Origin of the sequence: Gordonia aichiensis (assembly GCF_039946255.1) — a bacterium.
GTDB lineage: Bacteria > Actinomycetota > Actinomycetes > Mycobacteriales > Mycobacteriaceae > Gordonia > Gordonia aichiensis_A.
In genome coordinates this window covers 1-55,636 of record NZ_JBCDWL010000004.1, presented here as the reverse complement: position 1 = coordinate 55,636, position 55,636 = coordinate 1, and the positions used below count along the sequence as shown (strand labels likewise).

General features: G+C 68.8%; 56 protein-coding genes, 1 tRNA gene and 3 pseudogenes (1 of these 60 cut by a window edge). 32 read left to right on the top strand and 28 right to left on the bottom strand.

The features are described 5' to 3' along the window. On the bottom strand, window positions 1-344 hold the start of the coding sequence (locus AAFO60_RS06665; protein ID WP_347955387.1) for a hypothetical protein. The gene continues 844 nt to the left of window position 1, outside the view; only the first 344 of its 1,188 coding nucleotides appear in the window; its start codon is at window positions 342-344; its stop codon lies off the left edge, out of view. A 246-nt stretch (window positions 345-590) separates the two neighbouring features. Between AAFO60_RS06665 and AAFO60_RS06660 the strand changes: the two genes are divergently transcribed. The 10 genes from AAFO60_RS06660 to AAFO60_RS06615 all read left to right on the top strand — a co-directional run bounded on the left by AAFO60_RS06660 (window position 591) and on the right by AAFO60_RS06615 (window position 10,599). Then, window positions 591-1,856 (top strand): aspartate kinase, encoded by a 1,266-nt coding sequence (locus tag AAFO60_RS06660; protein WP_347955386.1) that lies wholly within the window; start codon window positions 591-593, stop codon window positions 1,854-1,856. Between the two features lie 11 nt (window positions 1,857-1,867). Further along, complete coding sequence (locus AAFO60_RS06655) at window positions 1,868-2,893, top strand: aspartate-semialdehyde dehydrogenase (RefSeq protein ID WP_347955385.1); 1,026 nt, start codon at window positions 1,868-1,870, stop codon at window positions 2,891-2,893. Window positions 2,894-3,113: 220 nt separating this feature from the next. After that, a complete protein-coding gene (locus AAFO60_RS06650) occupies window positions 3,114-4,409 on the top strand; it encodes a lipase family protein (RefSeq protein ID WP_347955384.1) in 1,296 nt (431 codons plus the stop codon). Between the two features lie 59 nt (window positions 4,410-4,468). After that, entirely contained in the window at window positions 4,469-5,878 is a 1,410-nt protein-coding gene (locus AAFO60_RS06645; protein ID WP_347955383.1) for a hypothetical protein, read from the top strand. Window positions 5,879-5,900: 22 nt separating this feature from the next. Beyond that, window positions 5,901-6,578 carry a hypothetical protein gene (locus tag AAFO60_RS06640; protein ID WP_347955382.1) on the top strand — a complete coding sequence of 226 codons (678 nt, stop codon included), beginning with the start codon at window positions 5,901-5,903 and terminating at the stop codon, window positions 6,576-6,578. Between the two features lie 80 nt (window positions 6,579-6,658). After that, entirely contained in the window at window positions 6,659-7,090 is a 432-nt protein-coding gene (locus AAFO60_RS06635; RefSeq protein WP_347955381.1) for an Ohr family peroxiredoxin, read from the top strand. Between the two features lie 33 nt (window positions 7,091-7,123). Then, on the top strand, window positions 7,124-7,579 hold the full coding sequence (locus tag AAFO60_RS06630) for a hypothetical protein (protein ID WP_347955380.1): 456 nt from the start codon (window positions 7,124-7,126) through the stop codon (window positions 7,577-7,579). A gap of 57 nt (window positions 7,580-7,636) precedes the next feature. Beyond that, window positions 7,637-9,103, top strand: coding sequence for a hypothetical protein (locus AAFO60_RS06625; protein ID WP_347955379.1), 1,467 nt, complete (start codon window positions 7,637-7,639; stop codon window positions 9,101-9,103). A 12-nt stretch (window positions 9,104-9,115) separates the two neighbouring features. Further along, complete coding sequence (locus tag AAFO60_RS06620; protein ID WP_347955378.1) at window positions 9,116-10,471, top strand: DUF2252 domain-containing protein; 1,356 nt, start codon at window positions 9,116-9,118, stop codon at window positions 10,469-10,471. Between the two features lie 54 nt (window positions 10,472-10,525). Then, window positions 10,526-10,599, top strand: a tRNA-Pro gene (locus tag AAFO60_RS06615). A gap of 309 nt (window positions 10,600-10,908) precedes the next feature. Here the strand turns inward: AAFO60_RS06615 and AAFO60_RS06610 are convergent. From AAFO60_RS06610 to AAFO60_RS06575, 8 genes are all read right to left on the bottom strand, one after another. Next, on the bottom strand, window positions 10,909-11,703 hold the full coding sequence (locus AAFO60_RS06610; protein ID WP_347955377.1) for an iron ABC transporter ATP-binding protein: 795 nt from the start codon (window positions 11,701-11,703) through the stop codon (window positions 10,909-10,911). Beyond that, window positions 11,700-12,728 (bottom strand): iron chelate uptake ABC transporter family permease subunit, encoded by a 1,029-nt coding sequence (locus AAFO60_RS06605; RefSeq protein ID WP_347955376.1) that lies wholly within the window; start codon window positions 12,726-12,728, stop codon window positions 11,700-11,702. Before AAFO60_RS06605 ends, AAFO60_RS06610 begins: the two co-directional genes overlap by 4 nt. After that, complete coding sequence (locus tag AAFO60_RS06600; RefSeq protein WP_347955375.1) at window positions 12,715-13,734, bottom strand: ABC transporter permease; 1,020 nt, start codon at window positions 13,732-13,734, stop codon at window positions 12,715-12,717. Before AAFO60_RS06600 ends, AAFO60_RS06605 begins: the two co-directional genes overlap by 14 nt. A gap of 2 nt (window positions 13,735-13,736) precedes the next feature. Beyond that, the gene (locus tag AAFO60_RS06595) at window positions 13,737-14,723 is read right to left on the bottom strand and encodes a siderophore ABC transporter substrate-binding protein (RefSeq protein WP_347955374.1); all 987 of its coding nucleotides are present in this window, start codon (window positions 14,721-14,723) and stop codon (window positions 13,737-13,739) included. Window positions 14,724-14,772: 49 nt separating this feature from the next. Then, window positions 14,773-15,078 carry a hypothetical protein gene (locus tag AAFO60_RS06590; protein ID WP_347955373.1) on the bottom strand — a complete coding sequence of 102 codons (306 nt, stop codon included), beginning with the start codon at window positions 15,076-15,078 and terminating at the stop codon, window positions 14,773-14,775. Window positions 15,079-15,206: 128 nt separating this feature from the next. Next, window positions 15,207-15,755 (bottom strand): sugar O-acetyltransferase, encoded by a 549-nt coding sequence (locus AAFO60_RS06585; protein WP_347955557.1) that lies wholly within the window; start codon window positions 15,753-15,755, stop codon window positions 15,207-15,209. Between the two features lie 29 nt (window positions 15,756-15,784). After that, a complete protein-coding gene (locus AAFO60_RS06580) occupies window positions 15,785-16,780 on the bottom strand; it encodes a metallophosphoesterase (RefSeq protein ID WP_347955372.1) in 996 nt (331 codons plus the stop codon). Between the two features lie 39 nt (window positions 16,781-16,819). Continuing rightward, window positions 16,820-19,240, bottom strand: coding sequence for a penicillin-binding protein (locus AAFO60_RS06575; RefSeq protein WP_347955556.1), 2,421 nt, complete (start codon window positions 19,238-19,240; stop codon window positions 16,820-16,822). A 289-nt stretch (window positions 19,241-19,529) separates the two neighbouring features. Here AAFO60_RS06575 and AAFO60_RS06570 point away from each other — a divergent pair, with 289 nt between their 5' ends. Further along, the gene (locus AAFO60_RS06570; protein ID WP_347955371.1) at window positions 19,530-19,859 is read left to right on the top strand and encodes a WhiB family transcriptional regulator; all 330 of its coding nucleotides are present in this window, start codon (window positions 19,530-19,532) and stop codon (window positions 19,857-19,859) included. A 90-nt stretch (window positions 19,860-19,949) separates the two neighbouring features. On the opposite strand, the gene AAFO60_RS06565 is transcribed toward AAFO60_RS06570, so the two are convergent. Next, on the bottom strand, window positions 19,950-21,056 hold the full coding sequence (locus tag AAFO60_RS06565; RefSeq protein ID WP_347955370.1) for an ArsA family ATPase: 1,107 nt from the start codon (window positions 21,054-21,056) through the stop codon (window positions 19,950-19,952). Window positions 21,057-21,058: 2 nt separating this feature from the next. Then, window positions 21,059-22,102: an ArsA-related P-loop ATPase gene (locus tag AAFO60_RS06560; RefSeq protein WP_347955369.1), complete on the bottom strand. Its 1,044-nt coding sequence runs from the start codon at window positions 22,100-22,102 to the stop codon at window positions 21,059-21,061. Between the two features lie 59 nt (window positions 22,103-22,161). Here AAFO60_RS06560 and AAFO60_RS06555 point away from each other — a divergent pair, with 59 nt between their 5' ends. Genes AAFO60_RS06555 through AAFO60_RS06540 form a run of 4 tightly spaced genes read left to right on the top strand, consistent with a single transcriptional unit; the run spans window position 22,162 to window position 24,332 of the window. After that, complete coding sequence (locus AAFO60_RS06555; protein WP_347955368.1) at window positions 22,162-22,326, top strand: DUF4177 domain-containing protein; 165 nt, start codon at window positions 22,162-22,164, stop codon at window positions 22,324-22,326. Window positions 22,327-22,330: 4 nt separating this feature from the next. Then, window positions 22,331-22,804, top strand: coding sequence for a RidA family protein (locus tag AAFO60_RS06550; RefSeq protein WP_347955367.1), 474 nt, complete (start codon window positions 22,331-22,333; stop codon window positions 22,802-22,804). Window positions 22,805-22,843: 39 nt separating this feature from the next. Then, on the top strand, window positions 22,844-23,446 hold the full coding sequence (locus AAFO60_RS06545) for a TetR/AcrR family transcriptional regulator (RefSeq protein ID WP_347955366.1): 603 nt from the start codon (window positions 22,844-22,846) through the stop codon (window positions 23,444-23,446). Between the two features lie 40 nt (window positions 23,447-23,486). After that, window positions 23,487-24,332 (top strand): MBL fold metallo-hydrolase, encoded by an 846-nt coding sequence (locus AAFO60_RS06540; RefSeq protein WP_347955365.1) that lies wholly within the window; start codon window positions 23,487-23,489, stop codon window positions 24,330-24,332. A gap of 93 nt (window positions 24,333-24,425) precedes the next feature. Here the strand turns inward: AAFO60_RS06540 and AAFO60_RS06535 are convergent, their stop codons facing one another. Together AAFO60_RS06535 and AAFO60_RS06530 are read right to left on the bottom strand one after the other, a co-directional pair. Further along, a complete protein-coding gene (locus AAFO60_RS06535; RefSeq protein WP_006897367.1) occupies window positions 24,426-25,100 on the bottom strand; it encodes a Crp/Fnr family transcriptional regulator in 675 nt (224 codons plus the stop codon). A 173-nt stretch (window positions 25,101-25,273) separates the two neighbouring features. Beyond that, window positions 25,274-25,507, bottom strand: coding sequence for a hypothetical protein (locus AAFO60_RS06530; RefSeq protein WP_432211694.1), 234 nt, complete (start codon window positions 25,505-25,507; stop codon window positions 25,274-25,276). A 231-nt stretch (window positions 25,508-25,738) separates the two neighbouring features. Here AAFO60_RS06530 and nth point away from each other — a divergent pair, with 231 nt between their 5' ends. Genes nth through AAFO60_RS06510 form a run of 4 tightly spaced genes read left to right on the top strand, consistent with a single transcriptional unit; the run spans window position 25,739 to window position 29,128 of the window. Then, window positions 25,739-26,425 (top strand): endonuclease III, encoded by a 687-nt coding sequence (gene nth / locus AAFO60_RS06525; protein ID WP_347955555.1) that lies wholly within the window; start codon window positions 25,739-25,741, stop codon window positions 26,423-26,425. Then, window positions 26,422-27,117, top strand: coding sequence for a TlpA disulfide reductase family protein (locus AAFO60_RS06520; protein ID WP_347955363.1), 696 nt, complete (start codon window positions 26,422-26,424; stop codon window positions 27,115-27,117). Before nth ends, AAFO60_RS06520 begins: the two co-directional genes overlap by 4 nt. Then, on the top strand, window positions 27,114-27,929 hold the full coding sequence (locus AAFO60_RS06515; RefSeq protein ID WP_347955362.1) for an NUDIX hydrolase: 816 nt from the start codon (window positions 27,114-27,116) through the stop codon (window positions 27,927-27,929). The genes AAFO60_RS06520 and AAFO60_RS06515 overlap by 4 nt, the downstream gene beginning before the upstream one ends. After that, window positions 27,926-29,128 carry a MarP family serine protease gene (locus tag AAFO60_RS06510; protein ID WP_347955361.1) on the top strand — a complete coding sequence of 401 codons (1,203 nt, stop codon included), beginning with the start codon at window positions 27,926-27,928 and terminating at the stop codon, window positions 29,126-29,128. The genes AAFO60_RS06515 and AAFO60_RS06510 overlap by 4 nt, the downstream gene beginning before the upstream one ends. Window positions 29,129-29,144: 16 nt before the next feature. Here the strand turns inward: AAFO60_RS06510 and AAFO60_RS06505 are convergent, their stop codons facing one another. The 3 genes from AAFO60_RS06505 to acs all read right to left on the bottom strand — a co-directional run bounded on the left by AAFO60_RS06505 (window position 29,145) and on the right by acs (window position 32,689). Next, complete coding sequence (locus tag AAFO60_RS06505) at window positions 29,145-30,080, bottom strand: alpha/beta fold hydrolase (protein WP_347955360.1); 936 nt, start codon at window positions 30,078-30,080, stop codon at window positions 29,145-29,147. A 22-nt stretch (window positions 30,081-30,102) separates the two neighbouring features. Beyond that, window positions 30,103-30,561: a phage holin family protein gene (locus AAFO60_RS06500; protein WP_347955554.1), complete on the bottom strand. Its 459-nt coding sequence runs from the start codon at window positions 30,559-30,561 to the stop codon at window positions 30,103-30,105. A gap of 184 nt (window positions 30,562-30,745) precedes the next feature. Next, a complete protein-coding gene (gene acs, locus AAFO60_RS06495) occupies window positions 30,746-32,689 on the bottom strand; it encodes an acetate--CoA ligase (protein WP_347955359.1) in 1,944 nt (647 codons plus the stop codon). A 227-nt stretch (window positions 32,690-32,916) separates the two neighbouring features. On the opposite strand from acs, the gene AAFO60_RS06490 reads away from it, so the two are divergent. Next, window positions 32,917-33,669 (top strand): oxidoreductase, encoded by a 753-nt coding sequence (locus tag AAFO60_RS06490; RefSeq protein WP_347955358.1) that lies wholly within the window; start codon window positions 32,917-32,919, stop codon window positions 33,667-33,669. Between the two features lie 416 nt (window positions 33,670-34,085). On the opposite strand, the gene AAFO60_RS06485 is transcribed toward AAFO60_RS06490, so the two are convergent. Then, window positions 34,086-34,928, bottom strand: a complete 843-nt coding sequence (locus AAFO60_RS06485) for an HAD family hydrolase (RefSeq protein WP_347955357.1) — start codon at window positions 34,926-34,928, stop codon at window positions 34,086-34,088. A gap of 383 nt (window positions 34,929-35,311) precedes the next feature. Here AAFO60_RS06485 and AAFO60_RS06480 point away from each other — a divergent pair, with 383 nt between their 5' ends. The 9 genes from AAFO60_RS06480 to AAFO60_RS06440 all read left to right on the top strand — a co-directional run bounded on the left by AAFO60_RS06480 (window position 35,312) and on the right by AAFO60_RS06440 (window position 41,679). After that, the gene (locus tag AAFO60_RS06480) at window positions 35,312-36,253 is read left to right on the top strand and encodes an esterase/lipase family protein (protein ID WP_347955356.1); all 942 of its coding nucleotides are present in this window, start codon (window positions 35,312-35,314) and stop codon (window positions 36,251-36,253) included. A gap of 86 nt (window positions 36,254-36,339) precedes the next feature. Continuing rightward, window positions 36,340-37,383 (top strand): septum site-determining protein Ssd, encoded by a 1,044-nt coding sequence (ssd, locus tag AAFO60_RS06475; protein ID WP_347955355.1) that lies wholly within the window; start codon window positions 36,340-36,342, stop codon window positions 37,381-37,383. Then, a complete protein-coding gene (locus AAFO60_RS06470) occupies window positions 37,380-38,555 on the top strand; it encodes a TadA family conjugal transfer-associated ATPase (RefSeq protein WP_347955354.1) in 1,176 nt (391 codons plus the stop codon). The genes ssd and AAFO60_RS06470 overlap by 4 nt, the downstream gene beginning before the upstream one ends. Next, window positions 38,552-39,349, top strand: a complete 798-nt coding sequence (locus AAFO60_RS06465; protein WP_347955353.1) for a type II secretion system F family protein — start codon at window positions 38,552-38,554, stop codon at window positions 39,347-39,349. Before AAFO60_RS06470 ends, AAFO60_RS06465 begins: the two co-directional genes overlap by 4 nt. Continuing rightward, a complete protein-coding gene (locus tag AAFO60_RS06460) occupies window positions 39,346-39,912 on the top strand; it encodes a type II secretion system F family protein (protein ID WP_347955352.1) in 567 nt (188 codons plus the stop codon). Before AAFO60_RS06465 ends, AAFO60_RS06460 begins: the two co-directional genes overlap by 4 nt. Before the next feature lie 117 nt (window positions 39,913-40,029). Continuing rightward, the gene (locus AAFO60_RS06455) at window positions 40,030-40,614 is read left to right on the top strand and encodes a hypothetical protein (protein ID WP_347955351.1); all 585 of its coding nucleotides are present in this window, start codon (window positions 40,030-40,032) and stop codon (window positions 40,612-40,614) included. Between the two features lie 119 nt (window positions 40,615-40,733). Further along, window positions 40,734-40,955 carry a DUF4244 domain-containing protein gene (locus tag AAFO60_RS06450; protein WP_347955350.1) on the top strand — a complete coding sequence of 74 codons (222 nt, stop codon included), beginning with the start codon at window positions 40,734-40,736 and terminating at the stop codon, window positions 40,953-40,955. Window positions 40,956-41,012: 57 nt separating this feature from the next. Further along, window positions 41,013-41,327, top strand: coding sequence for a TadE family type IV pilus minor pilin (locus AAFO60_RS06445; RefSeq protein ID WP_347955349.1), 315 nt, complete (start codon window positions 41,013-41,015; stop codon window positions 41,325-41,327). Then, window positions 41,254-41,679, top strand: a complete 426-nt coding sequence (locus tag AAFO60_RS06440; protein WP_347955348.1) for an Rv3654c family TadE-like protein — start codon at window positions 41,254-41,256, stop codon at window positions 41,677-41,679. Before AAFO60_RS06445 ends, AAFO60_RS06440 begins: the two co-directional genes overlap by 74 nt. A 196-nt stretch (window positions 41,680-41,875) precedes the next feature. Here the strand turns inward: AAFO60_RS06440 and AAFO60_RS06435 are convergent, their stop codons facing one another. The 8 genes from AAFO60_RS06435 to AAFO60_RS06400 all read right to left on the bottom strand — a co-directional run bounded on the left by AAFO60_RS06435 (window position 41,876) and on the right by AAFO60_RS06400 (window position 50,858). Further along, window positions 41,876-43,366, bottom strand: a complete 1,491-nt coding sequence (locus tag AAFO60_RS06435; RefSeq protein ID WP_347955347.1) for a flavin-containing monooxygenase — start codon at window positions 43,364-43,366, stop codon at window positions 41,876-41,878. Beyond that, the gene (locus AAFO60_RS06430) at window positions 43,363-44,250 is read right to left on the bottom strand and encodes an alpha/beta fold hydrolase (RefSeq protein ID WP_347955346.1); all 888 of its coding nucleotides are present in this window, start codon (window positions 44,248-44,250) and stop codon (window positions 43,363-43,365) included. The genes AAFO60_RS06435 and AAFO60_RS06430 overlap by 4 nt, the downstream gene beginning before the upstream one ends. 27 nt (window positions 44,251-44,277) lie before the next feature. Continuing rightward, window positions 44,278-45,033: an aspartate/glutamate racemase family protein gene (locus tag AAFO60_RS06425; RefSeq protein ID WP_347955345.1), complete on the bottom strand. Its 756-nt coding sequence runs from the start codon at window positions 45,031-45,033 to the stop codon at window positions 44,278-44,280. Beyond that, entirely contained in the window at window positions 45,030-46,367 is a 1,338-nt protein-coding gene (locus tag AAFO60_RS06420; RefSeq protein ID WP_347955344.1) for a M20 family metallopeptidase, read from the bottom strand. The genes AAFO60_RS06425 and AAFO60_RS06420 overlap by 4 nt, the downstream gene beginning before the upstream one ends. Beyond that, window positions 46,364-47,638 carry an amidase gene (locus tag AAFO60_RS06415; protein WP_347955343.1) on the bottom strand — a complete coding sequence of 425 codons (1,275 nt, stop codon included), beginning with the start codon at window positions 47,636-47,638 and terminating at the stop codon, window positions 46,364-46,366. Before AAFO60_RS06415 ends, AAFO60_RS06420 begins: the two co-directional genes overlap by 4 nt. Then, window positions 47,635-48,534, bottom strand: coding sequence for a VOC family protein (locus AAFO60_RS06410; RefSeq protein WP_347955342.1), 900 nt, complete (start codon window positions 48,532-48,534; stop codon window positions 47,635-47,637). Before AAFO60_RS06410 ends, AAFO60_RS06415 begins: the two co-directional genes overlap by 4 nt. Window positions 48,535-48,602: 68 nt before the next feature. Next, window positions 48,603-49,655, bottom strand: coding sequence for a 2Fe-2S iron-sulfur cluster binding domain-containing protein (locus AAFO60_RS06405; protein WP_347955341.1), 1,053 nt, complete (start codon window positions 49,653-49,655; stop codon window positions 48,603-48,605). A gap of 3 nt (window positions 49,656-49,658) precedes the next feature. Beyond that, entirely contained in the window at window positions 49,659-50,858 is a 1,200-nt protein-coding gene (locus AAFO60_RS06400) for a Rieske 2Fe-2S domain-containing protein (protein ID WP_347955340.1), read from the bottom strand. Between the two features lie 224 nt (window positions 50,859-51,082). Here AAFO60_RS06400 and AAFO60_RS06395 point away from each other — a divergent pair, with 224 nt between their 5' ends. Next, complete coding sequence (locus AAFO60_RS06395; RefSeq protein WP_347955553.1) at window positions 51,083-51,676, top strand: winged helix DNA-binding protein; 594 nt, start codon at window positions 51,083-51,085, stop codon at window positions 51,674-51,676. Window positions 51,677-51,690: 14 nt separating this feature from the next. On the opposite strand, the gene AAFO60_RS06390 is transcribed toward AAFO60_RS06395, so the two are convergent. Continuing rightward, window positions 51,691-53,097: an acyl-CoA synthetase gene (locus AAFO60_RS06390; protein ID WP_347955339.1), complete on the bottom strand. Its 1,407-nt coding sequence runs from the start codon at window positions 53,095-53,097 to the stop codon at window positions 51,691-51,693. Window positions 53,098-53,216: 119 nt separating this feature from the next. Between AAFO60_RS06390 and AAFO60_RS06385 the strand changes: the two genes are divergently transcribed. Further along, entirely contained in the window at window positions 53,217-53,960 is a 744-nt protein-coding gene (locus AAFO60_RS06385; RefSeq protein ID WP_347955338.1) for an IclR family transcriptional regulator, read from the top strand. Between the two features lie 25 nt (window positions 53,961-53,985). Here the strand turns inward: AAFO60_RS06385 and AAFO60_RS06380 are convergent. Together AAFO60_RS06380 and AAFO60_RS06375 are read right to left on the bottom strand one after the other, a co-directional pair. Next, window positions 53,986-54,708 (bottom strand): annotated as a pseudogene (locus AAFO60_RS06380) (Zn-binding domain-containing protein); the annotation flags it as partial. A gap of 278 nt (window positions 54,709-54,986) precedes the next feature. Next, window positions 54,987-55,207 (bottom strand): annotated as a pseudogene (locus AAFO60_RS06375) (integrase core domain-containing protein); the annotation flags it as partial. A 79-nt stretch (window positions 55,208-55,286) separates the two neighbouring features. On the opposite strand from AAFO60_RS06375, the pseudogene AAFO60_RS06370 reads away from it, so the two are divergent. Further along, a pseudogene (locus AAFO60_RS06370) lies at window positions 55,287-55,511 on the top strand (IS30 family transposase); the annotation flags it as partial. Window positions 55,512-55,636 lie beyond the last annotated feature (125 nt).

Genomic DNA, 55,636 nt, shown 5'->3' with positions numbered 1-55,636 from the left:
ATCGCCGCCGCCAACGGCGAGAGTCCCGGCACCATCGAGACCGCTCGCACCGTCATCGGATAGCCGGGAAAGAAGGCGTAGGCGGTGAACTCGGTGTGCACACCGTTTCCGTCGGTGAACCACGGCGGGATGCCGCCGTATCCGTACCGGGCGATCCCGAGCATCCACTCGCCGTCCCACTTGGTGGCCAGCGCCGCCAACCCGGTGTCGTGCAGGTTCGCCATCAGCGCGAGGATCGCGACTCCGACCAGGCGGATCAGGAGATAGACGGCGATGCAGTGGAGGGCGAACGCATGGGTGGCGGCGAAGCGCTGCACCGCAGGCCCCGAACGGGCGGTAGTCATCGCCGACGATCCTACGGGCGCCCGCGTGAAATGTGACGAGTCAGGGGCGGCGGGTAAGGTGAACCACGCGCGTTTCCCGCGGCCGCCGATGTCAACGCCGTCGGCCGCAGGCGAGTCGTGCAGGGTCCCGGACAGTGATGCCCCCGATCAGTGACGTCCGCAGACAGTGATGTCCGCAGGCTGTGGCGAAGGCGGGCATCGCGTCCCCGACACAGACAGCGAAGTAGACAAGGAAGGTTGCACGACGTGGCACTGGTCGTCCAGAAGTACGGCGGCTCCTCGGTGTCGGATGCCGAGCGCATTCGCCGGGTCGCCGAACGCATCGTCGAAACCAAGCGTGCCGGAAACGACGTCGTGGTGGTCGCGTCCGCGATGGGCGACACCACGGACGAACTGCTCGACCTCGCCGAACAGGTCAACCCCAATCCGCCCGACCGCGAGATGGACATGCTGCTGACCTCCGGTGAGCGCATCTCCAACGCCCTGCTGGCGATGGCGATCGAGGCGCTCGGGGAGAACGCACGGTCGTTCACCGGTTCGCAGGCGGGCGTCATCACCACGAGCAGTCACGGCAAGGCCAAGATCATCGACGTGACCCCGGGCCGGGTCCGCAGCGCGCTCGACGAGGGCAAGATCGTGCTCGTCGCCGGATTCCAGGGCGTCTCGCAGGACACCAAGGACGTCACCACGCTCGGCCGCGGCGGCTCGGACACCACCGCCGTCGCCCTGGCCGCGGCGCTCGGCGCCGACGTCTGCGAGATCTACACCGACGTCGACGGCATCTACACCGCGGACCCGCGCATCGTTCACAACGCCAAGCATCTCGAGCACATCTCGTTCGAGGAGATGCTCGAGATGGCCGCGTGCGGTGCCAAGATCCTGATGCTGCGCTGCGTGGAATACGCGCGCCGCTACAACGTTCCCGTACACGTGCGCTCGTCGTACTCGACCAACCCCGGCACCATCGTGTCCGGCTCGATGGAGGACATCCCCGTGGAAGACGCAATTCTCACCGGCGTGGCCCATGACCGCAGCGAAGCTCAGGTCACCGTGGTCGGCATCGAGGACAAGCCCGGCTACGCCGCCAAGGTGTTCCGTGCCGTCGCCGACGCCGAGATCAACATCGACATGGTCCTGCAGGGCGTGTCGGCGATCGACACCGGCAAGACCGACATCACCTTCACGCTGCCCAAGGAACTGGGCGAGCTCGCCGTCGAAGAACTCGGCAAGCTCCGCGAGGAGATCGGCTTCACCGAGGTCGTCCTCGACGACAACATCGGCAAGGTGTCGCTGGTCGGCGCGGGCATGAAGAGCCACCCCGGCGTCACCGCGACCTTCTGCGAGTCGCTCAGCGACGCGGGCATCAACATCGAGCTGATCTCCACCTCGGAGATCCGCATCTCGGTCCTCGTCCGCGAGACCGACCTCGACCACGCAGTCCAGGTGCTGCACGAGACCTTCGAGCTCGGCACCGAAGAAGAGGCCGTCGTGTACGGCGGAACCGGACGATAGGAGTCAAAGCAATGGGTGTTCGTCTCGGAGTCGTCGGCGCCACCGGCCAGGTCGGCGGCGTGATGCGTCAGCTTCTCGAAGACCGGAACTTCCCGGCCGACGAGATCCGCTTCTTCGCCTCGCCGCGCTCGGCGGGCAAGAAGCTGCCCTGGCGCGGCGGCGAAGTGGTCGTCGAAGACGCCACCACCGCAGATCCCGCCGGTCTGGACATCGCCCTGTTCTCCGCGGGCGGCACCATGTCGAAGGTGCAGGCGCCGCGGTTCGCCGCCGCCGGCGTCACCGTCATCGACAACTCCTCGGCCTGGCGCAAGGACGCCGACGTGCCGCTGGTGGTCGCCGAGGTGAACGGTGAGCTCGCCAAGAACCCCGCCAAGGGGATCATCGCCAACCCGAACTGCACCACCATGGCGGCCATGCCGGTGCTCAAGCCCCTGCACGACGCCAAGGTGCTGCGCCGACTGATCATCTCCAGCTACCAGGCCGTCTCCGGCAGCGGACTGTCGGGCGTGCGCGAGCTCGCAGGCCAGGTGCGCGCCGGCGTCGATGACGCCGAGAAGCTGGTGTACGACGGCAGCGCCGTCGACCTCGGCGAGAAGATCAATTACGTCGCACCGATCGCCTTCAACGTGGTGCCGCTGGCCGGCGCGCTCGTCGACGACGGCAGCGGCGAGACCGACGAGGACCAGAAGCTGCGCAACGAGTCGCGCCGGATCCTCGGGATCCCCGAACTGCTCGTCAGCGGTACCTGCGTGCGCGTGCCGGTCTTCACCGGCCACTCGCTGTCGATCAACGCCGAGTTCGCCGAATCCGTGACGCCCGACGAGGCGCGCGCGATCCTCGCCGACGCGCCGGGCGTGGCGCTCGCCGATGTCCCGACCCCGCTCGACGCCGCCGGCGGCGACGTCTCGCTCGTCGGCCGGATCCGCCAGGACCCGGGTGCTCCCGAAGGGCGCGGGCTGGCGCTGTTCGTCTCCGGCGACAATCTGCGCAAGGGGGCGGCGCTCAACACGATTCAGATCGCTGAGCTGTTGGTTTAGATTTTCAGCGCTTGCTTGCTTGCGGGCGGCGCGTCGTTCTCGGTGGTCCTGCCTCGGCAGTCCTCGCCGCCTCGGCTTGCGCCTCGGAGGCTGCGGAGGGCTCGGCATGACCACTGAGAACGATGCGCCGCCCGCGGGTTTTGGGCCGCTGTGCGATAGATCACTGTTTCGACCGCTGTAGAGCCTACTCATCGGTAATACTGTGTCGTACATTACCGATGTGAGAAAAATTCGGGGCTTCGTCTCATTTGTTCATCCGGCCGTCTCTCGGTCGGCCAAGCGGGCGGCAGCGGTCGCGGTCGTCGGCGCGGTGGCCGGCAGCGGTCTGACGGCCGGTGTCGGCCAGGCCGATGCCGCCGACTTCTACACGCCGCCGGCGCGACTGTCGGACACGCCGGGCTCGGTGGTCAAGAAGCAGCCGACACCGCTGCTCCTGCAGATCCCGGGCGTGCGCAATCAATGGCCGGGGAACGCCACCCGCATCATGTACACCACCGTCCGTCAGGACGGGAAGCCGACGGCGGTGACCGGCACCGTCGTGGAGCCGACGGCACCCTGGCGCGGCAAGGGGAAGCGGCCGACCGTCGTGCTCGCCCCCGGCACCGTCGGCCAGGGCGACCAGTGCGCCGGGTCCAAGATGCTGTCGTTCCCGATGACGATCGACCCCGCCAAGCCGAGCCTGGGCGTCAACTACTCCGGCCTGGAGATGAACTTCTTCCTGCTCAACGGGGTCCGCGTCGTCATGACCGACTACGTCGGGATGGGGACGCCGGGCATCCACACCTATGTGAACCGGCTCGAATCGGGGCGGGCCGTCCTCGACGCCGCCCGCGCCGGACTCGCGGTCGCGAAGGCGTCCGCAGACGCCCCCGTCGCATTCTCCGGCTACTCGCAGGGCGGCGGTGCGGCCGCCTCCGCCGCCGAACTGGCGTCGTCGTACGCGCCCGATCTGAACGTGAAGGCCACCTACGCCGGTGCGCCGCCCGCCGACCTGTCGAAGGTCATCACCCAGATCGACGGGACGTTCATCTCCGGCGCCATCGGCTACGCGATCAACGGGCTGGCCGCGCGATACCCGGAGCTCAAGCCGATTCTGGCGAAGGAGACCAACGCGACCGGCAAGAAGGCGCTCCAGGACGTCGCGACGCAGTGCATCGCCGACACCGGCCTCACCCACGGCTTCCAGCGGACCGACCAGTGGACCCGCGACGGCAAGTCCCTCGCCGCGGTCGTCAAGAAGTACCCGCAGGTGCAGAAGATGCTCGACGACCAGCGGATCGGCCGGCTGAAGCCGAACGCGCCCGTGCTGATCTCCACCGGGATCGCCGACGACGTGATCCCGCACGGACAGGCCGTCACGCTCTATCGAGATTGGCGCAAGCAGGGCGCCGATGTGCGGCTGGCCAACGACTACACGCCGCCGATCTTCCCCGGCCTGGTGGTCAACCACGCCTTGCCGATGGTCTTCCAACTGCTGCCCGCCACCGGATTCATTCTGGGTGAGTTCAACCGCTGACCAGCGGACTGCCCGCGAAACGGGGCCGACGCGGGTCGTCGTGTGGTCGACTGATCGGCATGACTGACAAGTTGCGTTTCCTGATCGCGGGTGCGGCGGTGATTCTCGGGCTCGCCGCGGTGTCGACCACGTCTGCCGCGGCGAGCCCCGCCGTTCCGGGCGCCGGCCCGGCGGGAACGTCGTTGATGCACGGCGACCCCGAATCCACGGACAGCACCGCGTACCGCGGGCCCGGGCGCTCGGCCCGCGTCGCGGCCGCCGGCGTTCCCGGCGGCGTCTGCGCGGCCACCTTCGTCTCCGGCGACGGCTACGTGCTGTCGCTGTGCACCGCCTACCTCGCCGGCGACCCGCCACAGGTCGCGACGCCTGTGGTGACCATGTTCGACCCGCGGACCGCGCAGCCCATCGCCCGCCTGCCGCTGACCAAGGGGCAGCTCCTCGGCGGCGTCTACGGATTCCTCGACGACCGCGACCGCGTCGTCGTGGCCGACGGCTCCGGAAGCATCCTGCGCGTCGGACACCACCGCACGGCCGCCGGCTGGGCCCTGCGGATCGACGACCGCACCGACCTCTCTCGGCACCTCGGCGGCGACGGCATCACCGGGCTGGCGCCCGACTACCAGGGGCGCACCTGGTTCGCGACCACCGGCGGCGTCGTCGGGACCGTGTCCGCCGACGGACGCGTCGGCACCGCGCGGCTGCCTCGGGGCGAACGACTCGGCAACGGTCTGACGATCCGACGCGACGGCGCCTCGGTGCTCTCCACGCATGCGCTCTACGAGATGCGGGCCGACGACGCCTGGGTGCCCCGCACCGTGTGGCGCCGCACCTACGACCGCGGCGCCGCCCGCAAACCCGGCCAGCTGACCTGGGGTTCGGGGACCACACCGACCTACTTCGGCCCGGGCGGCGACGGCTGGGTGGCCATCGTCGACAGCGCCGCGGTGCCGGAACTGATCGTCTACCACTCGGCCGACGGCTCACCGGTGTGCCGCATGCCCGCATTCCGCGCACCGAACCAGGGCACCGAGAACTCGCCGATGGCCTGGGGTCGCAGCCTGGTGATCCCCAGCACCTACGGCTTCCAGTACCCGCCGATGGCGGTCAGCGGCGGCCCGAGCGTGCCCGCGTCGGCGCCCTTCCGCGGCGGCATGACCCGCATCGACGTCGCCGACGGTCGGTGCACGAGGGTGTGGGAGACCACCACCGACCGCATGGCGACGCTGCCGCGGCTCTCGCGCGCGGACGGCATGATCCACGGGCTCGCCTACGGGCCGCTGACACCCGGTCCGCAGCAGGTCGGGCCGGTGAACTATGCGGCCGTCGACTTCGCGACCGGCCGGCGGGTGGTGACCCGGCAGGTCGGCGTCGCACCGCTCGACGAGCCCCTGCAGCTGACCGGGATGATCGCGCCGAACGGCGTGCTCTGGCAGGGCACCGCCACTCGGATGCTGAAGATCGCGCCGTAGTCGGCGTGCCATGATCGATCCCATGACCACACCCGGACCGGCCGACCCCGGACCATCCGATCCCGCCGACCCGGAGCGGGTGCCCACCCAGGCCGAGCTCGACGCGGAGGACCTCGCCGAGATCGCCCGCACCTCGAAGGATCGGGAGCACTCCAACCGGTATCCGACGCGGCCCGGCGACCCGGGGCCTGCGCCGACGGTCCTGACGCGGGATGCGCGCGTCCTGTGGTGGGTGGCGGCGGCCGCGTGTGCGGCCTGGGTGCTGTACGGGCTGATCAATCTATCGTGGCTCGAGGGCTTGATGGCCCAGCGGCTGCTGCCCGGCCTCTACGGGGTGCCCGGCGTCGATCCGGAGGCCAAGGCGGCCTCGCTCGCGTCGTTCTGGACGCCGGCCCTGCTGATCGCGATGCCGGTGTTCACCGCCGTCGGCTATCCGCTGCTGGTGGGCATCGCCCGCGGACACAGCCGCAACCTGCGCAGCATCTACCTGTCGGTCGTCACGGTCACGGTTCTGTTCACCGTGGTGGGAGCCGACTTGTTGTTCAACTACGCGGAGGTCGGTCCGGCGTGGCGGATCCTCGCGTGGATCGAATGCGGCGCCCTCGTGCTCTCGGGTCTGGTCACGATGCGCCGGAGCGTCAACGAATGGCTCCCGAAGTCGATGACGATCAAGCCCTTCCGGAGTGCGCGCGACGAGTAGGTTGGGGGGACGGGTCCGCTTCCGGTGCGGATGTGCCCGGACGACCCGGTTCGACGTACGCAGAACTGAAGGAGAATGCCATGACCGTGACCCCCGTCTACCGTGTCTCGTCGACCTCTACCGGAGGCGGTCGCGACAGCGAGGTGGTCTCCGAATCGGGCCGGATCGACCTGGTCCTGGCGCCCCCGGTCGAGATGGGCGGCAAGGGCGACGGCGCGAACCCGGAGGAGCTGTTCTCCGCCGGATACGCCGCCTGCTTCATGGGGGCGCTGCGTCTGGTCGCCAAGAACGCCGGGACCACCGTGCCCGACGAGGCGTCGGTCAAGGTGACCGTCGGCATCGGCAAGGACGACGCTGACGACGGTTTCGGTCTCGTCGCCGACATCGACGTCTACCTGCCCGGACTCGACACCGCGCAGGCCGCGGAGTTGGCGCAGGCGGCGCACGGCTTCTGCCCGTACTCGAAGGCCACTCGCGGCAATATCGCGCACACCGTCACCTCGCGCGTGTGATTCGCGGCACGATGCCCGGTACGGTGAACTCTCGTGAACAACTGGGCTATCGTCGCCGCCGCCGGACTCCTGGCGGTCACCGTCGCAATCATCGGATACGTGCGCTACCGCCAGCATGAGACCTCGGTCTTGAAGCGAGACGCCGACCTCGCGGCCTCGCTGCGCGAACTCGCCGGAGACGACGCGGTCCGGCTCGCCGCCGTCGACGAGTTCGAGACCGCCGTCTACGAGCGCCTCTTCTACAGCCGGGTGATCGGCCCGCGCGTCCGCTCGGCCGCGTGGGCCCTCCTCGGCGCCGTACTGGCGTCCTCGGCCGTGGTGCTGCTGGACGGGCACGACGCCCTGGTGAGCGTCGTCGCCTGGGCGGCGGCGATCGTCCTCGCCGTCGGTTTCGGGGTGGCGACGGTCGTGTACGCCGTGATGGCCGTCTACGCCGCCCTGACCACCCCGCGCGTCTCGTTCGCCGACTCCTACGGTGCCGATGACTGATCCGACGCCGCGACCGTCGTCCGCGGACGCGCCGACGGTGTCCGGAGAACTGTCCTAGTGGCCCGGCGTCGGCTGCCGCGCGGTGGTCGGGCCGTCGTGGCGGGCGCACTGCTGGTGACGGTGGCGGTGCTCGCAGCGGCCTCGGCGGTGGCGATCAGCGGCGCCGAACCGGCACCGGCGCTCGCAGCGTCCTCGATCGACACCGTCGTCGAGCCGGGAGTCCCCGACGCGGTGCTGGTCAGCCGCACCCTCTTCGCCTCCTCACCCAGCGCCGTCGTCGTGGCCGCCGTCGCCGACCCGGCCGACCAGAAGTCCGCCGCCGACCTGGCGCGTTCGGGCGGCGTCCCGATGTTCCGCGTCGACGCTGCGATCGCCGACCGGATCGGCGCCGAACTGGATCGGCTCGGCGTGGAGCAGGCCGTCCGGGTGGGGCCGCCCACCGTCGAACTGAACGTCCCGGTGACCACCGATCGCGTCGCGGTCGCCGGCGGCGCGTCGAGCACGGGCCGCGGGGCGGTGATCCTGCTGTCGGGAGACCGGACCGATGCCGTGGCCACGGCGGAAGCCGCCGGTGCCCACGGCGTCTCGATGCCCGCGCCGGATCCGCGAAGCTCCGGTGAAGCGGTGCGGCTGCTGGCGGAGCTGCCCGGGGCGCCGATCCGCGGGATCGGTGCGGGCTTCGGCACCGCAGCGGATCTGGCCGAGCAGGTGGCGGCGGCGCGCACCGTCCCCGAACTCCCCGGCGGAGGCCAGCTCCTCTTCCCCGGACGCCGGGTGGTGGCCCTGTACGGCTCGCCCGGCGCGCCCGAACTGGGGCCGCTGGGGCGGGCGAGCATCCCGGCGACCATCGCGCGGACCCGCGCCCTCGCCGACAAGTACCGCCGCCTGTCACCGGTTCCCGTGGTGCCGGGATTCGAGATCATCGTGACGGTCGCGTCGGCCGATCCCGGACCCGGCGGCAAGTACACGTCGGCGCTCGACGTGGCGACCGTCCGACCGTGGGTCGATGCCGCCCGCCGCGCCGGCGTCTACGTCACCCTCGACCTGCAGCCCGGCCGGATGGACTTCCTCACCCAGGCCAAGATGTATCGCGAGCTGCTGCTGCAGCCGCACGTGGGGCTGGCCCTGGATCCGGAGTGGCGGCTCAAGCCCGGACAGAAGCACCTCGAGCAGATCGGGGCCGTCGAACCGGCCGAGGTCAATCGGGTGTCGACCTGGCTGGCGGACCTGGTGAAGGCTCGGAAGCTGCCGCAGAAGGCGCTCGTCCTGCATCAGTTCGACGCCGACATGCTGGGCGATCGCAGTCTGCTCGACACCCGGCGCCCGGAGTTGGCCTTCCTCATCCACGCCGACGGGCACGGGGTCCCCGCGGTCAAAATGGAGACGTGGAACCGGATCGTCACCGGCTTGCCTCCGCGGACGTGGCTCGGGTGGAAGAATTTCTACACGGAGGACAAGCCCATGTTCTCTCCGCGACGGACCATGGCGGTCGAGCCCGTTCCCTGGTTCGTCTCCTATCAGTAGAGGGGACAGGCCATGACGGTGCCGGTTGGAGAGTTGGCTGCGGTTCCGGAGGCGCCTCGGCGCCGTGATCCGCTGGAGATCCTGGCCGCGCAGGATCGGACTCGGCTGCAGGGCCTGGTCCCGGTCCGGCACCACCGGATGGCGGCGACGCCGTTCACGTTCTATCGCGGCGCCGCCGCGGTGATGGCGTCCGATCTGTCGTGCACGCCCGACACCGGAATCATCACCCAGCTCTGCGGAGACGCGCACCTGAGCAACTTCGGCCTGTTCCGCTCTCCCGAACGCACCATGGTCTTCGACCTCAACGACTTCGACGAGACCCACCCGGGACCCTTCGAATGGGACGTGAAGCGGTTGGCCGCCAGTATCGTGATCGCCTCCCAGGCGAGCGGATTCGAACCGGACGTCGCGCGGAAGGCGGCCCGGCGAGCCGCCAAGACGTACCGCAAGTCGATGGTCGCGGCAGGTAGGAGGACGGCCCTGGAGTGCTGGTACGCGCGGGTCGACACCGCGGCCATCGCTGCCGACCTGGGCGACCGGTTCGATACCGCCACCTCGGTGAACACGCAGAAGATGATGCGCAAGGCGATGCACCGCGACAGCATGCAGGCGCTGGAGAAGCTGTGCTATTTCGACCTGGCGGGGGCACACATCAAGAGCGACCCGCCGTTGCTGGTGCCTGCCTCGGAGGTGATGACGGCGATGTCGCGCGAGCAGATCACCAAGGAGTTCGTCGCGGGCTTCGACCGATACGCGACCACGCTTCCCGGACACGTCGCCGAGCTGTTCTCGCAGTACCGATTCATCGAGGCGGCACGCAAGGTCGTCGGTGTCGGCAGCGTCGGCACCCGATGCTGGATCGCGCTCTTCGGCGGCAAGCACATCGGCGATCTGCTGTTCCTACAGTTCAAGGAGGCGAGCGAGTCGGTGCTGGCACCGTACGTGCCGGGCTACGACTATGCCGATCAGGGGCAGCGCGTGGTGTCCGGGCAGCAGTTGATGCAGGCTTCGAGCGACATCTTCCTCGGCTGGCTGCAGCAGCTCGCCTTCGAAGGCGGCGTTCTCACCGACTTCTATGTGCGACAGCTGCGCGACGGGAAGGGGTCGGTGGTCGTCGAGGCGCTCGCCCCGAAGGGGATGGAGTACTACGCGGCGTTGTGCGGCGAGGTCCTCGCGCAGGCGCACGCCCGCACGGCGGCCCGCGACGAGATCGCCGACTACCTCGGCGGTGCGGGGAAGGCCTTCGACGCGGCGATCGCGGACTTCTCCGTCGCCTACAGCGCGATCAACGTCGGTGACCACGCGGCGCTGGAAGCAGCGATCGCCGGCGGCGACATGGCCGCGCAAGCCGACGAATCAACGTCCTGACCAGGCGATTTAATACTTTCACCTCGTTCGTTGTAGGCTATTGCAGGCTAGAGACGGGGTATGGCGCAGCTTGGTAGCGCGCTTCGTTCGGGACGAAGAGGTCGTGGGTTCGAATCCCGCTACCCCGACGCAAGGTTGAGATTGCAGATGAGGCCCCCGGCCTGCGGAAACGCAGACCGGGGGCTTCCTCGTTGGTTGAAGGCCAGATCCGTGCTCGCCGTCGGTACGGTTGCAGGTCCACGACGAGGGGGCTTCCTCGTTCGCGTAGACGCTCCGTGGTCGACCGTTCATATCAACGGGTCTTGTCATATTCGGATGCGTCTGGTTCACTGGATGCCACCTGCTAACAATTGCAAGCAGGGGCGGTCGGTCCGACCGAATGCTCTGGGGAGGGTGATTGCCGGACCGCCGGGAAGGCGTCCCGTCCGGCTCCTGTCTTAAGGGGAGGGAGTCGGGCGGGGCACCTCAGCGTTCAAGCCCGCGTACACCGCCACCGGGACGCCGTCGAGCACGTGGACGCGGACGGTGGTGCCGAAGATCTCGGTGAGCAGCTCCGAGTCCATGATCTGCTCGGGCGTGCCGCCCGCCACGATGCGCCCCTCACGCAGCACGACGATGCGATCGGCGTAGGCGGCGGCGAAGTTCAGATCGTGCACCACCACGATGATCGTCTTGCCGAGGGCGTCGGCGGCTTTGCGCAGCCGGTCCATCATCCGCACCTGGTGGCGCATGTCGAGATTGTTCAGCGGCTCGTCGAGCAGGATCACCTCGGTGTCCTGGGCGAGCGTCATGGCGACGTACGCGCGCTGGCGCTGACCGCCCGACAGTTCGTCGAGGAATCGGTCGGCCAGCGGCTCGAGCCCCAGGAACCCGATAGCCTCGTCGATCTTGACTCGGTCGTGGTCGGTCAGGCGTCCGCGCGAATGGGGGAAGCGACCGAAGCCGACCAGATCGCGCACGCTCAGCCGGGCATTCACGCCGTTCTCCTGGCGCAGGATCGCCAGTCGGCGTGCCAACTCGCTCGGCTTGTAGTCGGCGATGGGCCGGCCGTCCAGCGAGGCCGCTCCGGCAGACGCCTCGGTCAGCCGCCCGAGGATCGTCAGGAGCGTCGACTTGCCGGCGCCGTTCGGTCCCACCAGGGCGGTGACACCGCCGACGGCGAACGAACCGGTCACCGGCCCCAGCACGGTGGTGGCGCCGTACGACTTCTCGAGGTCGGCGAACTCGATCACAGGGTTCCCTTTCGCAGGAGCAGGATCGCCAGGAACACCACGCCACCGCAGAACTCGATGATCACGGTGAGGGTGCCCGCAGCGTAGAAGACATTGGTGAGGACGAACTGGCCGACGGCGAGGGTGAAAACACCCAGCAGCACCGCCATCGGCACGGTGGCTCGATGCCGCCAGTCGCCGGCCAACTGGTAGGCGAGGGTGGCGATGATGAAGCCGAAGAAGGTGAGCGGACCCACCAGCGCGGTCGACACCGACACCAGGACGGCGATCAGGACCAGCGCCAGCGTCAGTTCGCGCCGGTGGTCCACGCCCAGCCCGGTGGCCGACTCCCGGCCCAGCAGCAGCACGTCGAGCACTCGACGACGACGCCAGACGATGACCCCGACCACCGCGCAGATCACCGCCGCGATGGGGAGCAGTTCGGTGTTGACCGACCCCAGCCTGCCGAACAGCTTGATCTGCAGGGCGTCGAAGTCCGACGGTGAGATCAGCCGCTGCAGGAACTCCGAGAGCGCTCGGAACGCCAACCCCATCACCACCCCCGCCAACAGCAGCAGGAACAGGCTCGCGAAACGACCGGAGAACATCCACCGATACAGCACGCCCGCGAACAGCACCATGGCCGCCGTCTGCAGGAGGAACTGCCAGACGGTGTCGCTGTTGTCGACGAACCGCGCACCGACGATCGCGACCCCGACGGTCTGGATGAGCACGTACAGCGCGTCCAGGCCGATGATCGACGGCGTCAGAATCCGATTGTGCGTCACGGTGTGGAACAGGACGGTGGCCACGCCCTGGCAGAAGGCGGCCAGGGCGATCGCGGCGACGGTGCGCAGCCGTCGCTCGAACGACGGACCGAACCGGAGATCCCAGCGCAGCGCGTCGTCGGCGCCGGTGCGCATCAACAGGTAGGCCGCGACGGCCGCCGCCGCGAGGGTCGCGGCGATCGCCAGCCGGGCCCGCCAGGAGAACCGGCCGGCCCGCCCGGCGTCGACGGACGGCGCGAACGTCTCAGAGACCGACACGGAACCTCCCGGAGAAGACGATGGCCAGGAAGGCGCAGGCACCGAGCACACCCATGATCACCGACGTCGGAATCTCCATGGGACGCACCACGATCCGACCGAGAAGGTCGCAGCCGACGATCAAGACGGTCGATCCGACGGCGATCCACGGCAGGTTCCTGCGCAGGTCGTCGCCGCGGAGCATGCTGACGATGTTCGGTACCACCAGCCCGAGGAACGGGATGAAACCGACCACCACGCTCGTCACTCCGGACGCCAGCGCGACGATCGTGACGCCGACCGCCACCGTGCGACCGTAGTTCAGGCCGAGGCTGGTGGCGACGTCGCGGCCGAGGCCGGCGATGGTGAAGCGATCGGCCAGCAGGTAGGCGGCGACGGCGACGACCAGGACTGCCCACAGCGGTTCGTAGAAGCCGCGGACGATGTGCGCGAAGCCGCCGGAGCGCCACGCGGTGACCACCTGCAGCATGTTCTGCGAGATCGCCAGATAGGTGGTGGCGGCGCCGACCACCGCGCCCAGCATCAATCCGACCAGGGGCACGATCGCCGACTTGCGGGCCCGGATGCGGTCGATGATCCCGAGGAACACCACGGTGCCCGCGAACGCCGCCGCGGTGGCCACGCACATGCGAACCAGCGGCGACGCGTCCGGCAGGTAGATGAAGCACAGCAGGACGCCGAGCCCGGCCCATTCGGCGGTGCCCGCCGTCGTCGGTTCGACGAACCGGTTCTGCGTCAGTCGCTGCATGATGACGCCCGAGAAGCTCATCGCCAGGCCGGCGAACACGAGCGCGAGGGTGCGGGGCACGCGGGAGATGAGGAACATCCGCCACACGTCGGCGTCGCCGGAGAGCAGCCCGGCCGCGGTGATGTGGTACTCGCCGGTCATCAGCGAGGCGACGAGCAGGACGACGCAGGCCACCGCGAGGGCGGGCAGGATGAACCGGCCCGGGCCGGGAGCGGGAGTGCTCTCGGCCCGGGCGGCGGTGGTGGCGGTGGTGGACACGACTACGCGGTCGAGCCCATCACGTCGGCGAGGTGTCGGTAGTTCTCGCCGTACGACTGGATGCCTTCACGCAGGTAGAACGCCGGATCGAGGTAGACGATCTGGCCCTTGTCGGCGAAGGTGGTGCCCGCGAACGCCTCCTGGGCGGCGAAGACCTGCTCGGCCGGCTTCGGCTTGGCCTCGCCCTCGGGCTTCACGACCGCGTCGCGGTCCATCACGATGACCCATTCCGGGTTCGCCTGGGCGATCGCCTCCGGGGTCAGGCCGGAGTTCTGGTGCAGGTCGCCCGACGCGCCGCCGAAGACGTCCTTGAGGTTCAGCGGGCCGGTGAACGGGCTGATCCGCTTGGCGCCGTTGTCGATCTTGCCGCCGCTCACCACGGCGAGGAACGTCCGCTGCCCGGTCGCGGCGCCCTTGGCCGCGTCGAGCCGAGTCTGGAACTCGGTGATGATCTCGGCTGCCTGGTCCTGCTTGCCGAAGATCTCGCCCAGCGTCTCGGTCTGACGGATCATCGCGGCCACCCGGCCGCCCTCGGCGTCGTCGCTCGCGGCGACGTCGATGAACGAGGCGCCGGTGGCGTCGGCGATCTTCGTCAGTTCGTCGTCGTACTTGCTGAACCGGTATCCGCCGATGATCAGATCCGGGTCGACGTCCTCGATCACGTCGAACTTCGGCTCGTTGTGGGTGCCCACGTCCTTCACGGCGTCATCGGCGGTCCAGTCGCTGAGCTGCTCGGTGGCGAACAACTGCTTGGGGATGGCGACCGGCGTGATGCCGAACGCCTTGACGGTCTCGGCAGCGGTGTTGTCGAGGACGACGACGCGCTGCGGTCGGGTCGGTACCTGGACCGATCCGGAGTTCGTCTGCACGGTGATGGTCTCGCCCGACGCCGACTTCTCGTCGGACGTCGTCGAGCAACCGGTCAGCGTGAGCCCGGCGGTGAGTACCGCAGCGGCGACGACGCCTCCTCGGCGGAGTCTGCGCAACATTAAGTAAGCCTCCCATTAGATAGGTGAGGCAAACGTAACAAATGACGACTTATGGGGTTGTCGCCGGGGTCGCCGGCGACAGGACGCGGCGCAATGCCCAGCGAACCGACATCAGAACGACGATGAGTCCGGTGACCGCGAAGAAGCCGCCCAATCGGACCTGGTCGCGGAACAGGAGCGAGGTCAGTTCCAGGACGAGCAACTTGCTGCCCGGCAGAACCAGCAGCAGGGTGGTGGCACTGACTACCCGGATCGCCGTCGGCGAGTCCGAGCGAACCCGACCGAGCAAACCGGCCTTGATCCGGGTCACCACTTCCAGCACCAGCTTGAGGATCACCGCGGTCATCAACGTCAACAGAACGATTCCGAGATGACCGCGGGGAAGAACTGGACGAACAGCCCCAGCACGGCGGTGTAGGCGAGGGCGTCCGCGGCATCGAGCGGACTGGGGCGAGGCATGCGCTGCAGCTTATCGGCGGACCGTCACTGCTCGGTGGGCAACTCTCGGATGACCCGCGCTGGATTACCTGCGGCGAAGACGTGATCAGGCAGATCTCGGGTCACCACGCTGCCCGCACCGACCACCGTGTTGCGCCCGACCCGCACTCCCGGGCAGACGATCACGCCGCCGCCGAACCACACGTTGTCGCCGATGGCGATCGGCGCGGCCGACTCCCAACGGGCGCGGCGCGCGCGATGGTCGTCCATCGGGTGCAGCGCGGTGAGCAGTTGCACGCGGGGGCCGATCGAGCAGTCGTCGCCGATGGAGATGGGCGCACAGTCGAGCAGGATGGCGTCGTAGTTCAGGAAGCTGTTGGCCCCGATCGTGATGTGCGAGCCGTAATCGCACTGGAACCGCGGCATCACCCAACTGCCTTCGCCGAAACCGCCCAACAGCTCCCGGAGGATCGCCGTCCGCTCGGCATCCTCATCGGCGACGGTCGCGTTGAACCGATCCAGCATGCGTTGGCAGGCTCTGCGCATGCCGACCAGCTCCGGATCGCCGTCCGCGTAGCGGGCGCCGGACAGCATCAACTCGCGATTCGACGCCGCCGTCCCGGTCAGGTCAGCTGGCTTTCGAGCTGGGGCAGCGACTGGGCGACAGAGTCGTCGTCGCCCCCGTGCGAGACGGCCGTCAGCGTGAGCAGGGACGCCTCGGGGCGGCAGCAGAAGCGGGCCGGCGCATACGGTGAGGTGCCGAGCCCGGCGCTCACGTGCAGCTTCATCGTCGAACCCCAGTTGGAGACGCCCTTGACCCGGGACCGGTCCAGATGGCAGTTGGTCACCAGCGCGCCGTAGCCCGGCAGGCACAGCTGGCCGCCGTGGGTGTGACCGGCCAGCACGAGGTCGTACCCGTCGGCGGCGAAGGCGTCGAGCACTCGTGGCTCGGGGGAGTGGGTCAGGCCCAGCCGCAGCTGCGCCAACGGGTTCGGGCGGCCGGCGACGGTCTCGTACCGGTCGCGCTCGATATGCGGATCGTCGACGCCGGCGGCGACCACGCGCACCGACCCGACCTCCAGTTCGCGGATGGTGTGGGTGGCGTCGAGCCAGCCGCGCTCGCTGAACGCGGCGCGCAGATCCTGCCAGGGCAACGGTTCCCCGTGCGTGCGCACGTGGTTCTTCCGGAAGTACTTGAGCGGATTCTTGGGCTTGGGGCCGAAGTAGTCGTTGGAGCCGAACACGAACAGTCCGGGCCGGGCCAGCAGTCCACCCAGCGCCTGCACCACCGCGGGCACCGCATTCGGATGCGCCAGATTGTCGCCGGTGTTGATCACCAGATCCGGCTCCAGGCGCTCCAGCTCCGAGATCCAGGCCTGCTTGAGGTGCTGGCGCGGCAGCATGTGGATGTCGCTGATGTGAAGCACCCTCAGCGGCGATGATCCCGGCTCGAGCACCGGAAGCGTCGCGTGTCGCAGAGCGAAGGCGTTCCGCTCGATGACCGTGGAGTAGACCAGCCCGGCGGCCGCGGCGCCGGCCGCGCCGGCGGCGACCCTGACCAGGGTGGAGGACTCACGCGAGGGTGCGGCGGAAGTGCCGAATCCAGGAACCGAAACCATGGCCACAGGATACGCGTCCGCCCCGACATCGGGTCTGCGTCAGCCGCCGGGGACCTCGATCACCACCGGGCCCACGCCGGGGACCTCCACCGTCTTCTCGGCCGGCGGACCGCCGTTGCCTTCACCCGACGACTTGCCGCGCCCGTTGCTCACGTAGATCGCGATGGTGCTGCCGGGCATTGCGCTGTCGGACGGCGCGGTGAAGACGACCGTGCCCTTGGGCTTGGTGCTGTCGACGTCGAGTTCGGTCACCTTGAAGCCCGCCTCCTGCAGACGCGAGGTGGCCTGGCTGGCGGGCAGTCCGCTGACCTGCGGGATCCGGCCGCGGTCGCTGCCCGCGACGAACCGAGGATCGGTCGGCGGCAGGTTCACCGGCCCGAACTTGGTCGCGATCGGCATCATCGTGGAGTACCACGTGCGGGCGGGTTCGAAGCCGCCGTACAGGTCGCCGTCGTAGCACTGCCGCAGCGGCGATGTGCAGATTCCGGCCGGGTGCGAGCCGTCGTTGTAGGTGTAGACGGCGGCCGCCAGCCGGTTGGTGAAGCCGAGGAAGGCCGCCGAGCGGTGCGCCTCGGTGGTTCCCGTCTTGCCCGACATCGGCAGCTTCCAACCCGCCGCGCCGGCCGCCGCGGCCGACGTGCCGCCGCCGCGGTCGTCCTCGCTCATCGCGTTCGCGAGGGTGTCGGCCAGCCCGGATTCCACCACCTGCTCGCATTTGGGGGGATTGAACGGCACGTTGACCATGGCGGGCTTGCCGTCCGGAGTCATCACCGCGTTGCTGTACTGATCGCGTTTGACCTGCTGGATGGATGCGATCGGATTGGGCGGGCACCAGGTGCCGCCCGAGGCCAGCGTCGCCGCGACGTTGGACAGCTCCAGGGCGTTGACCGCGAACGGGCCGAGCGTGAACGAACCGAAGTTCCCCTTCTTCACGTACTCGGCCAGGCTCTGCTCGCTGACCCCGGAGGTGCCCGGCTCGTTGTAGGAGCGAAGCCCCAGCCGCACCGCCATGTCGACGGCGGGCTTGACCCCCACCTGCTGCAACAACTGCACGAAGGTGGTGTTCGGCGAGGTCGCCAGCGCCTGCGTCACCGACGCGGCCGGCGGGTAGGCGCCGGCGTTCTTGACGCAGTACGCGTTGGGCGGGCAGCCGTTGGCGCCGTTGCTGTTGCCCATTCCGTACACCGCCACACTCGACGGGATCGGGAGCACCGCGCCGGTCCCGAGGCCCTTCTCCATCGCCGCGGCCGTGGTGAAGATCTTGAACACCGACCCGGCGCCGTCGCCGACCATGGAGAAGGGCTGCGGCTGGACGGTCTCGTTCTTCGCCGCGTCGAGGCCGTAGTCGCGGCTGGACGCCATCGCCAGCACGTCGTGCGAGTCCTTCCCGGGCGCGACGATGCTCATGACGGTGGCGATGCCGTCGGTGTTCGGGGACGTGTGCTGCTTGGTGGAGCGCACGGCGTCGGCCTGAACCTCCGGGTTCAGCGTGGTCCGGATCAGGTAGCCGCCGCGCATCACCTGGGCGCGGGGGATGCCGTTCTCGGCGAGGTACTGCAGCACGTAGTCGCAGAAGAAGCCGTTGTTGCCTGCGGCGATGCAGCCCTGCACGGGCGTCTTCGGCGACGGCAGCACCCCGAGCGGCTTCTGCTTGGCGGCCTCGAGTTCGGCGCGTCGCTCCGGGAAGTTCTCGATCATGGTGTCGAGCACGGTGTTTCGCCGGGCGAGCGTGGCCTGGGGGTCGGTGTAGGGGTTCAGTCCGGAACTGGACTGGACCATGCCCGCGAGCATCGCGGCCTGCTCGACCGTCAGCTCCTTCGCCGAATGGCCGAAGTAGGTCTGGGCGGCGGCGTCGATGCCGTACGCGTTGTTGCCGAACGGGACGACGTTCAGATAGCGGGTGACGATCTGCTTCTTGGCGTCCTGCTTGGCGGCGGCCGGGTCCAGGCCCTGCTCGCGTTCGGCCTGGTCGGTGAGGGTCTGCTCCAGCGTCAGCGCCATGCGCACTTCGCGGAGCTTGCGCGCCGGGGTGGTCTCGGTCGCGGCTTCGCGCTCGGCCTCGGTCCGGGCGAGCACCAGCAGTTGATAGTTCTTGATGTACTGCTGGTCGATCGTGGAGGCGCCCTGCTGGACCTCGCCCGACGACGAGTTCTTCAGCGCCGCGCGGATCGTGCCCTTCCAGTCGACGCCGTCGTGCTCGAGGAAGCGGCGATCCTCGATCGAGATGATCGCGCGGATCATGTCGGGCGAGATGTCGTTGTATCCGACCTGATAGCGGTACTGGTCGAACAGGATCGCGATGGGCGCGCCGTTCGCGTCGGTGACGGTGGTGACTTCGGGGACGGTGCCGCTGAGCAGCTCCGACGAGGAGTTCTCCATGGTGGCTGCCGCGCGATTGGACACGACTCCCATTCCGACGGCGACCGGAAACAGGAGCCCGGCGACCAGAACGGCGGCCATCACGACGGCGACGGCCAGGCCTGCGAGGTTCGAAGTCTTGCGCACGATCGTCAGGATACGTGTGATCGGCCACGATCCGGCGAAGCGACCTGCGCCAACGTGTTTCGCGATCGACGGCGGACCGGGCACCATAACCGACCGACTTGCGCTGTATCGGCAGCCTCAATAGATTGGAGACGTGAGTTACCTAACAGAGTGACTCGTTGGTAGGAACTGCTCACAGCGGGATCTTATGCATGCATCGCAACCGGATGCATGTCGATGGGTTTGTGAAAGGCGGGATCGCACAATGACTCTGGCGCCGATGTCCACCGTTGACTCAGAGGCTCGACTGGCTTGGGTCTCTCAGGCACGCTGCCGCGGGGGCGACCCCGACGACCTGTTCGTCCGGGGGGCCGCACAGCGGAAGGCCGCGACGATCTGCCGGCACTGTCCGGTGCAGCTCGAGTGCGGGGCCGACGCCCTCGACAACCGTGTCGAATTCGGTGTGTGGGGTGGAATGACCGAACGGCAGCGGCGCGCGCTGCTCCGCCAGCATCCCGAGGTCACGTCCTGGGCCTCGTTCTTCGAGGCGCAGCGCCGACGCCAGCGCCTCGGCGCCGTGCGCAGCCAGAACTGACCGCGACCGGGTCGGCAGCCGCCGAGCCGGTCGCTCTCATCGGGGGGTTCCACGTTCGGCCCGGCGGAGGCCGGACCGAACGTGTCGGGTTCAGCCTCGGCTGGTGATCTGCTCGGCGACGGCCCGCAGGGCCTTCGCGTCGGCTACTTCGAAGGGCAACGCGGGCACCCCGACCAGCGGGACGCTCGGATGCGACGACGTGAAGCGCTGTAGCAGGCGGACTTCGCGCTTGGCGGTCGCGGCGCGTTCCACGTGGACCTTCAGGACCCCGCGCGTGAGGTCGTCGTCGACGGTGGCCAAGGCCGTCTCGGCCGCAGCGGCCGACAGTGCGGTCAGCGTGGGGTGGGTGCGGTTGACGATCAGGCCCGACAGCGGCATCGAATCCTTCGACAGCCGCTCGACGAAGAATGAGGCCTCGCGCAGGGCGTCGGGCTCGGGGGCGGCGATGACGACGAACTCGGTGCCCGGCTGCTTGAGCAACTCGTAGGTGCGGTTGGCGCGTTCCTGGAAACCGCCGAACATCGAGTCGAGTGATTGGACGAAGGTCGCGACGTCGCGCAGGATGTCGCCGCCGATGATGGTGGAGATGCCGCGCATCGCCATGCTCATCGCGCCGGTCACCACGCGACCGACTCCGCGACCGCCGCCGACCAGCATCTTCATCAGGCGTCCCGACAGGAACGAGCCGAGCCGCTGCGGCGCGTCGAGGAAGTCCAGCGCGTTCCGGGACGGCGGGGTGTCGACGATGATCAGATCCCAGCGGTCCTCGTCCAGGAGCCGACTCAGCTTCTCCATCGCCATGTACTCCTGCGTGCCCGAGAACGAGGACGCGACCGTTTGATAGAAACTGTTGTTCATGATGGCGTCGGCGCGTTCGGGTGTCGAATGCTCGATCACCATGTCGTCGAAGGTGCGTCGCATGTCGAGCATCATCGCGTCGAGGGTGCCGGGAGACGTGCCGTCGACGGTCTCGAGCGGCACCGGCTGCGGCTCGTTGGTCAGCTCGTTCATGCCCAGCGACTGAGCCAGCCGGCGCGCCGGGTCGATCGTCAGGACCGCGACCTTGCGGCCCCGTTCGGCCGCATGCAAGGCCATCGCGGCGGCGGTGGTGGTCTTGCCGACGCCGCCGGAACCGCAGCACACCACCACGCGGGTGGCGGGATCGGCCAGCACCGAACCCATCTTCAGATCCGGCATGGCTAGGCTCCCGCCTTCTTCAGAACGGCCGACAGTTCGTACAGGGCGCCGAGGTCGACGCCGTTCTCCACCGTCGGCAGCTCCACCTGGGCCGCGGCGACGTCGTCGAGCTCGGCGCGGGCGATGTGCTGCGCCTGCAGGCGCGCGGCGTAGTCGATGGTCTCGGTCAGCAGGCCGGCGAGGTCGTCGTCGGACAGCCGCACGCCGACGTCGGCGAGGCTCTTCTCGATGCGCTCGGAGTCGATGCGCCCCTCGGCGATGGCGTCGGTCTCGTCCTCGGGCAGGTACGGCGGGTTGGCCCGATTGATGACGACGGCGCCGATGTGGAGGTCCTTCGCGGTCAGTTCGGCGACCGCCTCGATCGTCTCCTGCACCGGCATCGCCTCGAGCAGCGTGCACAGGTGCACCATCGTGTCGGGCGAATGGAGAAGCGTCGCAACCCCTTCGGACTGATTGCGGATGGGGCCGCTCTTGGCGAGGTCGCGCATCGCGGAGGTCACATCCAGGAAGTTCCCGATGCGTCCGGTGGGCGGGGAGTCGACGACGATCGCGTCGTAGAGGCGCGCGCCCTTCTTGTCGGTGGCGATGACGCGTTCCTTGATCTTGCCCGTCACCAGCACGTCTTTGAGTCCGGGCGCCACCGTCGTCACGAAGTCGATGGCGCCGACCTTCTTGATGGCCCGCCCGGCGAAGCCCAGGTTGTAGAACATGTCCAGGTACTCCAGCAGCGCGTGCTCGATCTGCAGGGCCAGCGCCCACACCGATCCGCCGCCGTCCATCGCTACCAGCTGGGTGTCGGTCGGCGGCAGCGGCGGAACGTCGAAGAGTTGCGCGATGCCTTGCCGCTCTTCGCATTCCACCAGCAGGACCGTTTTGCCGCGGGAGGCGAGGGTCAGCGCCAGGGCGGCGGCGACGGTCGTCTTCCCGGTGCCTCCCTTGCCGGACACGAAATGCAGCTTCGCCTCGCGCGCCCGCGCCGGCCACTCCCCGGGGCCGACCGCGGGGGCGGCGTCGGCCGCCTCGTCGTTGTGAACATCGTTGACCACGTCGCTCACCTTATCGACCACCTCTCGCGGGTCCGCAGATAACCGATAAGGTTGGCACCATGAGTGAAGTCACCGCCTGGGAATACGTCACAGTTCCGCTGCTCACGCACGCGACCAAGCAGATCCTCGATCAGTGGGGAGCCGACGGCTGGGAGCTGGTGAGCGTCCTGCCCGGTCCGACCGGCGAGCAGCACGTGGCGTACCTCAAGCGCGCGAAGGCCTGATCCGGTGACGGCTTCGTGGTCGGCGCGGCTGGCCGAACTGGGCATCGAACTGCCCGCGGTGGTGCCGCCCGTCGGCAGCTACACGCCGGCGCTGCGCGTGGGCGACCTCGTCTACACCTCCGGCCAGATTCCGGTGGTCGACGGGAAGGTGAGCCTCTCCGGCAAGGTCGCGGTGGGTGCCGAGGGGATCGTGACCCCCGAGCAGGCCACCGCCGCCGCCCGCCTGTGCGCGCTCAACGCGTTGGCCGCGGTGCATGCGGAGGTCGGCATCGATTCGATCGTCCGCGTGGTCAAGGTCGTCGGCTTCGTCGCTTCGGCACCCGGTTTCAACGGGCAGTCCGGTGTCATCAACGGCGCCTCCGACCTGTTCGGCGAGATCTTCGGTGACGCCGGCGTGCACGCGCGCTCGGCCGTCGGCGTGGCCGAGCTTCCGCTGGGCGTCCCGGTCGAGGTGGAGATCGTCGTCCAGGTGAAGTGACGCCGGCGATGACGACGGTGCTGCGATGACGGTGCTGCGATGACGACGGTGCGACGCCTGCGGACCTCGACGGCGCCTGCGGAGCAGGAGACGGTGATTCTGGCGGCGGCGCGCCGCGAGTTCGCCGAGGTCGGCGTGCGGCGCGCCAACATGGATTCCGTCGCACGCGCGGCCGGCGTCTCGCGCAGCACCCTGTATCGGCGCTTTCCCAACAAGGACGTCCTGCTGGCGAAGGTCGGGGAGACGATCGCCCTCGACACGCTCAAACGGCTGGCGGTGGCGGTCCGGGGGCTCGCGCCGCACGAAGCGGTGGTCGAGGCCTTCGTCGAGTACACCCGCACCGTCGCCGACGACCCGCTGGTGGGCCGGCTGCTCCTGGAGGAGCCGGAGCTGACCGACGTCCTGGTCGGGCGGACGACCCGCGGTGCCGCCGAGTTCTTGGAGGCCTCCGGCGCCACCGTCGCGAGCACTCTGCGTCGCGCCGGCGCCACCATGCCCGCCGACGATCTCGCACTGGTCGCCGAGCACCTGGTGCGGGTGGCGCTGTCCCTGGTTCAGGTGCGCACCACCCGGCTCGACATCGGCGACGTCGAGGCCATCCGCGCGTACGCGACGAAGTTCCTGGCGCCGCTGGTCTCCTGACCGTCCACGAGTGTGACCGACCGCTCGGTAGGCTTGGAGAATGTCTTCCGATGCACTGACGCCGAGCCCGGCGAACGACTCCGTCCCGACGCACCCGGCGTACGGGGTGCTGCGCCCGGTGACCCCGTTCGCCTCGGTCCTGCTGTGTGACAATCCGGGTTCGTTCGAACTCGACGGCACCAACACGTGGATTCTGCGCGCGCCGGGCTCGCCGAGCGCGGTGGTGGTCGACCCGGGACCGGTCAAGCACGGCAAGCACGTGCGGGCGGTCGTGGCGGCGGCGGGGGAGGTCGAGCTGGTGCTCATCAGCCATCGACATCACGACCACGTCGGTGCGTGCAAGAAGATGCGCAAGCTCACCGGCGCCCCGCAGCGTGCGTACTCGGCGAAGTACTCGGTGCGGGCTCCCCGCCTGCGCGACCGCGAGGTCATCGAGGCGGCCGGGCTCAAGATCACGGTCCTGCACACGCCCGGGCACACCGCGGACTCGACCAGCTTCCTCGTCGAATGGGAGGGCAGCCGGGCCATCCTCACGGCCGACACCATCCTCGGTTTCGGCACCACGGTCCTCGACCCGCTCGACGGCTCGCTGACCGACTACTTCCATTCACTCAACCGGCTCATCGTGGAGGCCGCCGACGCGACCCTGCTCCCGGGCCACGGCCCCGATCATCCGACGTTGGAGCCGGTCGCGCGCTATTACAAGGCGCACCGCGAGGAGCGATTGGCGCAGATCGTCGACGCCCTCGACCGGCTGGGAGTGTCTGCGGCCAAGGCGAAACCGATGCAGGTGGTGCGAATGGTCTACGCCGACGTCGACGAGAAGCTGTGGCCCGCGGCCAAGATGTCGGTCAAGACGCAGCTGGCGTACCTGCGCGGGCGGTAGTCGCACCCGCCGCCGACGGTCGGTACAGACGAAGAACTCCGAGGGCTGGTCGGCCTTCGGAGTTCGTCGTCTGCAGTGATGCTCGCGGAATGCTCAGCGGGCGCGGCGCGCCAGTCGCTCGGAGTCGGCGATCAGGACGCTCTTGCCCTCCAGTCGCAGCCAGCCGCGCTGGGCGAAGTCGGCCAGCGCCTTGTTGACGGTCTCGCGCGAGGCGCCGACGAGCTGGGCGATCTCCTCCTGCGTCAGGTCGTGGGTGACGCGCAGCGCGCCGCCCTCCTGCGTGCCGAACCGCTGTGCCAGCTGCAGCAGCTGCTTGGCGACGCGGCCGGGGACGTCGGTGAAGATCAGGTCGGCGAGGTTGTTGTTGGTGCGGCGCAGGCGACGGGCCAGCACGCGCAACAACTGCTCGGCGATCTCCGGGCGGTCCTTGATCCACTTGCGCAGGGCGTCACGGTCCATGGTGACGGCGCGGACCTCGGTGACGGTGGTCGCCGACGAGGTGCGCGGGCCCGGGTCGAAGATGGACAGCTCGCCGAACATGTCGGACGGGCCCATGATCGTCAGCAGGTTCTCGCGGCCGTCCGGGGAACGGCGGCCGAGCTTCACCTTGCCGGAGAGAATGATGTAGAGCCGATCGCCGGGCTCGCCCTCGTGGAAGATCACATGGCCACGCGGAAACTCGACCGGCTGAAGTTCCTTTGCAAGAGCAGCGACGGCAGTGGGTTCGACACCTTGAAAAATGCCTGCCCGTGCTAGTACTTCTTCCACCTAAAGAGCCTCTCTCGATACATTTCGCCGCGTCCAGTGACAAACACTACGTGAAAAATCATAGATGTTGGGTTGGTCACTGTACGCATTAGTAGACAACTACCGCGCGTCGTACATGTCGGCGGGGTCGGTCTGTGGGTCGCTCGGCCGATACGACGTCGGATTCAAACCGGTCAGGAAGCGCGCGTCTGTCCGGCGTCCGCGCATTCGGCGGCGGCCGGTTCGGCGGGCGCGGGCTTGCTGCGGCGGCTGCGCAGTTCGTCGAGCGCGGCCGGAAGCCCGTCCTTGGCAAGGTTGTCGACGTCGGTGGCGTCGGCGGATTCGAGGAACTCCTCGACGTGAGTGGGGCCGACCGAGAGTCGGTCGAGCCCGTTCTGAACCCTTTCCATCGCGAGTGCGAACAACATGAGCACAGCGGGAAACAGCAGCCCGGCCAATCCTTGCATAGGAAACAGTTAACACCGCGGCGGGCGGCGGCCACCAACCCGGAGGGCCGTCGTCACCGAGTTGTGACCTGCGGATTCGTGGTCGGACGGCCTCGCCGGGGCGGGGCGCCGCCGGCGCGACGGCTAACCTGGACAGTTGTGAGCAGACGCAAGGAGGAGACCCGGCTGGGCCTGGTCAGGCGTGCGCGGCGGATGAACAGATCCCTGCAGGTGGCCTTCCCGCACGTCTACTGCGAATTGGACTTCACCACGCCGCTGGAATTGTCGGTGGCGACGATCCTGTCGGCGCAGTGCACCGACGTCCGCGTCAACCAGGTGACACCCGCCTTGTTCGCCCGATACCCGGACGCCCGCGCCTACGCCGAGGCCGACCGCACCGAGTTGGAGGAGTTGATCAGATCGACCGGCTTCTACCGCAACAAGGCCAACTCGATCATCGGACTCGGACAGGCGCTGGTGGCACGCTACGGCGGCGAGGTCCCGGGCAGGCTCGACGACCTGGTGACCCTGCCGGGGTTCGGGCGCAAGACCGCCAACGTCGTCCTGGGAAACGCCTTCGGGGTGCCGGGACTGACCGTCGACACGCACTTCGGGCGACTGGTGCGCCGCTGGGAGTGGACCGACGAGACCGATCCGGTGAAGGTGGAGCGGGCCGTCGGAGAACTGTTCGAGAAGCGGGATCGGACCGACCTGTCGCATCGGATCATCTTCCACGGCCGACGGATCTGTCACGCCCGCAAACCCGCGTGCGGAGTGTGCATTCTGGCCAAGGACTGCCCTTCGTACGGTGCGGGGCCCACCGACCTGCATGAGGCCGCGGCCCTGGTGAAGGGCCCGGAGACCGAGCATCTGCTCGAATTGGCTGGAGTGATGCAGTGAAGTTCCTGAAGGAGCCCGCTGCGCGGGCGACGCTGGCGTTCATCGTGGTCGCGGTGGCGCTGATCGTGGCCCTGTGGCCCCGGGGCGGCTCCGACGGCGCCGCCGACCCGACGGGCGGCCCGGCGGCCGGCGCGCCGACGTCGGGCATCACCGACCAGCAGGTGTCCGACGCGGAGTTGGCCAAGGCGCGAGCCGAAGCGGCCCTGCAGCCCTGCCCGGCGGGCTCCGGTCCCGTCGCCCCCGGCGCCGTGCTGGCGGGCGTGAGCGCGCCGTGCATGGCCACCGGTGCACCCGTCGACCTCGGGCCGGCCACCGCGGGAAAGTCGCTGGTCATCAACATGTGGGCGGTGTGGTGCCTGCCGTGCCGGCACGAACTGCCGGTGGTCGACGAGTTCGCCAAGCAGGCGGGCGACCGGCTGAACGTGCTGGCCGTGCATGCGCGCGAGGGCGGCGACAAGCCGTACTTCGTCCTGAAGTTCCTCCAGGAGGTCGGTGTGCACCTCCCGGTCGTCACCGACCCGGACGGCGCGATCGCCAAGGCGATCGGCGCGCCGCGGATCTTCCCGTCGACCGTGCTGATCCGCGCCGACGGCACCGTCGCGAAGGTGCTGCCGCAGATCTTCACCTCTGCGGACCAGTTGGCCGCCGCGGTGCGCGAGAACCTCGGCGTCGACGTGGGAGGCAGCCGGTGAACCACCACTCGAAGGGCACGCCGGTCGGGCCGCTGGTGGCCCGCGATCAGATTCCGCCGTGGCTGCGTGCGGTGACCGACGACCCGCAGATCGTCAACGAGAAGGTGCTGAACCGGGGCGGCGGTCGGGCCCGCCTGGCGGCGACGCTGCGCGGCCAGCGGGCGGCGGCCGTGCTGGTGCTGCTGGCCGGGGCGTTCGATCCCGATCCGTCCTCGCCCGGCGGGTTGCCCGCCGACGCGGACATCCTGCTCACCGAGCGCGCCGCCACACTCCGCACCCACAGCGGGCAGGTGGCCTTTCCCGGCGGCGCCCGCGACCCGGGCGACGACTACCCGGTCGGCACCGCGATGCGCGAGGCCGCCGAGGAGACGGGGCTGTCGAGCGAGGGCGTCACGATCCTCGCGAACCTGCCCGCGTTCCCCGTGCCGTCCGGGTTCGAGGTGCACCCGGTGCTCGCGCACTGGGACCGGCCCAGTCCGGTGTACGCGGTCGACCACGGCGAGACCGCGCGCGTCACGCGGGCGAACCTGCGGGAACTCCTCGCTCCGGGGAACCGTTTCCAGGTCAGTCGCACCCTGGTCGGCGCCACCGTCTACAAGGGGCCGGCGTTCCTGTACGAGGGCATGCTGGTGTGGGGATTCACCGGCGGACTGATCGCTGCGATCAGCGAAGCCGCCGGGTGGGACGTCCCCTGGGACACCGACGACGTCCGCCCGCTGGAGCAGATGATCGCCGAGACCGGTGGTCGTCAGGTGTCCGGATTCGTGGACCCGCCGAGCGGCCGCGCCGCTGACGTGAATGGAGATCGATGAGCGGATCGGTGTGGGTCGATGTGGTGATCCTCGGCGTCGCCCTGCTGGCGGCGTTCAGCGGATACCGCCAGGGGGCGGCCGCGTCGGCCCTCGCCTTCTTCGGCGTCGTGCTGGGTGCGGTGGCGGGCATTCTGCTCGCGCCCCTGGTGATCACGCGGTTCGACGATCCGCGGCTGCGGCTGGTGGTCGGCATCATGCTGATCGTGGTGTTGGTGGTGGTCGGCGAGGTCGCGGGCATGGTCCTGGGGCGCGCGGCGCGCAGCAGCATCGGCTCGCCGGTCCTGCGACGGATCGACTCGTGGGTGGGTTCGGCGCTGCAGGCGATCGCGATCATCATCGCCGCCTGGCTGCTCGCCTTCCCGCTCCGCGGCTCCGACCAGGTGCGCATCGCCGATGCGATCGATCAGTCCGCGGTGATCCAGACCGTCGATCGGGTGGCCCCGAAATGGGTTCGAGACCTGCCCGACGAGTTCACCGCCCTCGTCGACAGTTCGGGTCTCAAGGAGGTCATCGGCCCCTTCGGTCAGGCTCGGGTCGCCAACGTCCAATCGCCGGATCAGACGCTCGCCGACCAGCCCGCCGTGCGGTCGGTGCGGCCCAGCGTCGTCAAGATCACCGGGGTCGCCCGCAGCTGTGGGCAGGCACTGGAGGGCAGCGGGTTCGTCGTCTCACCCGAACGGGTCATGACCAACGCGCACGTGGTCGCGGGCACCGACACCGTCAGCGTGCACACCGTCGGTGGCCGCGAACTGCAGGCGAGCGTCGTCTGGTTCAACTCCCGCAACGACGTCGCGGTGCTCGACGTGCCGGGCCTGCGGGCGCCCGCGCTCAAGTTCGCCTCGCAGCAGGCGCAGACCGGCGATGACGCCATCGCCCTGGGCTACCCGGAGAACGGGCCGTTCACGGTGACACCGCTGCGCGTGCGCAACGTCGTGGAGCTGAACGGTCCGGACATCTACCAGAGCCCCCGGCAGGTGGACCGGCAGGTGTACACGGTGCGCGGCGACATCCGCTCGGGCAACTCCGGCGGCCCGATGATCTCGCCGTCCGGCGAGGTGCTCGGGGTGGTCTTCGGGGCGGCGCAGGACCCCACCGACGACACCGGCTTCGTGCTCACCGCCGAACAGGTCCAGCGTGATCTGGCGGCGTCGGAGCAGAACAACGCCGAAGTGAGCACGGCGCAGTGCGTGTCCGAGTAGCCGCGCCCCGACTTAGCTAGCGGCCCAACAGCTCCAGGATGAGGTCGTTCACCTCGTCGGGCGCCTCCTGGTGCGCGAAGTGGCCGGCGCCGGCGACGGTGCGATAGTCCATCCCGCGGGCCCACCGGCGGCTGTGCACCATCAGCGAGTCGAGGATGTAGTCGTCGTCGCGGCCGCGCACGCCCAGAACGGGGATGTCGAGCCGCGCGTCCATCAGATCCATGAAACGGCGGCCGTCGGCGCGGAACTGGGAGCGGAACGCCCAGCGCCGGTATTCCAGGCTGCAGTGGGCGACGCCGGGGATCTGGATCGCGAGCCGGTTGCGGGAGACGGCCTCGGCGAAGTCGTCGGTCCGCCGCCACGCCGTCCCCGATCGCTCGCGGAAGTAGTCCTCGACGAAGACGCCGTCCTCGCGGGTGAGCCGTCGTTCCCCGATCCGGGGGAGCTGGTTGTGCAGGAAGGGCGGCAGGAAGGCCGCGCGTTCCTCTGCGTTGAACAGGACCCCGCGCCGCAGTGCGCGCGGATGCGGGGACGAGAGCACCGCCACCCGGTCGACGACGGTCGGGTGCAGGGTCGCGGTCGCCCAGCACACCAGACCGCCGTCGGCGTGCCCGACGAGTGTGGCGCTCGAATGCCCGAGGGCCCGGATCAGAGCGTAGGTGTCACCGGCCAGCGTCCAGCCGTCGTAGCCGCGCGGGGGCTTGTCGGAGTCGCCGTAACCGCGCAGGTCGACGGCGACGGCCCGGTACCCGGCGGCGCTGAGGGCGGCCAGCTGGTGTCGCCACGACCACCAGAACTCGCCGAATCCGTGCAGCAGCAGGACCAGCGGACGGTCGGCGATGAACCGCTGCGTCTCCACCGCGTGGAACCGCAGACCGTTGGCTCGGACGTCGAAGTGCCGCCACGGTCCGTCGAAGCGGACGAGCGTCGGATCCGGGGGAGGGCCGGTCAATCTGGTGTGTCTGTCGGCGCGGTCAGCGCGACATCGGGTCGCGGGCCGGCGGGATCTGCGGGTGGGCCATGCCGCCGGTCGGCTCCTGCCTGCCCGGGATCACCGTCGCCAGCTCGCTGACCGACTCGATGGTCTTCTCCGGTGCCTTCAACCGTTTGAACAGCACATAGCCTGCGATGATCGCGATGATCGCGATCACCAGCAGGATCAGGAAGACGATGCCGAAGGCCGCCCACGTCGGCAGCCACACGTCCAGCAGGAAGCCGAGGAAGACGAAGAAGAACAGGCTCGCGTAAAGCAGCAGGACACCGGCGACGATCATCAGGCCGCTGCCCGCGCCGGCCTTCTTGGCCTCGCGGACCAGCTCGGACTTGGCCAGAGCGATCTCTGAGCGGAACAGGGTGGAGGCGCTCGCCGTGGCGTCCTTGACCAGATTGCCGATCGTCGGTTCGCCGCCCGGCCCGAGGTTCGCGTCCGACATCGGGATCGACGGAACGCGGGGAGCGCTGCTCGGTTCGCTCGGCCAGGTGTCGGAATTACCGCTCACGAATACTCCCTTGAAGATCGTTGGTCGGTCTCATGTTGCCACGTCGAGTGCCGCAGTGTGACGCCGCCGCCGACCCGGCGGGTCGGCGGCGGCATCGCTCGAGCGGCTGTGATCGGGGTCAGCCCCGGCGCGAGCGGATCGACTCGAAGACCGACGGATCGACCAGAGTCGAGGTGTCGCCGAGCTCGCGTCCCTCGGCGACGTCCTTGAGCAGGCGGCGCATGATCTTGCCCGAGCGCGTCTTCGGCAGTTCGGGCACCACGTTGATCTCGCGCGGCTTGGCGATCGGCGAGATGTCGACCGAGACCTGCTCGCGCAGCTCGGCGATGAGGGAGTCGCCGGAGTTCTCGGCGCCCTCCATCAGGATCACGAAGGCGACGATGCCCTGACCGGTGGTCTCGTCGGCGGCGCCGATGACGGCGGCCTCGGCGACCGACGAGTGCGACACCAGCGCCGACTCGACCTCCGAGGTCGAGATGCGGTGCCCCGACACGTTCATCACGTCGTCGACGCGGCCGAGGACCCACAGGGCGTGGTCCTCGTCGTAGCGCGCGCCGTCGCCGGCGAAGTACCAGCCCTGCTCGGCGAACCGCGACCAGTAGGTCTCCTTGTACCGCTCCTCGTCGCCCCAGATGCCGCGCAGCATGCCCGGCCACGGCTTGTCCAGGACCAGGTAGCCCTGCTCGCCGTCGGCGACCGGGTTGCCGTTGTCGTCGACGATCTTGGCACTGATGCCGGGCAGGGGCGCCATCGCCGAGCCGGGCTTGGTCGCGGTGACGCCGGGCAGCGGCGAGATCATGATGCCGCCGGTCTCGGTCTGCCACCACGTGTCGACGATCGGGCACTTCCCGTGGCCGATCACGTCGTGGTACCAGCGCCAGGCCTCCGGGTTGATCGGCTCGCCGACGCTGCCGAGCAGCCGCAGCGACGACAGGTCGTGGGCGTCGGGGATCTCGCGGCCCCACTTCATGAACGTGCGGATCAGCGTGGGAGCGATGTAGTAGATGGTGACGCCGTACTTCTCGATCACCTGGAAATGGCGGTGCTCGTCGGGCGTGTTCGGGGTGCCCTCGTAGATCACCTCGGTGGCGCCGTTCGAGAGCGGGCCGTACACGAGGTACGAGTGGCCGGTGACCCAGCCGATGTCGGCGCCGCACCAGAAGACGTCGCGACCCTCCTTGTGGTCGAAGACGTTGTGGAAGGTGTAGCTGGCCTGGGTGAGGTAGCCGCCGGAGGTGTGGACGATGCCCTTCGGCTTGCCGGTGGTGCCCGAGGTGTACAGCAGGAACAGCGGATGCTCGGCGTCGAAGGCCTCCGGCTCGTGATGCGGCGAGGCCTCACCGACGGTGTCGTCCCACCACACGTCGCGGCCGGCGACCCAGTTCAGGTCGGGGTCGTGGTTGGTGCGGCGGACCACGATCACCTTCTCCACCGAGGGCGCGGCGTCGGCGCCGGAGCCGAGCGCCTCGTCGACGGCCTCCTTGAGCGGTGCGGGCTTGCCGCGTCGGTACTGGCCGTCGGTGGTGATGACCACCTTCGCCTCGGCGTCGTCGACGCGCGAACGCAGCGCGGCGGCCGAGAAGCCGGCGAAGACGACCGAGTGGGTCAGGCCCAGGCGGGCGCAGGCGAGCATCGAGACGATGGCCTCGGGGACCATCGGCATGTAGATCGCCACACGGTCGCCGGTCTGCAGGCCGATCGACGCCAGGTAGTTGGCGGCGCGCGAGACCTCGTCCTGCAGCTGCCGGTAGGTGATGTCGCGCGAGTCGCCCGGCTCGCCGACCCAGTGGATCGCGACCCGGTCGCCCTTGCCCGCGACGACGTGGCGGTCGACGCAGTTGTATGTCACGTTCAGCTTGCCGCCGACGAACCACTTCGCGACGGGCGCATCCGACCAGTCCAGGACCGACTCGAACGGGGTGTCCCAGTCGAGGCGGCGTCCCTGCTCGGCCCAGAACTCGGTCGGGTCGGCCTCGGCGCGGCGGTACAGCTCCGCCGTCGCGTTGGCGCCGGCAGCGAATTCGGGGGACGGGGGGTACACCGGTGTTGCGCTCGAGGACATCGTCGTCAGCCTTTCCATGAAGTTCATCCGGCCCCGGCTGCGGGGCGCGAAGGTATCCGCCTTGTGAAGGTAGTCACTACTGATGGAAAGTGTGACGGCGGGACGGTTGCATGCGGGTTGCGAGCGACGAACGGTCGATCGTCAGCGACCGACGGCAGTCGGATCGCGGAGGGGATCCCGGACGCGGGGCCGGGTGCCCGCGAACCGGGCCGACTACTGTTGATCGGGTGAGTCAAGATCCGTTGGCGCCCCTGCTCGTTCTGCCCGGGGTGCGCGAAGCCTCCGACCGGGCGCGTGATGCGGTCAGCGCCGCGCACCGGCACCCGATCAACATGCGGCAGTGGGACAAGACGTCGCGGGAGGCGTCGTGGCGCGCCGGCCGCTTGTCGGCGGCGATGGACGGCGGCACCACCGACATCTCGCGCGAGGACCTCGGCGATCCGGTGGCCGCGGGCGCGATCCGCGTCGCGCAGTCGCTCGACAGCGACACGCTCGATCAGGCGGTCGCCGTCTTCCGGCGGGCGCCGGCGCAGTCGTTGGCGCGGTTGCACACCCTGGCCGCCGCCGATCTGGTCGACGACCGTGACCTGCTCGGGCGGCCGCGATCGGAACCGCACATCGCGCAGCGGCTCGATCTGCTCGGCCAGCTCATCACCGGTGGCACGTCGGCCCCCGCGCCGGTGCTCGCCGCCGTCGTTCACGGCGAACTGCTGGTGCTGGCGCCCTTCGTCGAGGCGAACGGCGTGGTCGCGCGGGCGGCGTCGCGGCTGGTGTCGGCGACGACCGGTCTCGATCCCCATCTGCTCGGCGTACCGGAGGTGCACTGGCTCAAGCGGCTCGGGGAGTATCGCGAGTTGTCGGCGCAGTTCGCGACCGGCGATCCCGAGGCGCTGGCGGCGTGGATCGTCCTGTGCTGTGACGGGATGGAGGCCGGAGCAGCCGAGGCGAAGTCGATCGCCGACGCGGCGCGCGCTCAGTAGGACACTAGGTCCGCGGGCGATCGGTGGGGCACCGACCCCAGGCACACATATATGCGGGCGGCCTCCCGACCGGTTAACCGGTTCGGATTGCCGCCCGCAAGCACGGACTTCCAGATACCAATGCGTGCATATGTGGGTTGTGGGATTCGCCTCGGCGAGGGAGAGCTGGCATCTCGTCGTGACTCGAAGGCAGATGCTGGACCTGCGGGAGTCGCGAATAATGCCCGCAATATCGCAGGCGCACAACACTTGTGCCAATGCGGCGCGCTCCGCGTGGATGCTAGCCGCCCGTGCTGGGAACTTGCCGATCCGGGGACTTCTGCCCTTCTCTTCCGGGAGAAGTTTTGCCGTCCGGGGTTCCGTAACTCATTTGTACATGGTGACGGCGATCACAGCAACCCCTTCGGCGGAATCGATCAGGCCGCCGCTGACCTGGTGTTTCTGGAATGGCGCAGCTGGTAGATTACGGCGGCCGCAGCGGCGGCGCCGATCCCGGTGGCGCACAATGCCGTTCGGGTCAGTGCCGGTCGCGACGCCCATGCCGGCGGCGGCAGTGGATTGGGGAAGTCCAGGATCTCCCAGCCGTTCTCGCTCGCGTGGCGGCGCAACGACCGGTCCGGATTGACCACGCTCGGGTGTCCGACCGCCTGCAGCATCGGCAGGTCGGTGCTCGAATCGGAGTAGGCGTAGCACTCGGCCAGGTCGTAGCCGAACTCGTCGGCGAGGTCGCGCATCGCGACCGCCTTGTTCTCGCCGTAGCAGTAGAAGTCGAGCTCTCCCGAGTAGCGGCCGTCCTCGATGCGCATGAGGCTGGCGCGGACGTGGTCGGCGCCGAGCAGGGCGCCGATGGGTTCGACCATCTCCATGCCCGACGCCGACACCAGGACCACGTCGTGCCCGGCATGCTTGTGCTGATCGATCAGTTCGGCGGCCCCGCTGAAGACGGACGGGCGGACGACGTCGTCGAGGGTCTCGGCGACGATCTCGCGCACCTGGGCGGCGTCCCAGCCGCGGCACATGTCGGTGACGTGTCTGCGCAGCCGTTCCACCTGGTCGGCTTCGGCGGAGGTCAGCAGGAACTGGAGTTGCGCGATGGCCGAGCGGAGCATCGCCCGGCGGGTCAGGAGGCCGCCGTCGAAGAAGGGTCTGGTGAAGGCCAGGGCGCTCGAGCGTGCGATGACGGTCTTGTCGAGGTCGAAGAACGCGGCGATCGGGGAGGACGGCACGGCGTCCGATTCGGGAGACGACGTCGAGGTCACAGCGAGAATCCTACGACGACCAGAGCTCTGGGCGAAGTGTGACGGAGGAAACACCCCTCCGGAGATAGTTGGTATTGCAATGTTCGCGTCCGCGCGTGTAGCTTGTAATTATCCGGTTTACGCCGGTAGCTTTCAGCCCGACCCCCCGGGGCTGAAACGCTGATGACCCCGGCCTCCTCCCCCCTGGCCGGGGTCGTCTTCTATTCTGGGCCCTTTTCTGGCCTTCAGTCCACCTGCGTGAGCTCCGTGCGGCTCTCGCAGCGCGGCGTGCCGAGACGAATTTCTCCGATCATCTCATATCGGCCGAGTCTTGGCGGTAGTTTCAGTCGCGACGGGCGCCCGACCGGGCGCTTCTCACCGCCAGGCACCCAGGGGGATCCCAGATGAAGTCAGCTGTCCGGCTCACGCTCGCGCTGTGCGCGGCGCTGCTCGGAGTCCTCACCGTCGTCGCGGCGCCGGCCGGCGCCGAACCGAAGCTGCCCGAGGACTTCAACTTCTTCGCGGGCATCCCGTACGAACTGCAGCATCCGGGCGGCTCCCTGCCCGGCTCGAACGACTTCACGTGCAAGCCGAGCCCGGAGCATCCGCGGCCGGTGGTGCTGGTCCACGGCACCGGCGGTGCGCGCACCACCAACTGGGGCGCCTACGTCCCGATGCTCAAGAACCGCGGCTACTGCGTCTTCGCCCTCACCTACGGGGCACTGCCCGGGCTGCCGTGGCCGTTCACCGCCATCGGTGGCATGGACCGCATCGACGTCAGTGCCGCGCAGTTGGCGAAGTTCGTCGACCGGGTCCGGACCGCGACCGGCGCGCAGACCGTCGACCTGGTCGGTCACTCCCAGGGCACGTATATGCCCACGTACTACCTCAAGTACCTCGGTGGCGCCGACAAGGTCACCAACTACGTCTCGCTGGCCCCGCTGTGGAAGGGGACCGGCTCCACCGGCCCGGTCGGCGAGGCGTTCGGGCGAGCGCTGGGCGATGTGCCCATGCCGATGTGCATCGGCTGCGGCGGAATGCTGCCCGGATCGTCGATGAACCAGAAGATCTGGCGCGGCGGCAGCCCGTACGTCAAGGGCGTCGCCTACACCAACATCATGACCCGCTACGACGAGCTCGTCGTGCCGTACACCGCGGGCTACGTGCCCGGACGCAAGGGCGAGACCGTGAAGAACATCGTCGTCCAGGACACCTGCGCGCAGGACTACAGCGATCACCTCGCGATCGCCGGTTCGCGCCGCGCCGCGTACATGGTCCTCAACGCCCTCGATCCGGCGCATCCGGTGAAGGTGCCCTGCGAGTTCGTGCCGCCGTTCACCGGCTAGGCGGCCTCGCCGAGCCTGTGGACAACCCCGTCGAATCTGTGGACAACGCAGTTCCCTGAGCCGCTGCCGTGGCGCAGGATCGGGGCATGGGGGAAGTACTTCTGGTCCTGGCCGACGAGCAGTTGCACGACGATCTGGCCCGGTGCAGCGCCGCGGCGGGGTACGAGATGGTGGTCGGGGAGGCCGCGGACTGCAGGCAGCAGTGGTTGCGGGCGACCGCGGTCGCGGCCGACCGCCGGGCGCTCGAACACCTCGCGCGGACCGCGCTCCCGGACCGGGACGCTCTCTTCGCGGTCGGCGGCGCCGCGGCCGACGGACGACTGTGGCGGTCGGGTCTGGTCCTCGGCGCCGACGGCGGCTTCGTCCTGCCCGACGAGGAGGATGCGCTGGTCGCCGCGTTGTCGCGGGTTCGCGAGCCCAGGCGCCACTCCGCCGGAGCGGTCGCGGTGGTGCCCGGGCACGGCGGGGCCGGCGCCAGCACCCTGGCCGCCGCGGTGGCGCTGACGGCGGCGAGATCGGCGAACGTCCTGCTGCTCGACGTCGACCAGGCCGGCGCGGGAGCCGACCTGCTGCTCGGGGTGGAGGCCGAGCCCGGGCTGCGGTGGCCGGATGTGCAGGGCGAGACCGGTGCGCTGGACGGGACGGCGCTGCGGGCCGCGGTGCCGCGGTCGCGGCGCGTGGGCGTGCTCACCGGGCGGCGCGACGATCCCGAACCGCTGCGGCCGGACACCGTGATGGCCGCCCTCGATGCCGGGCGGCGGGCCGGCGACGTCGTGGTCGCCGATGTGGGCCGTGAACCCGGGCCGGTGAGCGCGGGCGTGCTCGACTCGGTCGACCTCGTGGTCGTGGTGACGACAGCGACGGTGCCCGCGGTCGCCGCCACCCGGCGGACCGTCGCGCGCCTGCTGGTCGGCCGACGGTCGGTGCTGGTGGTCCGGGGGCCGTCGCCGAGCGGTCTGGGGGCCCGGCAGGTCGCCGAGGCGGTGGGACTGCCGCTGCTGACCGCGTGCCGACTCGACCCGGGACTGCCGGCCCGCTGTGAGAGCCGCGGACTGGTGCTGGGGCGCTTCTCCCCGTTGGCCCGGGCGGCCGAGGCCGTGTGCGAGCGCGCCCTGGTCGGTGCGCCGTGACCGGAGCCGATCCCGATCTGCTCGACCGCGTGAGGCGCAGGCTGGCGGCCGAGGCGGGCGGTCAGGCGCCCGGGCCGGCGGTGATCGCCGAGGCCATCCGCGCCGAGTCCGGCGGGCTGCTCGGCGACACCGATCTGCTGGCGGCGCTGCGGTATCTGCAGACCGAGATGGTCGGCGTCGGCCGTCTGGAGGGGCTGCTGGCCGATCCGGCGGTCACCGACGTCCTGGTCGTCGGGGCGCGGCGGGTCTGGGCCGACCGCGGCCGCGGACTGGAGCTCACCGACGTCGAATTCGACGACGAGCAGGGCGTGAGGCGGCTGGCCGCACGGTTGGCGCTCAGTGCGGGCCGACGCCTCGACGACGCGCAACCCTGGGTCGACGGCCGTCTGACCGGAGTGGGGCGCAGCGGCTTCCAGGTGCGCCTGCACGCGGTGATCCCGCCGCTGGCGCCCGACGGGACCTGCATCTCGCTTCGCGTCCTGCGCAGCGCCACCCACGACTTCGCGTCGCTGGTCGCCCGCGGTGCGATCGGCGACGAGGTCGCCGCGCTGGTGTCGGACGTCGTGGCCGCCCGACTGGCGTTCCTGGTGGTCGGCGGCACCGGTGCGGGGAAGACGACGATGCTCAGCAGCCTGCTCGGGCTGGTGGATCCGGCGCACCGGATCCTCTGTGTGGAGGACGCCCCCGAACTCGACCCGGATCATCCGCACGTGGTGCGACTGGTGGCGCGCGCCGCCAACGTCGAGGGAGTCGGTGAGGTCACCGTGCGGACCCTGGTGCGGCAGGCGTTGCGGATGCGGCCCGATCGGATCGTCGTCGGCGAGGTCCGCGGAGCCGAGGTCATCGACCTGCTGACCGCCCTGAACACCGGGCACGACGGGTGCGCGGGCACCCTGCACGCCAACTCGATCGCCGAGGTGCCTGCGCGGATGGAGGCCCTGGCCGCGTTGGGCGGCATGGGCCGCACCGCGCTGCACAGTCAGCTGGGGCCCGCGATCCAGGTGATCCTCGGGGTCTCCCGCGACGACGCGCGCCATCGTTCGTTGACGGCGATCGGGCTGGTGGAGCGCGACGGTGACGGCCTCGTCCGGGTGGTGCCGGTGTGGAGTCGGGCGGCCGGGTTCACCGATCGCCGCGCCCGGCTCGACGACCTGATCGCGAGTCGGCGATGACGACGGCGGCGGTCCTGCTCGCACTGGCCGGGGCGACGGTGCTGTGGCCGCGACCGCCGTCGCACCGCCGCCTGCACGTGATCGCCGGCGTCCCGGCAGCGGCGCGACGGCGGCTCGACCCGTGGTGGCTGGTGTGGGCGGTGCCGGCGGCGGCATTGCTGCTGTTCGGTGCGGCTCCCGGGGCGGCCGCGGCGATGGTGGCGGCCCTGATCGACGGTCGGCGGCGGCGCACGAGGCGAGACGTCGAGGCGCTCCGCGACGCGGAGGCGCTGATCTCCGCGCTGGCGGTGATGGGCGCCGAGCTCTCGGTGGGCGCACCGGTGGCGCGCGCCTGTCGGGCGGCCACCGACGAACTGGCCGCCGCCGGGACCGGCGGACCGGTGGGGCCGGAGTTGGCGCGGATGGCGGCGCGCGCCGAGCTCGGCGGCGATCCCGGTGCGGCGTCGGCGGCCGGGCCCGGCCCGGTGCGAAGGCTGGCGCAGGCCTGGTCCACGTCGCTGGAGTTCGGTCTGCCGATGGGCGAGGTCCTCGCCGCGCTCCGCGCCGATCTGGTGGCCCGGCAGGACTTCGCCGCCCGCACCCGGGCCGGGTTGGCGGGCCCGCGTGCGACCGCCGCGGTGCTGGCCGGACTGCCGCTGTTGGGACTGGTGCTGGGGCAGGCGATGGGCGCCTCGCCCGTACGCGTGCTGCTGCAGACGGGGATCGGAGGTGCTCTGCTGGTGACGGGCACGGCGCTGTCGGTGGTCGGGGTGCTGTGGGCCGGCCGCATCACCGATCGGGCGGTCGGGCGATGACCGTCGCGTTGCTGTTCCTGGCCGCGGCGCTGCTGATCTGGCCGCCACCGGACTGGGTGCTGGCGCGGCTTACCGGTCCGGGCGGCCCGGCGGTCGAGCGCGGCGGCGTCGGTCCGCCCGACCCGTTCGACCTGGCCGCGGGCTACGACACCCTGGCCGTGTGTCTGCGCGCCGGACTCCCGCTGGCCACCGCCGCGCGAGTCGCGGCGCAGGCCTCGCCGCCGGAGCTGCAGCGGCCCTTCGCGCGTGCCGCCGACCTGCTGGCGCTCGGGTCGGACGCCGATCATGCATGGCTGGCCGATGACCGTGTGCCCGCCGGTTTCGCCGACCTCGCCGCCCTCATCCGACGTGCCTCGCGCGCTGGCGCGGCGCTGGCCGAAGCCGTCGCGGGCTTCGCCGAGACGACGCGGCGACGGGCCGAGAACGCGGCACTGGAGGCCGCCGAGCGCGCCGGGGTGAAGATCAGCGGCCCGCTCGGCCTGTGCTTCCTGCCGGCGTTCGTCTGCCTGGGCATCGCGCCGGTGGTCATCGGGCTCGCGTCGGAGCTGCTCGTCGGCCTGTGAGGGATGGACCGCGTAATCCGGTGGGTCGGATAAGGAGCGTTCCGCGGGGGTCATTCGGTCAGCAGAAGCTTCGCGCCGTTCCTTCCCCGCGAAGGCTGACGAGCGCAAAGTGCTGAGATGAATGTTCGCGAAGTGACCCGCTCGGGAGCGATCGTGGCCGTGGCGACCATGCTGGCCTGCGGGGTCATCGCATGCGGCGGGAACGGATCGTCGCCGAGTTCGGCGGAATCGTCGCCAGTCGTCACCGTCACCGAGACGATCGGCCCGGCCGCCGAGTCCGGTTCGCGAGGCGGTCAACCCACCGTGACCGTCACCGCACCGCCCGGAGTCACCTCGACGAGCCAGGACGGTGGGACCTCCACATCGGTCGAGGCCGACCTGTCCCAGTACTTCGGCGAATGGACGGGGCACGGCAGGCAGATGACGCTGAATCCCGACGGTTCGGCGGTGATCACGCTCGCCGATGGCGCGACGAACGTGGAGAAGTGGACTGCCTCCTGGGGGCCGTCCGGAGACGGAGTCGTCGTGACGCTGGGAACCCTGACCTGGAATGTCGGGAGGGCGCTGGGAAACCACCCGGGACGGTCGTGGACGGGGCGGGTGGAGCCCTCGCTCGAGGACGGAGTCACCGTTCTGCACATGCCTGGATTCACCGATTGGTGCTCGGCCAGATTCGGGCGCTCGATCGTCTGCGGGGCGTGATGACGACACGCCCGGGCGGACCGCTTCGGAACCGAGCGCGGGTGCGCTGCGTCTAAGAGGTGTCAGGGTTCACCGGCATCAGCGCGGTGGCGACAGTCCGAATGACGAAGGGGGACGTCATGGTGGTCACGACGAAGTGGGGGCGCCGGTGGGTGGAGGTCCGAGATCTCACGGTGCGGCTGGCCGTCGATGAAGAGGGGATGTCGACGGCCGAATACGCAATTGGCACGATAGCGGCAGCTGCTTTCGGTGCGCTGCTGTACACGGTGGTCACCGGCGACTCGGTGATGAGTGCGTTGACCGGCATCATCGGCAAGGCGTTGAGCACGACGGCGGGCTGATCCGTGGTGCGCCGGTGCCTCGCGTGCTTTCGCCGACTGTCGCGAGACGATTCGGGGATGGTCTCGGTGGAGGCCGCGTATGCGATGGCGGCGATCGCCGCGTTTCTACTCATCGGAGTGGGAGCGGTGGCGGGGGTGTCGGTGCAGATTCGGTGTACGGATGCGGCGCGAGAAGTTGCTCGTCTGGCGGCCGCGGGCGATGAATCGGCGCGCAGCATCGGGACGCGGGTGGCGCCGTCGGGGGCGAGGATCGAGGTGGGCGGTGATGGGGATTCGGTGGTCGTCACGGTGTCGTCGGATGTTCCGTTGCTGCCGATGGTGCGGGTCTCTGCGCGCGCAGTTGCGGCGCGGGAGCCGGAGGTCGGCGAATGAGGACGGCTTCTCCACGGTCGCCGGGGCCGCGGTGATCGCGGCGTTGGCGGTTCTGCTGGTGGCGGTTCTGTACATCGGGGGCGCGGTGGTGGCACGACATCGGGCGCAGTCGGCGGCGGACCTGGCGGCGTTGGCGGGAGCATCGGTTCAGGTGTCGGGCAGCGGTGAGGGATGCGAGCAGGCGCGACGGTTGGCGGCGAGACAGGAGGGAGCGCCGCGGGTCGTCGAGTGCACCGTCGACGGCGACGACGTCCAGCTGCGCGTGGCGGTGACGATTCGATTGGGCCGGTGGGGCGTTCGGGAGGCGACGGCGCTTGCGCGGGCCGGGCCGGTTGAGCCGGGTCAGGCGTGATCGGTCGACGTCATCGGGCGACCGGACGTCGGCGGAGGCTCGGCGTGCATCACCTGCACGCCGAGCCCGCCTGTGACGCGGGCAGCCACCCTGCGGCAAACACCCGGTCAGCCTCGTCAGTGCAGTCGCCTGGTCCCATTGAGCAGTGCGGCCGCAGTCCCTGTCGACGACCCCCGACGGCGCCAAGTGAGATCACTCAGGGAGAGATCCCATGTCGTTTCAGGAGCGCCTTCGTCGAACGACGGTACGACGACGGCTTCGCGGGCAGGATCCACTGCATGAACCGGGTCATCGGACCCACGTTGGCGTCGATCTCGTCGAGTATCTCGTCGATCTGCCGTAGCGAGAACGGAATGATGTTGGTGCCGCGAGCCGGTTTGCCCTCGGTGCGTTCGATCATCCAGTCCAACCGCGTCCGCACGAATTCGCGACGCTGCTCGACCGGCGGCAGATCAGCACCGCCGAGCAGGTGATTCGCCGTCCAGAGCGCCGCCGCCTCAGCGCTGATCGGACTGAACAACGACGAGCCGTAACCGACGAAGTACAGGTTCGGAACATCCAGCGGCATGATCTGCCGATAGAGTTCGAAGTTCCCGTCGGCGTCAGTGAGCCGGTCCTGCAGGTCCTCGGTGAGAAACGGCACCCGCTGCTGGAACCCGGTGGCGCACACGACGACATCGGCCGGAACAAGTGCGCCGTCGCTGAGCTCGGCGACCGGCCCACCGTTCTTCTCGTGCAGCGCGATGATGGAAGTGCCTCGCCGCACCCGAATGATTCCCTGGGCAACCTTCTCGTAGAACTGCTCGGTCGCCAGACTCACCGCGTGCCGGACGATCCGCTCGAAGGAGCCCTCGGGCACCAGCCCGACCTGCTTCAAAAGGAGTTGGCGCTGCGCGATCGACTGGACGGAGCCGAGTAGGCCGTTGCGCAGGAAACGTCCCGGACCGGTGAGGAAACGTCCGAATCCGCGTTGGTCGATGTGCTCGAACAGGCCTTCACTCAATCGAGTCAGCAAGATGTATTTGTAGTTCAGGACGTGTCCGAGCTTCCGGGGCATCTTCCAGGTGACGTCCCGGGCGACGACTGTCGTCGACCTGGAGGCCTCACTCAGCGCCTCCGCGACATCGCACGCCGACTTGCCGTATCCGACGACCAGAACGTCCTTGCCCGCTACGTCCTCCAGACTGTGGAGGTCGGACGCGGAGCACAGGCGTCCGCCGGACTGCTCGTACTCGTCGACCCCCAGATACGGTGGCACGAACGGATCGCAGAAGATGCCGTTGGCGACCACCAGACGGTCGTACCGTTGCTCTTCGACGAGGCCGGAACCGACCTCACGAGTCGTGACGGTCCAGGTCCCGGTGCCCTCGTCGATCGTTGCGGTGGTGACCTCGGTGCCCAGTCGTAGCTTCGGTGCCAACGCGAAGTGTTCGACGTAGCCGGCGAGGTATTGCTGCACCTGCTCACCACTCGGCCACTCGGGGTACTCGCGAGGCATCGGGTAGTCGGAGAACGCGTACGTGCCCTTGTTGTTCTGAGTCGTCACCCCGGGATATCGGCGGGTGCGGCTCCATACGCCGCCAACGTCGGGCGTGCGGTCGTAGACCGTCACGTCGAATCCGAACTGTGTGAGGACCTTCGCCGAACAGAGCCCGGCCACGCCGGCACCGACGACGGCGATCCTCATGACATCTTTCCGCTCGATGCCCGCCCGTCAGCATGGTCGATGGCCTCGTCCAGGAATTGGCCGACGAGCTGCTGGAAGCGGGTGGCGTGCTCGATCTGGGTCCAGTGGCCACACTTGCCGAAGACGTGCAGTTGCGCATTCGGAATGGTCTCGAACAGGTGCATCGATGAGGCGAGGGGCACGACGGCGTCCTCGCGACCGTGCAGGATCAGGACTTCGTTGGTCATCGCGGCGAGGAGTTCGTCATCGACGATCTGCGCATCCAGCCACCGCTGTCGGGGCGGCGGAAAGACCTTCTCGAAGGCTTCCTGGGCGCCCGGCCGAATCGTCGCCCGGTAGCGCAGTTCGGCGAGTTCGTCGGTGACCAGCGAACGGTCGTACGCCATGATGTCCATGATCGTCTTCATGTTCTCGACCGACGGGGTGTAGCCCCACAGGGCATCGAGTTCGTCGGTGAACGCCATCGCCGCACCACCGGACCCCATCAGTGCGATCCGGCCGACCAAGTCCGGGAACCGGGTGGCCAGATGCAGTGCGAGCCCGCCGCCGAATGAGTTTCCGACGATGTGCACGCGGGTGATGCCGAGGCCCTCGAGCAGTGCGGTGATCTGATCGATCCAGGTGTCGAAGATCTGGAATGAAGGGTCGTCGGGCAGCGACGTGTAACCGAAGCCGACGAGGTCGGGGGCGATGATCCGGAACCGATCGGCGAGAACGGGGATGAGGCCACGCCAATTGGCCCAAGCCGAGACCCCGGCGCCGGAACCGTGCAGCAGCAGCACCGGCTCACCGGTGCCGACGTCGTGGTAATTGGTGACGAAATCACCCGTCGGCATGCTGCTGCCGAGCTCGGGGTTCGCCGGTGCGGTGGACGTCTGGGACATGTGAGGTCCTTTCGAGGGAGGAGAGTGTCAGCCCGGCAGACCGGCGGGCACGGCAGACAGGAGATCGTCCTGCACGAAGGCAGGCGACGGATAAGCCTTCTTACTGTGGGAGAGATCGCCGAGGACGAGCATCTGGCATAGCTGGAAGGCGATGACACCCGGATTGAGCACCGGCACCTCGAGATGTTCGGACAGGTAGGCGTGACTCTGATGCATGGTGGTCGAGCCGAGGATGATGACGTCGGCTCCGTCCTCGTCGATCGCGGCGCGCGCCTGCTCCTCGAGGGCGCCGAACACGAAGTCCTCCTTGCCTGCGAGCAACTCGGCGGTGTTCGGTGGGACGCCGATGTCGCGAACAGACGCGAGCTTGCTGGTGAGACCGTGTTCGCGTGCCGCCTTGTGGTAGAGGTCGTGCCACTCCGGCCACATCGTGATCACGGAGAACTGCTTGCCGAGCAGGGCGGCGACCAGCATGGATGCCTGACTCGGTGCGACTACGGGGATGTCGAGACGTGAGCGGAGCGCCGCCAGCGCGGAATCACTCATCGAGTTCACACAGACGGCCGCATAGCCCTCTTCCTGCGCGCGGCACCCGGCGTCGAGGACGAAGGCGTCGGCGAGCGTCGTCTCGTAGGCGCTGTCGAGAGTGCTCCCACCGGCCCGTGCAGAGACGAAGACGTTCTCGACGCCCGGATGGACGACGTCGTCGGGAATCTGTGCGGCGAAGGCGGCGAGCGCCTCGTCCGGGACGGGGACGGGGACGATGTTCAGAATCTTGTTCACAATCCAACCTCTTCGCGATCGCGGGTAAGGGTGTCGACGACGGCGAAAGCCACCGCTCGTACTGCTGTCATGACGTCGGAGACCGAGGCGACGCCCATGCCTCCGAGGCCTTCGTTGAGTTCGGCCGGCGCCGTCTCCGGGGGCCACGGATAGCCGATTCGAGCACAGGGAATGCCCATGCGGCGGATGAGAGTGCCGTCGGTCTGTCCGCCGAGCAGCGGCGTGCTCTCATACGGACGGCCCTCGACGTCCTCCCAGCCGCGTCGGCACGACTGGATGATCCAGTTGTCGGGGTCGGTGGCGCCGCCGGGGAGCGAACCGTACATCTCCCAGTCGAGTTCGATCTCCGGGTGCCGCGCGGTGAGCGCAGTCATCAACTCGCCGAACTGATGGCGCACCTCGCCGGGGGAGGTGCGGGGGTTGACGCGGACGTCGAGGTAGATCTCGGTGGTGGCCGAGGGGAACGCCGGCTTGTCCGGCGATCCGGAGCGGACCGCGGAGATCCATCCCTCGGGAATCGTGCTGCCGGAGGTATTGCGTGCGGTGTACTCGGGCAGCCACTTCTCGATCTCCTGGATCACCGTGGCCGCCGGCACGATCGATGAGCGGAAGCCGGGGGTGCCCCTGCTGATTCCTGCGTAGCCGAAGGTGCCGCGGACCGAGACCTTGAACCAGCACATGCCTGGTTCCTCGGGGTACACCGCCCACCAGGGTTTGAAGACGATCGCGTGATCGGGCGCCCCGCCGTGGGTGAGGAGATGGAAGACGCCGCTGCTCATCCCGGCGTTCTGCCGATCGCTCATCGTGACGGGCATGCCGCCGCCGGCGAACCCGAGCGCCAGGTCGCCGCGCAGTTCGATGCCCGACTCGATGACGGCGTGCGTCACCTCGGTGATGCCTGCGACCATGCACTTCGGGTTCGACGCCCCCAGCCCGATCACCAGGTCACCGTCGACCCGGGCCTGCGGCAGCATGTCGGACCGCAGCTCCGGACCCACCCAGGGCACATCGGCGTCGGGGTCGATGTGCGTGTCCAGCGGTGCGTACAGCAGCAGCCTGCTGCCGCCGCCGGTCCCCCGATACTCGCCGAGCACATTGCCGGTGTGTTCGGTCATCGGCTGATAGCCGCCGGTCATGCCCAGCGTGGTGCGGACGTGATCGCCGAGGTACTCGGCGATCGGTCGCTCCGCGCCTGTCGGGCTGTGAATGTTGATCAGGTCCACCAGCAGGTCACGGAACCGATCCGGATCCAGCTTGGCGCAGACGGCCTCGTAGGCCGCGCGTCGCTCGGCGTCCAGGGCCGTCGGACCCGATCGGTGGGCGGTCCTCGTCATGAGCTCTCCTCGTCACTTGGTAGGAATCGGCTGACCTCATGTCGGTCGGTCAGACAGGACGCGATCCGTACCAGCGACTGGTCGCTGTGTTCCGGACCGATCAATTGGATGCCCAGGGGCAGTCCACCGTCGCCGCGGCCCACCGGCAGGCCGACTGCGGGTAGGCCGGCGATGCTGGCGAGCTTGTTGAAGACCGGGTCGCCGGTCGAGTCGAGTCCATGTGGGGCCTCGCCCGGTGCGGCGAGAGTCAACAGGACGTCGACATCGGTGAGCAGTCGGGCGGCGAGGGCCCGGACGCTCCGCATCACCGCGCGGGCCTTCTGCACCTGCGAAGGTTGCGCTGCCCGTCCGGTAGCGAGGAAGGCCAGCGTCTGCTGGTCCACATCGCTTTCCCGACCTGTCACCATCGGGGCGAGCGCCGCCGCGGCTTCGGCGGCCATCAGGAGGGTGTGTGCCTCGTCGAGAGCTAGATAGTCGGCGTCGACAGGCACGTCGACGACGTCCGCGGCGACGCCGCGCAGAGTGTCCGCGGCCCCTTCGAGAGCGGCCGCGGCGGCCGGGGTGGCGCGGTCGGCCCAGGGCGGGCGCAGCACTCCGATCCGAAGTCCCGCGGTCGGGGGCAGCGTCGCGACGCCTGCGGGCTCGGCGACCGCGGTGTCGATGGCGCCGAGCCACGCCGGGTGCCGCGCGAAGGCACCGAGGGTGTCGAAGGTCAGGGCGACCGGCAGCGTCCCGTCGAACGTCCACCGTCCGTAGGTGGGTTTGAGCGTGAACACCCCGCAGAAGGCGCCTGGACGCAGGACCGACCCCGCCGTCTGGGTGCCGACTGCGACCGGCACTTGACCGTCGGCGACGGCGGCTGCCGAGCCGCTCGACGAGCCGCCGGGGGTGTGATCGAGCCGATGCGGGTTGCGGGCGGCGCTCGGTCGGTAGGTGGCGAACTCTGTGGTGGCGGTCTTGCCCAGGATCACTGCGCCGGCCCGACGCAGCCGCTGCACGACAGCCGCATCGGCCGCGGGGACATGACCGGCCCAGGCGTTCGAGCCGTAGGCCGTCGGCTGGTCGGCGGTGTCGATGATGTCCTTGAGTCCGACGGGGACGCCGTGCAGGAGGCGACCGTCGGACTCGACCCGGTCGACCAGATCGGCGGCCCGTCGTGCCTGCACCGGATCGAGGTGCGCCCACGCGTGGACCTCGTCGTCGCGGGCCGCGATCCGGTCCAGGCACTGCTCGACAGCCTCGCGACTTCCACCCGCTACGGTTCGGGTCACGGCTGCGCTCCGGCGACCTTCGGCGTCGGACTGGGTTCGTGCCCCCAGCGCGACGGCGACCGGTAGGTCTTCACGACCCAGTCGTCGGTCTGGATGAGCTCGCCGCCGTAACCGATCTCGATGGCGAAGCCGGACGGGGTGCGCAAGTAGAACGAAGTGACGCCGTCGTTGGTGTGCCGCCCGAAGTCCATCTGCAGGGAGATGCCCGCGGCCGTGATGCGGTCGTAGGCGCGGCCGACGTCGTCGAGGTCGGCGGTTTCGATCATCAAGTGATTGAAGTCGCCGCCGGTGAAGCTGAAGCACTCGTTCATCAACGCGAGGCTGTGATGACGGGCGTTGCAGTGCAGGAAAGTCGCGTCGGCGCCGTCCCACACGATGTAGTCGGTGGTGCGGAAGCCGAGTACCCGTGAATAGAAGTCGACGGCGGCCGGGTAGTCCTTGCACATCAGGACGACGTGCCCGAGGCCCAACTCGCCGGTGACGAATCCGGAGATCACCGATCCGGTGCGCACCGGCGCCTCGTCGACCGTCGGACCGAACCAGACCGCGTTCGGAAAGCCGTCGGCGTCGACGAAAGTGAACTCCTCGACAGCGCTGCGACTGGTGACGTCGGAGGTGTCGGTCCAGTCGACGGAGACGCCCTCGGCACTCACCCGATCGGCGATCGCATGCAGTTCCGCAAGGGTGTCCGCTTCCCAGGTGATCCTCCGGATGCGGTCTTCGGTGCCCGGGTGCAGCGCGATGCGATGGTGGTACTCGTCGATGCGGACCAGAAGTGGATCGTCGTCCGACGCTCGAGGCCGGACCTCCAGTTCCAGCAGGTCGACCAGCAGGTGGTGCCATGCTTCGAGGTCGGCGACCTCGACGTCGAGTGCACCGAGTCTGGCAATGCTCATGGGGAGGTTTCTCCTTCTGTCTGAAGCGGGCCAGGGGACCGGGGAAGGGCCACTGGCCGGTTGTGGTGTCAGCTCGGCAGGAAGTGTTCGGCGTGGATGCGGTCGGCGGGCAGCCCGAGCTCGATGAGGCGATCGCGTGCCGCGTCGAGCATCTTGGGCGGACCGCACAGATACGCCGAGGTGAGCGGGTCGGCGACGTCGTCCGGATGCAAGACGCTGACCGGATTGGCGCCGCCGACGATGCCCGGGGACTGGCAGTCCTCGTCGACGACGATCCGCACCGACAGGTCCGGCATGAAGGACTTCCGCGCTTCGAGTTCGTCGAGATGGAAAAGGTCCGACTCGTGGACGCAGCCGAAGACGAGTTGGAGTGGTCGGTCGCGTTGCAACTGCAGGGTGTCCATCATCGAGAGCATCGGCGCGAGACCGGTGCCACCAGCGATCATCAGGACCGGGCCCTCGTCGGCGGCGAGACCGAAGCTTCCGAGCGGGCCGTCGATCTCGATCGCGTCCCCGACCCGCGCGCTGGTGCGCAGATAGTTCGACATCGCTCCGGTCGGGAGCACCCGGATGGTGAACGTCAACTGCTTTCGCTGCCGCTCGCCAGACGCCATCGAGTACGAGCGCCACTCGTCGGTGCCCGGAACCCGCAGACGGACGTACTGGCCGGCGAGGAACGTCAGTTTGGCGGACTTCGGCAACTTCACCGTGAGTTCGACGACGGTGTCGGCGAGCCAGGACACCCTGCTGACCTTGCCGGTCGATTGGACTCGCGGATGCGCCGAGAGCATTTCCTGCGAGTAGTCCAACTCGATCTCGGCATCGCCGTCGATCTGCGACTGGCAGAGCAGCCGGTATCCGTCTGCCATCTCGGCGGACCGCAGTGCACAGACCTTTCCTTCGGGCATCTGGACGTCGCCGGTCACGATGCGACCGATGCAGGTACCGCAACTGCCGACCTCGCATTGGCTCACCATCGGGATGCCGGACTGCACGGCGGCCTCCAGGACTGAGCCGCCCGCCGGGACGTCGATGTCCACGACGGTGTCGGTGAAGCGCAGTCGCGCTCTGCCTCCGCTGCCGACCCTGGATTCTGTCGGACGATCTGTCACTGCGGTCACCGTTCAGTCCTCGTCTTGGTAGGGGGATTCGAAGAAGCCGCGCAGGTGACGGGCGGCCATCTTGCGCCACGCGACGATCGAGTAGTCCATGTCGCAGAGGACCTCGTTGTTCCAGCCGTCGAAGCGGGTGTAGTGCTCCTCGGTGGCCTCGCGGGCGAACACGTCCGAGTCGTTGAAGCCTTCCAGGGCCAGCGGCTGCAGGAAGTTCTCATACTGGAAGTCGAACTTGTCGCGCTCCTCCTGCGACGAGGCACGGACCGCGATGACCTCCCAGTACATGTGGTGGTGGTCGTCGATCGGGACGTAGAACTCGTACTGAACCTGGTCGGTGAGTGGCCAGTGCTCCACCATCAGAGACCCGGGCACCCACAGCGAGGTGCGGAAGTAGTGCTGCTCCCCGCCCCGGGCCTCCATGTTCACCTTGGGGTTTTCCAACACCGGCTGGTACAGGTCGGGACGGTCGTAGCGGTTCATCACGCCCTTGGGGCCGTCGGGGATATCGATCTCTTCGGTCGCGGAGTCTGCGACGGCGTTGACGCCGAGCGGCAGTGCGCGATTCAGCGCCAGAAGAATCGTGTTGTCCCAGTGGACGAGGAGGTGCCCCGGGTCGAGGCCGTTCTCGGCCGCCAGCCTCCAGTTGCCCACCAGCGTGCGTCGGATGCCACGGATGTGCACACCCTCCTCGAGCAGGTGCGCGACCGGATTGTCGTTGGGGTCGTTGTTGACGCGCATCGGCAGGTCTGACTCCAGCGGCGGCGGGGTGCCGAAGTCCTCGTCGCCGACGAAGACGTAGATGATGCCGTTGTGCTCCTCTGAGGGATACGTGCGAATCTTGGCCCGTCCGATGAGGGAGTCGTCCGGGTTGCCGACGATCGTGGTCAGCGTGCCGTCGTCGAGACCGTAGGTGAAGCCGTGATACCAGCAGGTGATGGTGCCTTCGGAAAGGCACATGGGCTTGGCGGACAGTTTGACGCCGCGGTGAATGCACCGATCTGACAGTGCGTACGCCTTGCCGGCCGACCGCCGGATCACGATGTCGTGACCACCGATCGTGATCCCCTTGGCTGAGCCGTCTTCGAGCTCGTGGCTGAACAGAGCCGGATACCAGTGATTGGCGTAGCCCCAGTCGGCCTCGACGTACGGCGCGTACTGACGGGTGACGGCGGACGAGCCGCCACTGTGGGCAGATGTCGAACTCGACATGGATTCCTCCGAGTTGAAGTGCGGGCGAGTGCCCGTCGATGGCTGAGAGCACCGGCGTGGTGATGTGGACTGTCCCATCGCCTTGAATGTGCTGCAGGCCATAGTATTCATTATCCATGAAAAGTCAATGGATTACCTCTACAGTTGCGCGAGCGGAGGATCGCGGCGAGTTGGACGTCGGCGGCCCACCGTGGGGGCCGGGGACTAGTGTCAGGCGCGTGACGATGCAGAGCAGTGATGATGACCCTCGCTCGAGGTCCGCAGACGCGGACCGTCCGATCCCGCTCGCGGCGGGGAGGCAATGGCATCTGGCGAAAGACACGCACGAAGAAGCGCTGACCAACTTCGAGTTCGCGGTGCTACAGGTCGCGGAGAGCTTTCAGCGCTTCGCGATCCAAGCGGTCAGGGTGGCCGGCGACGTGGACCTCACGTTCAACGAGGTGGTGGCACTGCATGTGGTGCGCATGCAGGAACGTCCGAAGGACTCCGCAACGATTGCGCAGCTGATGAACCGCGATGACCTGCCGAATCTGCAATACAGTCTGCGGAAGCTCGTGAACCTCGGGCTGCTGGAACGCACCAAGGCGCGCACGGCGTCGGTCTTCACGGTGACCGATGCCGGTCGCGCGGTCTCTGATCGGTATGCGGCCCTGCGCAGGCAGGCGCTGACGACGAACCTGGCGGAACTGACCGAGGTCACCTCGCGCCTGCAGCAGGTGGTTCGTAGCATGCACGTACTGACCGGACTCTACGACAACGCCGCGCGGGAACTGGCCACGATCGACCCCTCGGTGATCCTCACCGAGGACTACGACTAGGACGTCTCTCGACGTCAGAAGTCTTTGAGCAGCACCTTTTTCTGGACCTTGCCCATCGCGTTGCGGGGAAGCTCGGAGACGATCCGCACTTCACGTGGGCGCTTGTGCACCGACAGGCTGGAGGCGACTGTGTCGATCAATTCGTTGGGGTCGACGCCGTCTCCGACGATGTAGGCGACGATGCGCTGGCCGAGGTCGGCGTCCGGTGCCCCGATCACCGCGGCTTCGCGGACGCCGGACTGGGACAGGAGGGCATGCTCGACCTCACCGGCACCGATCCGGTAGCCGCCCGATTTGATCATGTCGACTGACTCGCGACCGGCGATGCGATGGAACCCGCCCTCGTCGATGGCGGCGATGTCACCGGTTCGGAACCAGCCGTCCGCGGTGGTGACCTCGGCCGTCGCAGTCGGGTTCGAGAGATAGCCGGCGAAGAGCGTCGGACCGCTCAGCTCCAGTTCACCGAGGCTTTCGCCGTCGTGTACGACGAGTGCGCCGTCGCTGCCGCGGATACGAGTGCGGACACCGGCAATCGGCTCGCCGACCCAGCCGGGCCGCCGTTCGCCGTCGAATCGCGTCGACAAGGTGATGACGGTTTCACTCATGCCGTACCGCTCAATGGGCGGCTTGCCGGTCAACTTCGTCAGTCGGTCGAAGACCGGAACGGGCAGCGGCGCGCTGCCTGAGACGAGCAATCGGGCCTTGGCAAGCTCTTGAGCTGAGGATTCGTCGTCGCACACACGGCTCCACACTGTCGGCACGCCGAAGTAGAGGGAGCCCCCGGCGGCTGCGTAGGCCTCTGGCCTCGGTCGCACGGTGTGGATCAGCGGTGAGCCCACCCGCAGCGCACCGAGTACTCCAAGGACCAGTCCGTGCACGTGGAAGAGCGGGAGGCCGTGGACGAGGGTGTCGTCCGGGGTCCACTGCCAGGCGTCGGCGAGTCCGTCGATGGAGGCCGCGAGTGCTGATCGAGGCAGTAGCACGCCCTTCGGCGCACCGGTGGTGCCGGAGGTGTAGACGATGAGCGCTGTGCGATCTGGATCGGGCTCCGTCGTCGGTACGTCACCCCGTTCGGTGATGTCGACCTCGTATCGGTCCAGGCCGACGGGGCTCGTCTCGACTCCGGGAGCGCACAGCCAAGCTTGGGCGCCGCTGTCGCTGAGCAGGTGTGCACGTTCGGTCTCGCCCGCGTCGGCGGGGATCGGCACCACCGGAGTGCCCGCCATCAGGCCTCCGACGACGGCCACCACGGTCTCGACAGAAGCCGATCCGTGCACGGCGATCGCCGAGTGGCCGGCGACCCGCTTCGCGACGGCACCGGCCGCCGCGATCAGCTCCTCTCGGCGAAGCTCGCGATCTCCCACGCGGACCGCCGTCCGGCCGAGGTCGTGGGCGAGGGATGACAGCAGTGGCTCGGCCAAGAGGGGCCTCCTCGGTTAGCTGGTCCACTAGATGGACCAGCGGTCTACAATATGGACCGATGGTATCGACGGGCGTGTTGAGGGTCAATGCATTCCCAGCGATGAGAGAAAATGGACCGATGATGAAGAGTGTTCAGACCGCACTCCGGATCTACGAGGCGGTGGCGGAACTGCAGCCGGTCGGCCTCAGTGAACTAGCGCGCCGGACAGAGACTCCAAAGAGCACCGTGCAGCGGTGTCTCGCGACTCTCGCCGAGGTCGGATGGCTGCGTCCCGCGCCGACCCCGGGGACGTGGATGATCACCGCCCGGGCCTACTCGCTCGGCAGTCGGATCGCCAACGAGAACGGTCTTCGCCTGCGAGCGCTGCCGATTCTCAACGATCTCCAGTTGGCGACCGGGGAGACGATCCACCTCACGGTCCCCGACGGTAATGAAATGGTTTTGGTGGAACGGCTCGACAGTGCTCATCAACTGCGCGCCTTCCTTCCGCTCGGCACTCGACTTCCGCTGCACGCCGCGTCCAACGGGAAGGCCTTCATGGCCGTCCAGGACGACGATTGGATCGCCCGGTATCTGACCAGTGGATTCGCCGCACAGACCGCGAAGACCAAAGTGACTGCCGCAGCGCTCTGGCGCGACGTCGAGGAGACCCGAACGCGCGGATACGCGATCACCGACGGGGAACTGCACGACGGGATCTCGTCGGTGGCGGTTGCCGTCCGCGATCCGGCGCGCCGGGTCGCCGCCTGCTTCAGCGTGTCGGGGCCGTCGTCGAGAATCCGACCCGATCGCTATGCGGATCTGGGGCAGTTGGCCATGCAGACCCGCGATGCCCTGGAAGCCGGCCTGCACCGTAGTTGAGCGACGAGGATGCGTCGAAGACGGGTTATTCGTGCAGCCGGCCGATCAGCCTTAGCAGTTTGATCGCGTGCTCCTTGTCGAGCGGCTCGTTGCCGTTGCCGCACTTGGGGGACTGCACACACGATGGGCAGCCGGACGTGCATTTGCACGAGGAGACCGCGACGTCGGTCGCCGAGATCCAGTCGGTGAACGCCTCGAAGCCGCGGTCGGCGAAGCCGGCGCCGCCGGGGTAGCCGTCGTAGACGAACACCGTCGGGAGCCCGGTGCCCGGGTGCAGCGCCGTGGACAGGCCGCCGATGTCCCAGCGATCGCAGGTGGCGACCAGGCCGAGCATGCCGATGGCGGCGTGTTCGGCCGCGTGCAGGGCGCCGGGGAACTTGTCGAGGGCGATCCCGGCGTCGATCATCGCCTCCGGGGTGATCGTGTACATCACGGCGCGGGTGGTGAGGGTGTGCTCGGGGAGGTCGAGGGGCACCGAGTCCAGGATCTCGCCGGACAGGGCCTTGCGCAGAAAACCGACCACCTGATTGGTGACCTCGACCGAGACGCTCGCGACGGTGAGCGGCCCGAACGACCGCTGCTCGCGGGTCGCGATGATCGTGACGTCGCTGACCTCGCGTGCGGACGTGGTCCAGTCGGGTTCTTCCGGGTGTGCCAGGGCCAGACCGTCGTCGAGGTCCAGCTCGTCGATCACGAAGCTCTCGCCCCGGTGCAGGTGGACGGCGCCGGGGTGCACCGACGTCATGGCCCACGTGTCGCACATCCAGTGAACATGAGGTGTCGACTCGTCGAAGTTCCACACCACGCCGTGGACCGCGTCGTGGCCCCCGGTGAGGACATCGGTGGTCAGGTGCTCGTGCGTCTCGGCGAACCAGCGAGAGACCGCCGCGCGACCGGCCTCGTTCTCGGGCATCACCCTGATCCACCCCGGGTTTTCCGGAGAGCTCAGTTGTTGAGTGCTGCCTCCGGATTGAGGGAGCTCGTTCGAGCGTAGTGGAGTCGCTCAGCGTGGTCGGGGGTCAGGTCCTGGCAGTAGCTGTGTGGGCGTTCCCGGTTGTAGAACGCGACCCATTCGGCCGTTGCCAGGGACAGTTCGGCCAGCCCGCGGTAGCGTGCCCCGAAGTCGACGAGTTCGTTCTTGTAGTCGGCGTTGACCGACTCGGCCAGTGCGTTGTCGTAACTGTCGCCGACGCTGCCGATCGACGCGGCGATGCCGGCTTCGGCCAGACGTTGCCCGAACGCGATCGCCGTGTACTGGGCAGGTTCAACTGGTCGTCGCAACACCCCAGGTAGTGGAGGTGGATTGTGGGTAGGCCTGCAGGATGGATGAAGGAGCTCACGGGAAGGTCGGCGTTGAAGTCGCCGGGCCGGCCCTCGCACCGTCGTGAGGTGGAGCGGTTGTTCTGGAAGCAGATCGCCACGGGGGTCACCAGCGAGCAGGCCGCCGCGGCGGTCGGCGTGTCGAGTGCCGTCGGCACGCGGTGGCTCCGCCATCGTGGTGGCATGCCGCTACACCTGGCCACGGATGTGTCCTCCTGGTACTTGTCCTGGTAGTGCCCCTTAGAGTGGTGTAACCGCGGTGACCAGCTGCTCGGTACGAGAGCGGTCACCGTGTGATCCTTCGAGTCAACCTTCCACAGAATCCTCGAACGGAGTCATCACGATGACCGCACCTC

What these genes read in the sequence shown, in the direction of transcription:
- AAFO60_RS06655 (WP_347955385.1), top strand. Translation starts at nt 1,868, where the DNA reads ATGGGTGTTCGTCTCGGAGTCGTCGGCGCCACCGGCCAGGTCGGCGGC.
- AAFO60_RS06645 (WP_347955383.1), top strand. Translation starts at nt 4,469, where the DNA reads ATGACTGACAAGTTGCGTTTCCTGATCGCGGGTGCGGCGGTGATTCTC.
- AAFO60_RS06640 (WP_347955382.1), top strand. Translation starts at nt 5,901, where the DNA reads ATGACCACACCCGGACCGGCCGACCCCGGACCATCCGATCCCGCCGAC.
- AAFO60_RS06635 (WP_347955381.1), top strand. Translation starts at nt 6,659, where the DNA reads ATGACCGTGACCCCCGTCTACCGTGTCTCGTCGACCTCTACCGGAGGC.
- AAFO60_RS06620 (WP_347955378.1), top strand. Translation starts at nt 9,116, where the DNA reads ATGACGGTGCCGGTTGGAGAGTTGGCTGCGGTTCCGGAGGCGCCTCGG.
- AAFO60_RS06595 (WP_347955374.1), bottom strand. Translation starts at nt 14,723, where the DNA reads ATGTTGCGCAGACTCCGCCGAGGAGGCGTCGTCGCCGCTGCGGTACTC.
- AAFO60_RS06585 (WP_347955557.1), bottom strand. Translation starts at nt 15,755, where the DNA reads ATGCTGTCCGGCGCCCGCTACGCGGACGGCGATCCGGAGCTGGTCGGC.
- AAFO60_RS06580 (WP_347955372.1), bottom strand. Translation starts at nt 16,780, where the DNA reads ATGGTTTCGGTTCCTGGATTCGGCACTTCCGCCGCACCCTCGCGTGAG.
- AAFO60_RS06575 (WP_347955556.1), bottom strand. Translation starts at nt 19,240, where the DNA reads ATGGCCGCCGTTCTGGTCGCCGGGCTCCTGTTTCCGGTCGCCGTCGGA.
- AAFO60_RS06570 (WP_347955371.1), top strand. Translation starts at nt 19,530, where the DNA reads ATGACTCTGGCGCCGATGTCCACCGTTGACTCAGAGGCTCGACTGGCT.
- AAFO60_RS06565 (WP_347955370.1), bottom strand. Translation starts at nt 21,056, where the DNA reads ATGCCGGATCTGAAGATGGGTTCGGTGCTGGCCGATCCCGCCACCCGC.
- AAFO60_RS06555 (WP_347955368.1), top strand. Translation starts at nt 22,162, where the DNA reads ATGAGTGAAGTCACCGCCTGGGAATACGTCACAGTTCCGCTGCTCACG.
- AAFO60_RS06545 (WP_347955366.1), top strand. Translation starts at nt 22,844, where the DNA reads ATGACGACGGTGCGACGCCTGCGGACCTCGACGGCGCCTGCGGAGCAG.
- AAFO60_RS06540 (WP_347955365.1), top strand. Translation starts at nt 23,487, where the DNA reads ATGTCTTCCGATGCACTGACGCCGAGCCCGGCGAACGACTCCGTCCCG.
- AAFO60_RS06530 (WP_432211694.1), bottom strand. Translation starts at nt 25,507, where the DNA reads ATGTTGTTCGCACTCGCGATGGAAAGGGTTCAGAACGGGCTCGACCGA.
- nth (WP_347955555.1), top strand. Translation starts at nt 25,739, where the DNA reads ATGAACAGATCCCTGCAGGTGGCCTTCCCGCACGTCTACTGCGAATTG.
- AAFO60_RS06510 (WP_347955361.1), top strand. Translation starts at nt 27,926, where the DNA reads ATGAGCGGATCGGTGTGGGTCGATGTGGTGATCCTCGGCGTCGCCCTG.
- AAFO60_RS06500 (WP_347955554.1), bottom strand. Translation starts at nt 30,561, where the DNA reads ATGTCGGACGCGAACCTCGGGCCGGGCGGCGAACCGACGATCGGCAAT.
- acs (WP_347955359.1), bottom strand. Translation starts at nt 32,689, where the DNA reads ATGTCCTCGAGCGCAACACCGGTGTACCCCCCGTCCCCCGAATTCGCT.
- AAFO60_RS06480 (WP_347955356.1), top strand. Translation starts at nt 35,312, where the DNA reads ATGAAGTCAGCTGTCCGGCTCACGCTCGCGCTGTGCGCGGCGCTGCTC.
- ssd (WP_347955355.1), top strand. Translation starts at nt 36,340, where the DNA reads ATGGGGGAAGTACTTCTGGTCCTGGCCGACGAGCAGTTGCACGACGAT.
- AAFO60_RS06465 (WP_347955353.1), top strand. Translation starts at nt 38,552, where the DNA reads ATGACGACGGCGGCGGTCCTGCTCGCACTGGCCGGGGCGACGGTGCTG.
- AAFO60_RS06460 (WP_347955352.1), top strand. Translation starts at nt 39,346, where the DNA reads ATGACCGTCGCGTTGCTGTTCCTGGCCGCGGCGCTGCTGATCTGGCCG.
- AAFO60_RS06455 (WP_347955351.1), top strand. Translation starts at nt 40,030, where the DNA reads ATGAATGTTCGCGAAGTGACCCGCTCGGGAGCGATCGTGGCCGTGGCG.
- AAFO60_RS06450 (WP_347955350.1), top strand. Translation starts at nt 40,734, where the DNA reads ATGGTGGTCACGACGAAGTGGGGGCGCCGGTGGGTGGAGGTCCGAGAT.
- AAFO60_RS06445 (WP_347955349.1), top strand. Translation starts at nt 41,013, where the DNA reads ATGGTCTCGGTGGAGGCCGCGTATGCGATGGCGGCGATCGCCGCGTTT.
- AAFO60_RS06440 (WP_347955348.1), top strand. Translation starts at nt 41,254, where the DNA reads ATGTTCCGTTGCTGCCGATGGTGCGGGTCTCTGCGCGCGCAGTTGCGG.
- AAFO60_RS06435 (WP_347955347.1), bottom strand. Translation starts at nt 43,366, where the DNA reads ATGAGGATCGCCGTCGTCGGTGCCGGCGTGGCCGGGCTCTGTTCGGCG.
- AAFO60_RS06430 (WP_347955346.1), bottom strand. Translation starts at nt 44,250, where the DNA reads ATGTCCCAGACGTCCACCGCACCGGCGAACCCCGAGCTCGGCAGCAGC.
- AAFO60_RS06420 (WP_347955344.1), bottom strand. Translation starts at nt 46,367, where the DNA reads ATGACGAGGACCGCCCACCGATCGGGTCCGACGGCCCTGGACGCCGAG.
- AAFO60_RS06410 (WP_347955342.1), bottom strand. Translation starts at nt 48,534, where the DNA reads ATGAGCATTGCCAGACTCGGTGCACTCGACGTCGAGGTCGCCGACCTC.
- AAFO60_RS06400 (WP_347955340.1), bottom strand. Translation starts at nt 50,858, where the DNA reads ATGTCGAGTTCGACATCTGCCCACAGTGGCGGCTCGTCCGCCGTCACC.
- AAFO60_RS06395 (WP_347955553.1), top strand. Translation starts at nt 51,083, where the DNA reads ATGCAGAGCAGTGATGATGACCCTCGCTCGAGGTCCGCAGACGCGGAC.
- AAFO60_RS06385 (WP_347955338.1), top strand. Translation starts at nt 53,217, where the DNA reads ATGATGAAGAGTGTTCAGACCGCACTCCGGATCTACGAGGCGGTGGCG.